The sequence below is a fragment of the Variovorax sp. MHTC-1 genome, from assembly GCF_003984645.1.
GTDB lineage: Bacteria > Pseudomonadota > Gammaproteobacteria > Burkholderiales > Burkholderiaceae_C > Variovorax.
This window is the reverse complement of the sequence record NZ_RWKI01000022.1, coordinates 1-57,671: the sequence shown is the minus strand read 5'-3', so window position 1 is coordinate 57,671 and position 57,671 is coordinate 1. Positions and strand designations below refer to the sequence as shown.

General features: G+C 63.7%; 47 protein-coding genes and 4 pseudogenes (1 of these 51 running past the window's edge). 27 read left to right on the top strand and 24 right to left on the bottom strand.

Translation table 11 applies throughout. From position 1 onward, the window contains the following. The 4 genes in view from EJI01_RS24355 to EJI01_RS24340 are tightly spaced (at most 10 nt apart) and all read left to right on the top strand, a layout consistent with a single transcriptional unit that may run on beyond the window. A protein-coding gene (locus EJI01_RS24355) for a DUF3375 domain-containing protein (protein ID WP_126839699.1) crosses the window boundary here: on the top strand, positions 1-1,036 show its 3' portion. 431 nt of this gene lie to the left of the window's left edge; 1,036 of the gene's 1,467 nt are visible here — the last part of the coding sequence; its start codon lies beyond the left edge, outside the window; it ends in the stop codon at positions 1,034-1,036. Beyond that, positions 1,020-1,769 carry a DUF4194 domain-containing protein gene (locus EJI01_RS24350; RefSeq protein ID WP_126839698.1) on the top strand — a complete coding sequence of 250 codons (750 nt, stop codon included), beginning with the start codon at positions 1,020-1,022 and terminating at the stop codon, positions 1,767-1,769. Before EJI01_RS24355 ends, EJI01_RS24350 begins: the two co-directional genes overlap by 17 nt. After that, complete coding sequence (locus EJI01_RS24345; protein WP_126839697.1) at positions 1,766-5,374, top strand: ATP-binding protein; 3,609 nt, start codon at positions 1,766-1,768, stop codon at positions 5,372-5,374. The genes EJI01_RS24350 and EJI01_RS24345 overlap by 4 nt, the downstream gene beginning before the upstream one ends. A gap of 10 nt (positions 5,375-5,384) precedes the next feature. Beyond that, positions 5,385-6,731 carry a DUF3322 domain-containing protein gene (locus tag EJI01_RS24340; protein WP_126839696.1) on the top strand — a complete coding sequence of 449 codons (1,347 nt, stop codon included), beginning with the start codon at positions 5,385-5,387 and terminating at the stop codon, positions 6,729-6,731. 177 nt (positions 6,732-6,908) lie between these two features. Here the strand turns inward: EJI01_RS24340 and EJI01_RS24335 are convergent, their stop codons facing one another. The 10 genes from EJI01_RS24335 to EJI01_RS24285 all read right to left on the bottom strand — a co-directional run bounded on the left by EJI01_RS24335 (position 6,909) and on the right by EJI01_RS24285 (position 16,558). Next, positions 6,909-9,221, bottom strand: coding sequence for an ATP-binding protein (locus EJI01_RS24335; RefSeq protein WP_126839709.1), 2,313 nt, complete (start codon positions 9,219-9,221; stop codon positions 6,909-6,911). Between the two features lie 824 nt (positions 9,222-10,045). Further along, positions 10,046-10,384 carry an endoribonuclease MazF gene (gene mazF, locus EJI01_RS24325; protein WP_126839695.1) on the bottom strand — a complete coding sequence of 113 codons (339 nt, stop codon included), beginning with the start codon at positions 10,382-10,384 and terminating at the stop codon, positions 10,046-10,048. Then, complete coding sequence (locus EJI01_RS24320) at positions 10,384-10,617, bottom strand: AbrB/MazE/SpoVT family DNA-binding domain-containing protein (protein WP_260602659.1); 234 nt, start codon at positions 10,615-10,617, stop codon at positions 10,384-10,386. The genes mazF and EJI01_RS24320 overlap by 1 nt, the downstream gene beginning before the upstream one ends. A 362-nt stretch (positions 10,618-10,979) precedes the next feature. After that, positions 10,980-11,189: a hypothetical protein gene (locus tag EJI01_RS24315; protein ID WP_260602658.1), complete on the bottom strand. Its 210-nt coding sequence runs from the start codon at positions 11,187-11,189 to the stop codon at positions 10,980-10,982. Between the two features lie 573 nt (positions 11,190-11,762). Beyond that, a complete protein-coding gene (locus tag EJI01_RS24310; RefSeq protein WP_126839693.1) occupies positions 11,763-12,578 on the bottom strand; it encodes an HpcH/HpaI aldolase family protein in 816 nt (271 codons plus the stop codon). A gap of 8 nt (positions 12,579-12,586) precedes the next feature. Further along, complete coding sequence (hpaH, locus tag EJI01_RS24305) at positions 12,587-13,399, bottom strand: 2-oxo-hept-4-ene-1,7-dioate hydratase (protein WP_126839692.1); 813 nt, start codon at positions 13,397-13,399, stop codon at positions 12,587-12,589. Beyond that, positions 13,396-14,271, bottom strand: a complete 876-nt coding sequence (locus EJI01_RS24300; protein ID WP_126839691.1) for a fumarylacetoacetate hydrolase family protein — start codon at positions 14,269-14,271, stop codon at positions 13,396-13,398. The genes hpaH and EJI01_RS24300 overlap by 4 nt, the downstream gene beginning before the upstream one ends. Then, positions 14,268-15,155, bottom strand: coding sequence for an amidohydrolase family protein (locus EJI01_RS24295; RefSeq protein WP_126839690.1), 888 nt, complete (start codon positions 15,153-15,155; stop codon positions 14,268-14,270). Before EJI01_RS24295 ends, EJI01_RS24300 begins: the two co-directional genes overlap by 4 nt. 21 nt (positions 15,156-15,176) lie before the next feature. Then, positions 15,177-15,602 (bottom strand): RidA family protein, encoded by a 426-nt coding sequence (locus EJI01_RS24290; protein WP_126839689.1) that lies wholly within the window; start codon positions 15,600-15,602, stop codon positions 15,177-15,179. Further along, the gene (locus EJI01_RS24285) at positions 15,599-16,558 is read right to left on the bottom strand and encodes a Bug family tripartite tricarboxylate transporter substrate binding protein (RefSeq protein WP_409513981.1); all 960 of its coding nucleotides are present in this window, start codon (positions 16,556-16,558) and stop codon (positions 15,599-15,601) included. Before EJI01_RS24285 ends, EJI01_RS24290 begins: the two co-directional genes overlap by 4 nt. 208 nt (positions 16,559-16,766) lie before the next feature. Here EJI01_RS24285 and EJI01_RS24280 point away from each other — a divergent pair, with 208 nt between their 5' ends. From EJI01_RS24280 to EJI01_RS24270, 3 genes are all read left to right on the top strand, one after another. After that, a complete protein-coding gene (locus tag EJI01_RS24280; protein WP_126839687.1) occupies positions 16,767-17,405 on the top strand; it encodes a flavin reductase family protein in 639 nt (212 codons plus the stop codon). Beyond that, positions 17,389-18,186, top strand: coding sequence for an IclR family transcriptional regulator (locus tag EJI01_RS24275; protein ID WP_126839686.1), 798 nt, complete (start codon positions 17,389-17,391; stop codon positions 18,184-18,186). The genes EJI01_RS24280 and EJI01_RS24275 overlap by 17 nt, the downstream gene beginning before the upstream one ends. A 733-nt stretch (positions 18,187-18,919) precedes the next feature. Then, positions 18,920-19,807 carry an FkbM family methyltransferase gene (locus tag EJI01_RS24270; RefSeq protein WP_185879039.1) on the top strand — a complete coding sequence of 296 codons (888 nt, stop codon included), beginning with the start codon at positions 18,920-18,922 and terminating at the stop codon, positions 19,805-19,807. Between the two features lie 321 nt (positions 19,808-20,128). On the opposite strand, the gene EJI01_RS24265 is transcribed toward EJI01_RS24270, so the two are convergent. From EJI01_RS24265 to tnpA, 4 genes are read right to left on the bottom strand one after another with little or no spacing between them, the layout of a single operon-like run. Next, positions 20,129-20,632 carry a hypothetical protein gene (locus EJI01_RS24265; RefSeq protein WP_126839684.1) on the bottom strand — a complete coding sequence of 168 codons (504 nt, stop codon included), beginning with the start codon at positions 20,630-20,632 and terminating at the stop codon, positions 20,129-20,131. After that, on the bottom strand, positions 20,629-22,353 hold the full coding sequence (tnpC, locus tag EJI01_RS24260) for an IS66 family transposase (protein ID WP_260602653.1): 1,725 nt from the start codon (positions 22,351-22,353) through the stop codon (positions 20,629-20,631). Before tnpC ends, EJI01_RS24265 begins: the two co-directional genes overlap by 4 nt. Before the next feature lie 41 nt (positions 22,354-22,394). Continuing rightward, positions 22,395-22,760, bottom strand: a complete 366-nt coding sequence (tnpB, locus tag EJI01_RS24255) for an IS66 family insertion sequence element accessory protein TnpB (RefSeq protein WP_126839683.1) — start codon at positions 22,758-22,760, stop codon at positions 22,395-22,397. Next, positions 22,757-23,158: an IS66-like element accessory protein TnpA gene (gene tnpA, locus EJI01_RS24250; protein ID WP_260602651.1), complete on the bottom strand. Its 402-nt coding sequence runs from the start codon at positions 23,156-23,158 to the stop codon at positions 22,757-22,759. Before tnpA ends, tnpB begins: the two co-directional genes overlap by 4 nt. Before the next feature lie 482 nt (positions 23,159-23,640). On the opposite strand from tnpA, the gene EJI01_RS29105 reads away from it, so the two are divergent. Then, positions 23,641-23,871, top strand: coding sequence for a hypothetical protein (locus tag EJI01_RS29105; RefSeq protein ID WP_126839682.1), 231 nt, complete (start codon positions 23,641-23,643; stop codon positions 23,869-23,871). A 297-nt stretch (positions 23,872-24,168) separates the two neighbouring features. On the opposite strand, the gene hmpA is transcribed toward EJI01_RS29105, so the two are convergent. Further along, entirely contained in the window at positions 24,169-25,383 is a 1,215-nt protein-coding gene (gene hmpA, locus EJI01_RS24240; RefSeq protein WP_126839681.1) for an NO-inducible flavohemoprotein, read from the bottom strand. Positions 25,384-26,161: 778 nt separating this feature from the next. Here hmpA and EJI01_RS24235 point away from each other — a divergent pair. From EJI01_RS24235 to EJI01_RS24200, 8 genes and pseudogenes are all read left to right on the top strand, one after another. After that, on the top strand, positions 26,162-26,647 hold the full coding sequence (locus tag EJI01_RS24235; protein ID WP_312846083.1) for a response regulator transcription factor: 486 nt from the start codon (positions 26,162-26,164) through the stop codon (positions 26,645-26,647). 53 nt (positions 26,648-26,700) lie between these two features. Next, positions 26,701-26,841, top strand: a pseudogene (locus EJI01_RS24230) (EamA/RhaT family transporter); the annotation flags it as partial. Between the two features lie 207 nt (positions 26,842-27,048). Further along, a complete protein-coding gene (gene bcsA, locus EJI01_RS24225) occupies positions 27,049-29,217 on the top strand; it encodes a UDP-forming cellulose synthase catalytic subunit (protein WP_126839680.1) in 2,169 nt (722 codons plus the stop codon). 152 nt (positions 29,218-29,369) lie between these two features. Further along, a complete protein-coding gene (gene bcsB, locus EJI01_RS24220; protein WP_260602650.1) occupies positions 29,370-31,478 on the top strand; it encodes a cellulose biosynthesis cyclic di-GMP-binding regulatory protein BcsB in 2,109 nt (702 codons plus the stop codon). Positions 31,479-31,501: 23 nt separating this feature from the next. Further along, a complete protein-coding gene (bcsZ, locus tag EJI01_RS24215) occupies positions 31,502-32,713 on the top strand; it encodes a cellulose synthase complex periplasmic endoglucanase BcsZ (RefSeq protein ID WP_126839678.1) in 1,212 nt (403 codons plus the stop codon). 80 nt (positions 32,714-32,793) lie between these two features. Then, the gene (locus tag EJI01_RS24210) at positions 32,794-35,940 is read left to right on the top strand and encodes a cellulose biosynthesis protein BcsC (protein WP_260602648.1); all 3,147 of its coding nucleotides are present in this window, start codon (positions 32,794-32,796) and stop codon (positions 35,938-35,940) included. Positions 35,941-36,041: 101 nt separating this feature from the next. After that, positions 36,042-37,499 (top strand): annotated as a pseudogene (locus EJI01_RS24205) (diguanylate cyclase domain-containing protein). Positions 37,500-37,859: 360 nt separating this feature from the next. Then, entirely contained in the window at positions 37,860-39,278 is a 1,419-nt protein-coding gene (locus EJI01_RS24200) for a putative bifunctional diguanylate cyclase/phosphodiesterase (RefSeq protein WP_185879038.1), read from the top strand. A 50-nt stretch (positions 39,279-39,328) separates the two neighbouring features. Here the strand turns inward: EJI01_RS24200 and EJI01_RS24195 are convergent, their stop codons facing one another. Both EJI01_RS24195 and EJI01_RS24190 read right to left on the bottom strand, forming a co-directional pair. Then, a complete protein-coding gene (locus EJI01_RS24195) occupies positions 39,329-40,072 on the bottom strand; it encodes an EAL domain-containing protein (RefSeq protein ID WP_185879043.1) in 744 nt (247 codons plus the stop codon). Beyond that, positions 40,069-42,852: a PAS domain-containing protein gene (locus tag EJI01_RS24190; protein ID WP_126839675.1), complete on the bottom strand. Its 2,784-nt coding sequence runs from the start codon at positions 42,850-42,852 to the stop codon at positions 40,069-40,071. Before EJI01_RS24190 ends, EJI01_RS24195 begins: the two co-directional genes overlap by 4 nt. Before the next feature lie 265 nt (positions 42,853-43,117). Here EJI01_RS24190 and EJI01_RS24185 point away from each other — a divergent pair, with 265 nt between their 5' ends. Further along, entirely contained in the window at positions 43,118-43,450 is a 333-nt protein-coding gene (locus EJI01_RS24185; protein WP_126839674.1) for a diguanylate cyclase domain-containing protein, read from the top strand. Between the two features lie 576 nt (positions 43,451-44,026). Then, on the top strand, positions 44,027-44,695 hold the full coding sequence (locus tag EJI01_RS24180) for a hypothetical protein (RefSeq protein WP_126839673.1): 669 nt from the start codon (positions 44,027-44,029) through the stop codon (positions 44,693-44,695). A 76-nt stretch (positions 44,696-44,771) separates the two neighbouring features. Here EJI01_RS24180 and EJI01_RS24175 read toward each other — a convergent pair whose 3' ends face one another. Both EJI01_RS24175 and EJI01_RS24170 read right to left on the bottom strand, forming a co-directional pair. Next, positions 44,772-45,086, bottom strand: a complete 315-nt coding sequence (locus tag EJI01_RS24175; protein WP_126839672.1) for a type II toxin-antitoxin system RelE/ParE family toxin — start codon at positions 45,084-45,086, stop codon at positions 44,772-44,774. Next, positions 45,083-45,364: a YlcI/YnfO family protein gene (locus tag EJI01_RS24170; RefSeq protein ID WP_126839671.1), complete on the bottom strand. Its 282-nt coding sequence runs from the start codon at positions 45,362-45,364 to the stop codon at positions 45,083-45,085. Before EJI01_RS24170 ends, EJI01_RS24175 begins: the two co-directional genes overlap by 4 nt. A 214-nt stretch (positions 45,365-45,578) precedes the next feature. Between EJI01_RS24170 and EJI01_RS24165 the strand changes: the two genes are divergently transcribed. Together EJI01_RS24165 and EJI01_RS24160 are read left to right on the top strand one after the other, a co-directional pair. Further along, positions 45,579-46,019, top strand: coding sequence for a response regulator (locus tag EJI01_RS24165; protein ID WP_126839670.1), 441 nt, complete (start codon positions 45,579-45,581; stop codon positions 46,017-46,019). Positions 46,020-46,063: 44 nt separating this feature from the next. Further along, on the top strand, positions 46,064-46,954 hold the full coding sequence (locus tag EJI01_RS24160) for a DMT family transporter (RefSeq protein ID WP_126839669.1): 891 nt from the start codon (positions 46,064-46,066) through the stop codon (positions 46,952-46,954). Here the strand turns inward: EJI01_RS24160 and EJI01_RS24155 are convergent. Beyond that, positions 46,951-47,556 carry a hypothetical protein gene (locus EJI01_RS24155; RefSeq protein WP_126839668.1) on the bottom strand — a complete coding sequence of 202 codons (606 nt, stop codon included), beginning with the start codon at positions 47,554-47,556 and terminating at the stop codon, positions 46,951-46,953. The genes EJI01_RS24160 and EJI01_RS24155 overlap by 4 nt on opposite strands. 282 nt (positions 47,557-47,838) lie before the next feature. Between EJI01_RS24155 and EJI01_RS24150 the strand changes: the two genes are divergently transcribed. Beyond that, the gene (locus tag EJI01_RS24150; protein WP_126839667.1) at positions 47,839-48,036 is read left to right on the top strand and encodes a hypothetical protein; all 198 of its coding nucleotides are present in this window, start codon (positions 47,839-47,841) and stop codon (positions 48,034-48,036) included. Between the two features lie 108 nt (positions 48,037-48,144). Here the strand turns inward: EJI01_RS24150 and EJI01_RS24145 are convergent. Then, a pseudogene (locus tag EJI01_RS24145) lies at positions 48,145-48,641 on the bottom strand (TetR/AcrR family transcriptional regulator). Between EJI01_RS24145 and EJI01_RS24140 the strand changes: the two are divergent. The 5 genes from EJI01_RS24140 (at position 48,625) to EJI01_RS24115 (ending at position 55,754) form a co-directional block, all read left to right on the top strand. Then, positions 48,625-49,119 carry an amidase gene (locus EJI01_RS24140; RefSeq protein ID WP_260602642.1) on the top strand — a complete coding sequence of 165 codons (495 nt, stop codon included), beginning with the start codon at positions 48,625-48,627 and terminating at the stop codon, positions 49,117-49,119. The pseudogene EJI01_RS24145 and the gene EJI01_RS24140 sit on opposite strands and share 17 nt — an antisense overlap. 411 nt (positions 49,120-49,530) lie before the next feature. Continuing rightward, complete coding sequence (locus tag EJI01_RS24135; protein WP_126839666.1) at positions 49,531-49,896, top strand: hypothetical protein; 366 nt, start codon at positions 49,531-49,533, stop codon at positions 49,894-49,896. Between the two features lie 476 nt (positions 49,897-50,372). After that, entirely contained in the window at positions 50,373-50,525 is a 153-nt protein-coding gene (locus tag EJI01_RS29720; protein WP_409513980.1) for a GNAT family N-acetyltransferase, read from the top strand. 33 nt (positions 50,526-50,558) lie between these two features. Next, positions 50,559-51,614 carry an IS630 family transposase gene (locus EJI01_RS24125; RefSeq protein WP_126839665.1) on the top strand — a complete coding sequence of 352 codons (1,056 nt, stop codon included), beginning with the start codon at positions 50,559-50,561 and terminating at the stop codon, positions 51,612-51,614. A 792-nt stretch (positions 51,615-52,406) separates the two neighbouring features. Then, positions 52,407-55,754 carry an AAA family ATPase gene (locus EJI01_RS24115; protein ID WP_126839664.1) on the top strand — a complete coding sequence of 1,116 codons (3,348 nt, stop codon included), beginning with the start codon at positions 52,407-52,409 and terminating at the stop codon, positions 55,752-55,754. Positions 55,755-55,910: 156 nt separating this feature from the next. Here EJI01_RS24115 and EJI01_RS29445 read toward each other — a convergent pair. From EJI01_RS29445 to EJI01_RS24100, 3 genes and pseudogenes are all read right to left on the bottom strand, one after another. Next, positions 55,911-56,087 (bottom strand): annotated as a pseudogene (locus EJI01_RS29445) (TetR/AcrR family transcriptional regulator); the annotation flags it as partial. A gap of 55 nt (positions 56,088-56,142) precedes the next feature. Continuing rightward, positions 56,143-56,520: a hypothetical protein gene (locus tag EJI01_RS24105; RefSeq protein WP_126839663.1), complete on the bottom strand. Its 378-nt coding sequence runs from the start codon at positions 56,518-56,520 to the stop codon at positions 56,143-56,145. After that, positions 56,517-56,873: a hypothetical protein gene (locus tag EJI01_RS24100; RefSeq protein WP_126839662.1), complete on the bottom strand. Its 357-nt coding sequence runs from the start codon at positions 56,871-56,873 to the stop codon at positions 56,517-56,519. The genes EJI01_RS24105 and EJI01_RS24100 overlap by 4 nt, the downstream gene beginning before the upstream one ends. A gap of 72 nt (positions 56,874-56,945) precedes the next feature. Between EJI01_RS24100 and EJI01_RS24095 the strand changes: the two genes are divergently transcribed. Next, entirely contained in the window at positions 56,946-57,149 is a 204-nt protein-coding gene (locus tag EJI01_RS24095; RefSeq protein WP_126839661.1) for a DUF2905 domain-containing protein, read from the top strand. Positions 57,150-57,671: the final 522 nt, after the last annotated feature.

Below are 57,671 nucleotides of genomic sequence, written 5' to 3'. Positions count from 1 at the left end.
CAAAAGCCGGCTGGAGTCGCTGATGGAGCAGCGCGACCGCATCGATCGTGAGATCGAACGCGTCAACAACGGCCAGATCACGACTTTGCCAGATGATCGGGCGCTGGAGCGTGCTCGCGACATCATCTTTCTGGCGGAGGAACTGGTTTCGGATTTCCGCCAGGTGCGCGATGAGTTCGAGCGTCTCAACCGCGACCTGCGCGCAACTCTTATGGACCACGAGGGCAGCCGCGGTCACGTCCTCGAGAAGCTTTTCAGCGGCGTGGACGTCATTGGCGATAGCGACGCCGGTCGTACTTTCCAGGCCTTCTGGCGGCTGCTCAATGACTATGAGCAGTCAGCCATCCTCGATGATGCGGTGGACGCCCTGAACTCTCGCTCGTTCTCCAGAAGTCTGAGTGACGCCGACCGGCGCATGCTGCGCAACCTCACGAGTCTGCTACTCAAGGAAGGTTCGACCGTGCATGAAGTGCAGCAAAGCTTTGCACGCGGCCTCAAGCACTTTGTCCAGAGCCGAGAGTTCATGGAAAACCGCAGGCTGCATCAGCTGCTTGGTGTGGCCCAGCGCAGGGCTGTGCAGGTCAAGGACCAGCTTCGTACCAACGCCAATATCGGCTTCACCCTCACCTCGACCGGTGCCCGGGTGGCCTCAGCCGCTCAGTGGGGCCTGCTGGACCCCGATATGCGAGTGGCGGACACCACCATGGAGAAGGTGCCTGAGGGCGAACTCTCCATGGATGAAATTGCAGAGATGGTCCGTCGCTCGGAGATCGACCTTCGCGCCCTGAAACGCAACATCCTCACCCTCCTTGAAGACAAGGAAGTGGTAAGCCTGACCGAACTGCTGGAATGCTTCGATGTCGAGCAGGGCTTGGGCAGCGTGGTGGGCTACCTTTCCCTGGCCGCGAAGCATGGCCAGATTTTTGAGACTCAGCCCTGTTCCATCGAATGGACGGGTGCAGACGGCGTTCGTCGACGTGCTGACGCTCCTACCGTGTTCTTCCGTAGGGAACGCTCACATGAATTCCAACTTTGACATCCTTCCTTCCGACGAGCACGGGGCCCCCACCGATTCGCTAGAGGCTTCGGTTGCCGCGTTGCAGGTGGCCCGCCAGCAGACCTTTGAGGGCGATAGCGGCGCCCTGCCACTTGACACGCGCCGCACGCTCGTGCAACTGTTGACAGGTCCTCTGATAGACGGGCGCCGGCATTCCAAAGCATGGGAAGTGGTGTTGCGCGACGAGCAAGTCCTACGTAGTCGGCTACACGAGCTTTTCCTGGACTTGGTGCTCGACCGAGACCAGCAGGTGGCGTTCTTGCGTCAGGTGTCCCGAGAAGATGTGGACATCCCCATTTTGCTGCGAAGAAACACCCTGTCCTTCATCGAAACCGCTCTGCTGCTTTTCCTGCGTCTTCGCCTGACCCAGGCCGACGCGCAGGGGGAGCGCGCGGCGCTCGACCTCCAGGAGATGCTCGAGTACCTGAAGACGTTCGAGCGTAGCGACAACGTAGACCAGTCGCGCTTCGCCAAACAGTGTGATGGCGCGGTGGAGAAGGCCAAGAAGTTGGGCTTGCTGCGCAAGCTGGCCAACTCGGAAGAACGCTTCGAGGTCTCTCCAGCGCTCAAACTGCTGTTTCCCGCGGAGGAGATCGAACAGCTGACGAAGGCGTACGCCGCAGCTGCGGGGCTTCCGAACGCGCCCGACGCGGAGGCAGGTGCCGACAGCACCATTAGCGACGACAACGAAAATGAAGGGGACCAGGCGTGACGGATTCCAACAACACGAACTCGCCGGTGGGCGAAGAGCTGTTCTCCACCACCGGCGTGCCCGCGTTCCTGTTGAAGCAAGCGAATGAGGTTAGTCCGATCGCCCTGGCGCCCGTTGCCTCCTTGTTGGCAGACACCAATCTGTTTGCATTCGAGGTGGACACCTCGCCCTCGCCCCCCTCCTCCCCCTCCGCGCCCTTGACGGTGCGCTCTACTGCGGTTCCGGCCGACCTGGTGAGCGCGCACTCGACCCGTCCTACCACGTTTCTCGACGGCGAGGACCCCGATGTCCAGATGCAGTTCCGTCTGCGTCGCCTGCAGGCCTACAACTGGGGCACGTTCCATGGGGTTGCGGACTTTGCCATCGCACCCGAAGGCTACCTTTTTGTGGGTAACTCCGGCTCCGGAAAGAGCACGATGCTCGACGGTCTGGCCGCACTAACCACCCCGGACCGCTGGCGCGCTTTCAATGCGGCCGCGCGCGAAGCCGACCGCGGCCGTTCCGACCGAAACCTGGTGACCTACGTGCGCGGCGCCTGGGCCCGGCAGAGCAATGACGAGCGCGAGGCCGTCCAGCAGTTCCTGCGCAAGGGCACCACATGGAGCGCGCTGGCTGCCACATACCGCAATGCTCTGGGAGCGGTGGTTACCATCGTCATGCTGATGTGGATTCGCGGCCAAAGTGCCTCCACGCGCGACCTGCGGCATCAGTACCTCGTCTTCGAGCGCGAATTCGACGTCACTGAGTTCAAGGCCCCGTTCGCCGAGACGGACTTCGACGTCAGGAAGCTCAAGGCGGCCTTCCCTGAGGCCTTCATCCGAGAAGAGTTCAAGGCCTACCAAGAGCGTTTCTGCCGGCTGTTGGGTATCGAGAGCGAGCGGGCGCTACGCTTGTTGCACAAGACCCAGTCGACCAAGGACCTGGGCGAGCTCAATGTGTTCCTTCGGGACTTCATGCTCGACGAACCTGAGACTTTTTCGGTTGCCGAGCGACTGGTTCGCGACTTCCAGGAGCTCAATGCAGCTCATGCCGAAGTGGTCTCAGCTCGTAGACAGATCGAGACTCTGGCGCCAGCTCGAGATAACTTCGCAACCCGCGCCAGCGTCGTGACACAGATCGACGACCTGCAAGCCATCGATGAACACCTGGAAAGCTACGGTCAGGAGCAGCGCGGGGTACTGATAAACGCAGAAATCGAGGACACGAGAAGGGAAATCCAGTACTTCCAGATTGCCATTGGAGAGGCAAAGGCGAAGGAAGCTCACGAGAAAAGCGTCCGCGACCAGTACATCTCTCAGGTCCAGGGCGCCGGTGGCCTGCAGCTTCAGAACTTGGAACTTCGCATCAAGGAGGCCGAGGGCCAGCAAAAAAATCGCCTCGCCAAGCATGCCGTAGTAGAGGCGGCATGCCGCGCATTGGATTGGCCCACTCCTGGCGCGCCTCAGACTTTTCTGGCCACCCAGGAGAAAGCTCGGGCCCTGCTCAGTGGCCCGTCACCGGCCGACGACCTTCAGGAGCGCCGAGACCCCGTCAAGAGCCAGTACGACCGTCTGTCCGAGCGGTTGAGCGAACTGCGCAGCGAAATCGAGTCCATGGAGCGCCAGCCCTCCAACATTCCAGGCCCCTACCTGCGGCTGCGCGCCGAGCTTGCGCAGGAGCTTGGCGCCGAGCCCAAGGACCTTCCCTTCGCCGGTGAGCTGATGGAAGTCCGTCCCGAGGAGGCCGTATGGACCGGCGCCATCGAGCGCGTTCTTCGAGGCTTTTCGCTGTCCATCGTCGTCCAGCCAGACATGTACGCCGACTTCAGCCGTGCGCTCAATGAGCGTCACACGGGTATGCGCGTCGTTTACCTGCGCGCCATCATGAACGCGCCCACTGAGGTCGACCGGCGCTCCCTCAGCGAGGGCTCTCTTGTTCGCAAGGTCACTCTGGCCCGCGGGCCCCACCAAGACTGGATGCGTCAACAATTGCGCCAGCACTTCGACTACGAGTGTGTCGAGGACATGGCGGAATTTCGCAGCAGCACTCGCGCTGTCACCAAGACCGGTCAGGTCAAGCACAACACCACGCGTCACGAGAAGGACGACCGCTCCAATGTTAATGACCGTCGCCAGTGGCTGATGGGCTTCGACAACGTGGCGAAGCGCCAAGTCTATATCGACGAGGCGCAAAAGGTTGGCGGTGAGCTCTCCGTGCTCCAGGGGCAGCTCAACGATCTAACGAAGGAGCGCAACGAACTGCAGCTACGTCGCGATCAGGCCAACATCCTCGCCAATGTGAGCTGGGAAGAGATGGACGTCAGCGGTTTGTTGCGCCAGATTGCCGAGTTGCAGCAACAACGCCGGCTGGAACTGGAGCGCAATCCAGACCTGAAAGACTTGCAAGAGCGCCTGGCCAACCAGGAAAAGCACTACGAAGCTGCGGTCGCGAAGCGCCAGAAGGCGGAAGGCGAGGAGCGCGACGGCCTTAATCGACTGACGGCCCTGCAAAATTCGCTCGACGCGCTGCACGTGCCGCGCGTACTGACCGAAGAGATGCGTGCTGCCATCAAGGAGCGCGTCTCGCGCACCAATCGTCCAGTGGCCTTGGAGACGCTGGACAGCGTGCTGCACAGCGTGACTCGCAACATCGGCCATGAGCGCGACACGCTCAAGGGCCGCTCGGCCAGTCTCCAAGCCTCCATCGAACTCGCTTTTCGGGACTACAGCCGCATTTGGCCGTCCGAAGCCGGTGGCCTGGACCCAAAGCTGGAGAGCGCAACGGACTTCATCGCCAAGCTCGAGCGCCTGGAAACCGATGACCTGCCGCGGTTCGAAGACCGATTTATGCAGCTACTGCAGCAGCAGAGCAACCAGAATCTGGCCACGTTGCAGCAGCGCCTTGACATCGAGCGAAAGCAGATTCATGACCGCCTGGACCAAGTCAACGGTAGTTTGAAAGCGGCGGACTACAACCCCGGCACACACCTGGTCATCGAGCCCCACGACCGTGCCCTTGAAGAGGTCAAGGCGTTTCGTGCGCAACTACGCGACGCGCTGACCCAGGCTTTCACGCAGGACAAAGAAGCTGCCGAGCGACGCTTCGAAGCCCTGAGTGCAATGGTGAAACGGCTGTCCAGCCAGGAATCGGCCGACGTCAAATGGCGCACGTTGGTTTTGGATGTGCGACTCCACGTGGACTTCCGCGTTCGCGAGCTTGACCGAGACGGCATCGAGCGCGAGGTCTATCACAGCGGCGCCGGTAAATCGGGGGGGCAGCGGCAAAAACTGGCAGCGGCTTGCCTGGCCGCTGCACTGCGTTACCAGCTGGGCGGTCAGGACCGATCAGTGCCCTCGTACTCCACGGTCGTTTTGGACGAGGCCTTTGACAAGGCCGACGCGGAGTTCACTGCCGCTGCCATGACCATCTTCAAGACCTTTGGGTTCCAGATGGTGGTGGCCACGCCAATGCGTTCAGTGATGACACTGGAGCCCTTTATCGGCGGGGCCTCCGTGATCCACATCGTCGACGGCAAGAGTTCGCGCTTCTCGCAGGTTCAGTATGACAACGACCAAGGTCGCCTCGGTCTGACCGCAGAGCTGCAGGCCCTGGCGAACGAAGAGTGAGCCCGCAGGCATGAAACTGGAATCTCCGGCCACCGTCCTTGCCGAGATGACGCGGCGCATAGATGCGCGGTTTGGACTGTGGCTGCTGCAAGACGCGGGCGTGCCCGAGGGCTTAGAGCCTCTTGAGGATGCGCCCGACGCTGTGCCTTGGCCGGTGCGTATGCCCCTGGGCAGTCTCAAGGAGCGGGACGTCCTCGAGTCGATGGACGCGGTCGCCCAATGGGTACGGGAGTGGGGTCAGGCACAAGCCACGCTGCCAAGCGGGATCACGTTGGTCTGGGAGACCCGCCAGTGGGTCCGCCTCGGGGAGCAGAGGATCCCTGCGCGCATGGTCATCGACTCCCCCGCGGCCTTGGCCGAGTGGGTAAATCGAGGTGTGCAGTGGAGCCAGGCGTGCTTTCGCCGGGACATGCTCTTTCGACGTTTTGCAAACCTGCGTCGTTCGCCTGTCTGTCGGCGCCACCTGGCGGTGTTTGTTGACTGGACCGATGACGATGTCGAGCGATTGCATGCGCTTCTTGGTTGGTTCGAGGCCAATCCGCGCTCAGGTTTGTATCTGCGCCAACTTCCAGTGCCTGGTATCGACACCAAATGGGTCGAACCTCGCAAGGCAGTCGTACGCGATTTCCTTCTGGCAACCAAGGGCCACTCGCTCACTTCGGTCTCGCAGGATTTCCATGAGGTTTGTGGCCTGCGAAAGCCATCTGCCAAACTTCGTTTGCGAATCCTCTGCCCCGAGCTCCGCGCGACGTTGGCTGGGCTGTGTGACATTGAGGCGCCGGTAGAAGAGGTGGCTCGGATGAGCCTTCCTGCCCGCTCGGTCATCATCGTGGAAAACTTGGAAACCGGGCTCGCGCTGCCGGATTTCGAAGGCACGGTCGCTTTCATGCGTTTGGGGCACGCGGTCTCGGAGCTCGCTCGAATCCCTTGGCTGGTCCCGGACCATCTAGGTGGCACCGTCGACGAAGGTGCCCTACCTCGCCTGATCTATTGGGGCGACTTGGATACGCATGGATTTGCCATTTTGTCCCGGGCTCGCGGCATTTTCTCGCGGCTGCAATCCATCTTAATGGACAAGGCGACCTTTTCGGGTGGGCAGGCCCTTTGGGTCAACGAATTGAAGCCAAATCGCGCCGAAGAGTTGCGCCACCTCACACGTTCCGAGATGGACGTGTACGCGGGGCTGCGTGAGCACAGGTGGGGGACGAACCTGCGGCTGGAACAAGAACGGCTGTCTTGGCCGGTTTGCCTTCACGCGCTTCAAGAAGCGTTGCGCGAAGATCACGACGATCAGGAAGAGCGGCAAGACTATGAGCTGAAGTTCACCGATGGCCCCTTTGCGGCACCTCAGTGCTGAGCAGTGAATTCAATGAGCTGCGCACCGCCCCCCGTCCTGAGCGCATGGGTGTAGATCACGGTGATCGCCAAGCACTTCAACCCCAAAAACCGGATGGACTACTAAATATTCCACTACAAAAAGCCACCCTAGAGGTGGCTTTGTTTACTGCGGCGTGCTTTTTAATCGCTGAGTTACTCAAGCCCCTTGGGCGACCTCCACCATCTCATCAAAGTGCTTCTTGTCCACCTCTTCAATCCATTGGAAGATGTTGTTCAGCACGCTATGACTCTCGCCCGCAAGGTTCTCAGCGGACTCTTCCGTGATTTCAATAACGTCGCTGTGTGAATATTTATTGATGAATCTATAAATCTTTTCCTTCAATTCGGCTGTGGTGGTAGTGCAGCCCTCCAGCCCTGCATCCATTAACTGATTCACATCATTGCGACCGCGAGGAAACTTGAAGGTGAAGAATGATTCCAGTAGCTTTCTCGCGAGATTGGCGGTCAAGAATGCCTCATCGCGGTCAAGTGTCGTTTTCGCTCTGTAAGCATAGAGTTTCTTGAAAATGTAGTGATACTCAGACCCGTAATTTTTAAGCGATTCGTCTGCATCCACCAGCAGGGAATGACGGGGGGAGCCTGGCGGGGCATCCAGCCTATAAAAAAATGCCACCGGCGCCTTGGGTGGATTCTTCTTCGCTCTATTCCTGTTTGTCGTCGAAAACCAGTCTCTCACGAGCTTGAAATAGGTGAAGTTATGGGTAAGGACAAACAATTGCTTGACGTCTATGCATTGAGTCTTAAGGAAGGAATAGGCATGAAATAGATGGTTAGAGTCAAAGCTTGAAACAGGATCGTCTACGACAACAATCGTGTCTTTGATGTTGTTCCCATTCTCCTTGAGCTTCGTGATGAAGTAGACGAAGGCAATCGCTGTCTTCTCCCCTTCACTAAGATTTCCATCATGCTCCCCAACTCCGTTTCTAATAATCTCATAACCCTTTTTGGCTTGGTTGAAGCTCAAGCAGAGCTCCGAGCGACCAATGAAGCGATGGAGAATATCGTTGAACTCCTTGGCCCCTACAGTTTCATTGGATAGAAGAGCCTCAAGCTTCCCCACCTCTAGAGCAAGCTCATCAATCGCCTTCTTGTCGATCGCTGCGGTCGCCTCCAAATCCTTGCACTGCTTCTCATTTCCTGCATAGTCAAACTCTTGAATCTCTGCCGCAGCAAAATGAAGCTCAAGAGACCTTTTGGCTTTGGAGGTTTCTACACTGAAGTTGTCCGTCTTATTATTGTGCTTCTTCACTAGGTCAACAATGGACGACAAGACGGCATTGAAGTTCGCCGCATCATCCTCACCCATATCCGCAATCTGTATGTCTGTTTTTGAGGGGTCAGTAATTTTTGCCTTCAGGGCATCCCGCCAGCCTTCGATTTGTTCATTGATTTTTTGAGCGGCTTCCTTGTATTGTTCTTCTAGCTTCGTCGCCTCAATGGCGAACTCTTTATAAAAGCTTGTTGATGCAGGAAGACTGTTGGCGGGAGCACCTTGGGATTCAATCCAAGTCGCTGCATTGTTCAATCTCGTTTGAAAGTCGGTGAATTCTTTGCTGAAATGAGCTGACAGCGCTTCCGCACGAGCTTTAGCAAACGGTTCCCCGCAGAATTCGCAAGACTCTGACTTGTGGTGCTCATGGATTTCCAGGCCCTTTTGCACCCAATCACGGATATTAGGGTTTTCCGTAAGCCGCTCTATTGCCTGATTTATTGCTGTCGTTCCAATCAGATCGCGGATGCGACCAGCAGCCTTCTTGAAGTAGCCTTCTTCAATTGCTGTTGAGACGAAGGTAATGCTTGGCAGGTGGTCCGGCTTGGCTGCATTTGTTAGATCAATGACTTTCTCATCAGAAAGCACGGACCCTTTATTTACAACCGATTCACCGTTGCTCTCAATGAATTTTGAGAGTTTGCGTCGGTCATAGTTCAAATAATAGCTATCACTGGTATCAATCGACTGAAGACCTGTCTTCATCTTTTTGGCTGCACTGGTTAGAAATTTTTCCAGTGCTTCCGTCTTTGTGCGAATTTCTGTCAGCTTTGCCGCGTGTGCTTTTTGCTTTTCTCCAAGTTCACCCTTCTTCTTCTCCAAAGCTTGAAGGTCATCAATCTTCTCCTTGGCAATAAGAAGAATGCTCTTTACCGACTTGTCCCAATTAATGTTCTCGTGGATGAACCGTTGATTGAAGACATGGATGTTCAGTTGTGAAGCCGACAGATTTGCTTCAGTGAGCGAAGTCCCATCTTCCTGTGCGATAGAGAACTGAGCCCCAGCAAAGCGAGGAATCAGCGAGCGGTTCTCAAGGCAAGAAAAGACATTAGAAAGGGTTGACTTTCCAGTGCCGTTCCAACCATAGATCAGGTTGTACCTGCCAAACTGCTGAATGCCAGACCCGTTGTAGTCGGTGAAGATGCCGAACTGCCGAAGGCGATTGATGCGAAGAATCACTTTTAGAGGCTCCTCAACCGTGTGCCCGTCAAGCGCAGGCATCACCCGGTTGTGATCTCTATATGTAAGCGAATGAAATGATTCTGTGGCGACCGGCGGGCTAACGTTAACCCTTGGAAGAATTACACTCTTTGATTCAACCCGCGGCGGGGGCTGACCCGCTGCTGCCCTTGGTCAGTGCCTTCGCGCGGCCTGCTCTGGCTGCCGCTCATGTCCGGCGTTGAACGACAGCTATAGGGCGGCGACTTCGACGATTTGAGCGACGGCAGTCGCTGCACAGCGGGCCCTCGTGTCGATTCGTTGCTCGTCGGGCCCAGGATCGCGGGGTCATCCTGGTACGTGCCGTGGATTTAACATAACAAGGCTTGCTCATCGTCTGTGTGTAGCGGCTGAGTAGCAGTGACCCGTTCTGGCTAAGTAGAGATGTCGCACAGTCGGCCGCCCCGAGCTCAGAGGCATGGCCATGGCGACACCTGCAGCGACGATCACGATGACCATGCGCGAGGCGGACCGACCCAAGACCGTTCAAGCGGTGGTCGACCGGATGCTGCGAGTTGGCCAAGCCGCGCAGCGGCTTGGCATGAGCCGACGGCAGATCGAACGGCTCGCGAGCGTCCATGTGGCCGAAGGTCCGTCTCGCCTTGTCTCACGCAAGCGTGGGCGCGCTAGCAACAATCAGCTGGCGCCAGACCTTGCCGAGCTAAGGGTGCCTTCAGGTTTCGAGCGGCTTCGCGCTTGCCGCCGAGGCACTGCCGGCGCGCGATAGCGGAGCCAGGCCTTAGTTGGCCGCCTGAAGAAAACAATGCGCGATTCTCTGAGGAATGCTAAGGCTGGCCGAGGAGGGCGATTGCCTTTGCCCTGACCTCGGCTAGCTCCGCAGCAGAAGCCTTGCCTTTGCGGCTCGCTTTGCGGGCCACCCAATCAAGGCTCTTCACTTGATCGGCCAGGGCCGCGCCTGCTCGGGCTCCAGCAATCTCGACCTCGAACGGATAGCCCTTTACTTGCGTCGTCAAAGGGCAGCAAAGCATCAAGCCGGTCTTTCCGTTGTACGCCGACGGGCTGAGCACCAACGCGGGCCGATGCCCGGCCTGCTCGTGACCGGCTTGCGGGTCAAAATGCAGCCACACAATGTCCCCGGCCTCGGGCACATAGCGGCGAACCATTAGAACGACTCTTTACCCACAGCAGGACCGAAGCTGACTTCGCCGTGCAAATTTTCCGGGGTGATCCGGGCCAGCAATTTTGTGAGTTCGAATTCGCCGGGCCGTACGGGCTCGATCACGATACGCCCTTCTTCTTCACGCACGTCTACGGTTTCGTCCAAATGCAGCCGGGCAGCCTCCATCACCGACGCGGGAATGCGCACCGACGCGCTGTTGCCCCATTTCTTCACCATTACATGCATGTGACCTCCATTGTATCGTCAATGTCGATACTTTACCTCATTCTCGCGAACGTAGCAACATTGTCGATACGGGCTGGTTCTACTCTGAGGATTGAACGCTTCTGCGTCCTTGGGGCTGGGCCCTTCGTGCGATCGGCCCATCCCGCTCGCCCAGCGAGCGTTGAAGCGCTTGAGCGCAGACTCGGTGACGAGAAAACCTCCCCGTGACGAAGACAGCAAGACAGCGCGGCTCGAGGTCGTTGATCGTGCCGACTGCCTGCACAGCCTTCCTATAGAGAGAGGGACGATGAGGTTCAATAAGCAATCAGCCTTTTCGCAACGCGTCGCGCAAGAATTTCTTCATCCCCGCTCAATCATCCTGCGTTGCCAGGTACAGGCGTGTTGAGCAACTGCTGCTCCCAAAGATACGCGATGCCGCTGCCGCCGAAGTGCTGGATGAGAATCTCGGTCAGCTCCTCGACATGCTCGGTGCGCGCCCAATCGCGTTGCCATTCGCCATCACGGTCATCACGTTCGCGCCGGCCGCGATCATTCGCTGGATGGCAACTTCGTGAGACTCCCAAATGTTGAATGCTGCCAAGACGTCAGGGGAAAGCCGTGAATAACCTGACGTGTGCCGGCGCCCTCCGCTCCCTTATCTTGCAGTCGATGCTAACGGTCGGTGGTCTCTATGAGGATAGGCCAAAAGTCCTACCTAGAATCGACGATGCGGATGCGACGCGCACCCGCCTTGGCCCAGGCGACCCAGCCGCGCGCGACGTTCAGCCGGAGTTGCTGAAACAAGAAGGACTGCTCGTATCTCGCACGCCCATCGGTATTCCCGCACAACGCCGATTCGAATTCGCTACGAGCCAAAACAAGCGAAGTCAATTAAGCCATGGCGCAGGGCACCGCCCGACCGACCGGCTGCGCGAACTTGCGACCCTGCGCCTTCCTCGAATGCCCCGTCTGGTTGTTGGCGCTGTTAGCGGCGATGGCCGTGTGTTTCGGAGAAAGGGATGCTTGCAGGCGATGGGTCGGGGAATGCTCCCGACACCGTCTGGAGTTTTTCGAACAGGGCTGAATGTCGCTCCAAGGGCTTGCCCATCAGTCAGGCGCGCCTTCACCCGTAAGTGCCCGTGCGCCTCACACCCAGCCTAGTAGGCAATGTCGGCAGCCGCCGGCCTGTGGGATGCGAAACGCGCGGCGGCCGCCTCCGCGCCCCGCGCCAGGATCTGCAGATCCATCGCGACCGCCACGAACAGGGCACCGAGCTCCAGGCATTCGCGCGCCCGCGTCTCGTCGAGCATGAGAATGCCCGGCGCCTTGCCCAGGGCGCGAATGCAGCGGATCGCATCGTCGATGGCGCTGCGCACTTCCGGGTGGTTCGGCTCGCCCGGATGCCCGAGACTCGCCGACAGGTCCGCCGGCCCGATGAAGACGCCATCGATGCCGTCCACCGCGGCGATCTCCTCGAGATGATCGAGCGCCTCCCGGGTCTCGACCTGCACCAGCACGCACAGCTCCTCCTGCGCGCCTTTCACATAGTCGCGGATACGCCCGAAGTTGGCGGCCCGCACCGAGCCGCCCATGCCGCGCACGCCCTGCGGCGCGTAGCGCGTCGCGCGGACTGCCGTCTGCGCCTCGGCTGCGTTCTGCACGAAGGGCAGCAACAGGCTCTGGGCACCGATGTCGAGGTAGCGCTTGATGAGCACGGTGTCGTTCCAGTCCGGCCGCACCACCGCTGAGGTGCGCCGCGTCGCGTCCATCGGCACGGCGGCCGCCACGGCCTGCAACTGGCGCAGCATCTGCGGCACCTCCGTGGGCGTGTGTTCAGTGTCGAGCAGCATCCAGTCGAAGCCGGCACCGGCAACGATCTCGGAGATGTAGGGGTCGGGCAAGGTGGACCACAGGCCGATCTGCGGCACCTGGGCCGCCAGCGCGCGCTTGAAGTGATTGGGAAGAACGGGCATGGGCATCATCATCCGAAATGGCAGGACACGGTGCCGAATTCACCGTAGTCGGCGACCACCGTATCGCCCTTGCCCACATCGATGGGCCGGATGAAGGAGCCCGCCAGCACGACCTGCCCTGCCTCGAGCGAGATGCCGAAGCGGTGGAGCCGATTGGCTAGCCAAGCCACCCCGTAGCCCGGATGGTTGAGCACGCCGGCCGCGAGGCCGGTCTCCTCGACCTCCCCGTTGCGGCTCACGATCGCGCCGATGCGCCGGATGTCAGCGTCGACGAGCGCCGGCTTGAAGGGGCGTCCGCCGAGCACCAGAGCTGCGTTCGCGGCGTTGTCGGAGATGGTGTCGAGCACGGTGCGCGTGCGCTTCGTCTCCGGGTCGATGCGCTGGATGCGCGCGTCGAGGATCTCCAACGCCGGCGTCACGTAGGCGGTGGCATCGAGCACATCGAACAGCGTGCAGTCCGGGCCCGCCAGCGGCTTGGCGAGCACGAAGGCAAGCTCGGCCTCGATCTTCAGTTGCAGGAACCGCTCGGACGGAATGACCGCGCCATCGCGATGGAACATGTCGTCGAGCAAGGTCCCGTAGTCGGGTTCGGCGATGTTCACGGCGCGCTGCATGGCCTTGGAGGTGAGCCCGATCTTGTGCCCCTTCACCGTGCGGCCGCTGCGAATCTTCAGTTGCATCCAGGCGTGCTGGATGGCATAGGCATCCGCGATCGTCATGTCGGGGTGGTCCAGCGAGAACTGGCGGCAGGCAACGCGCGTGCGCTGCGCATCCTCCAGGCGCTGCGCGGCCTGCGCGAGGGCGGCGTCGGCTAGCGTCATGCGAAGGCCTCCTCGGCCTGCACCACGTTGCGCAGCACGCCCACGCCCTCGACCTCGATCTCCACCACGTCGCCCGGCTGCAGGAAGCGCGGCGGGTCGAAGCGGATGCCGGCGCCCGTTGGCGTGCCCGTCGCGATGATGTCGCCCGGTTCCAGCGTGGTGAAGGTCGACAGGTAGTGGATCAGGTAGGCGAAGTCGAACATCAGGCTCGCGGTCGTGTCGTCCTGCCGCGTCTCGCCGTTGACTCGCGTCTGCACGCGCAGCCCGCCGTAGCCCTGCGGGAACTCGTCGGCCGTGGCGATCCAAGGGCCGATGGCCCCGGATGCATTGAAGTTCTTGCCCTGCGTCACGTTGAACTTGGCGTGGTGGACCCAGTCGCGGATCGTTCCTTCGTTCATGCAGGTCAGGCCCGCGATGCAGGCCAGCGCCGCGTCGCCTGACACGCGGCGTGCGCGGCGACCGATGACGATGGCGATCTCGCCCTCGTAGTCGAGCTGCTTCGATTCGAGCGGTTGCAGCAGGGGCTGCCCATGGCCGACGAAGGACTCGGACACGCGCATGAAGAGGCTGGGGTACTTGGGCAGCTCGCTGCCGTCCTTGTACTCGGCGTTGCGGTTGGCGTAGTTCACGCCGATGCAGAAGATGCGGCGCGGCCGGGCGATGGGCAGCGCGACCTGCACGTCGGCAAGCGCATGGTCCGGTGTCGCGCCTTCGGCCGCCGCACGCGCCTGCGCGATCGCGGCCTCGCCCCCTTTGAGCAGTGCGGCCACCGAGTCGATGCCAGGCAGGCGCCGCCCCAGGTCGACGACGCCGTCGCCGGTGACACAGCCCCAGTGCGGAGCGTCGTCGTGCAGATAGCTGATGAGTTTCATGGGGTCTGGAATCCGAAGAAGCGGGCGGGGTTGTCGACGAGGATCTTTCGCTGCGTGGCGGCGTCGGGCGCGAAGCGGTAGAGCAATTCGAGCAGCTCGCCCTCGTTCGGCGGCTGCTTGACCGAGACGGGATGTGGCCAGTCGCTGCCCCACACGCAGCGGTCGGGTGCAGCCTCGATCAGCCGTTGCGCCAGCGGCACCACGTCGTCCCAAGGCGCACCGGTCTTCGAGAGCTTCTCGGACAAGGACAGCATCACCCAGAAGTTGCCGCGCCCGAACAGCTCCAGCATGCGCGCGAGGCTGGGATCGGCGTCGCCGCGCGAAGGATCGGCGCGACCCATGTGGTCCAGCAGCACCGGCACGTCGAGGGCCTCGAAGGCCGCCAGCTGCTCCGCGATGCCGCTGGGCTCGGGCTGCACCTTCACGTACCAGCCCAGCTCCTTGACCCGGGCGAAGGCGCGCGCCTGCTCGTCCGCGCTCAGGCTGATGCCGAGGCCGCCGCGGGTGAAGCGCGCGCCGCGTACACCGGCGTCATGCAGCTTCTGCAGATAGGCATCGTCGTGCTCGACCAGCACCGCGGCGTTGGCGCAGGCCAGGTAGCGGCGCGGCCCGCTGCCGTTCAGGCCTTCCAGTGCATCGAGCACCACCGTGTGGTCGGCGCCGTAGGTGGTGGCCTGGACGATCACGCCGCGTTCGATGCCCAGGGTGGCATGCAGGGCCTTGGCGACCTGCCACGTGGCCGTCGGCATTTCGTAGGCCGCGCCGGGGCGCACGGGGTATCGCTCGCGCGGGCCGAAGACGTGGAACTGGCTGTCGCAGGCGAGCGGCGGCGGCAGGGGCACCGGCGCGCGCGGGTGCGGATCGAAGGGAAGATAGTCGGGCATGAGAGGAAGCGTGTCGGAAGGTCAGGCGATCCAGGCGGTGAAGCTGCACTCGATCAGCTTCCCCATGTCGAGCTCCGGCGCGACGATCGCGTGGCGCGCCGGCCGCGAGGTGGGATCGGGGAACATCTCGAGCCAGGGCACGTTGAGCGCGGGGCGCTGGCTGCGGTCCTTCATCCAGACCGTGAGCTTGGCGATGTCCGCGGTGCTGCCGCCCGCGGCCTCGACGATGCGGCGCACGTTGTCGAGCATGAAGCGACACTGGGCCTCGACGGTCGCGGCGGGCTTGCCGGTCGCGGGATCATTGCCCTGGATGCTGCCGCTCTCCAGCAGTGGCCCGACGCGGCAGGCCGCGGGAATGGGGTTCTTGTGGGAGAAGCCTTCGACGTAGATGCTGGCGCGCGCGGCCGGTGCGGTGCGGCCGAGCGGCGGGTGGGCGTGGCTGCTCATTCTGCGGTGATATTGGCTTGCTTGATGACGGGCATCCACCGGGCGTCCTCCTTGGCGAGGAACTCGGTGAACTGTTCCGGCGTTGTGCCGCGGGCCTCGGAGCCCAGCGCCTGGAACTTGGCCTGCACGGCCTTGTCCGCGAGGATCTTCTGCAGCGCATCCGACAGCCGCACGACGATCTCCTTCGGCGTGGCGCGCGGCGCCAGGATGCCGGTGAAGGTTTCGGTGCTGAAGTCCTTGAAGCCGACCTCCTGCAAGGTCGGCACGTCGGGTAGCTGCGGCAGGCGCTTGGGCGAGCTCACGGCCAGTGCGCGCGTGCGGCCCTGCTGGATGAAGGGGCCCGCCACCGACAGCTGGTCGAAGTTGAACTGCACTTGGCCGCCCAGCAGGTCGGTCGTGGCCGGGGCATTGCCCTTGTAGTGCACCGTGGTCCACTGCGCGCCGCTCTCGCGCTGCAGGTATTCGCTCAGCAGGTGGTTCGTGGTGCCGGCGCCCGGCGAGGCCATGGTCAGCGCATTGCCCGGCTTCTTGCCTGCGGCAATCAGCTCGGCCACGGTCTTGTAGGGAGTGGACGGATGCACCTGCAGCACCAGCGGCGTGAACGACACGGAGCTGACCGGCGCGAAATCCTTCTTCCAGTCGTAGGCGTTGCGCTTGAAGATTGTCGGGGAGAACAGGATCGGGCCGTTCGCACCCATGAAAAAGGTGTAGCCGTCGGGCTGCGCCTTGGCGACGGCCTCGCCCGCGATCATGCCGCCGGCGCCGGGGCGGTTCTCGACGACGAAAGGCTGCTTGAACACGGCCTGCAGCTGTTCGCTGATGATGCGCGCGGCGCCATCGACGTTGCCCCCGGGCGGATAGGGCAGCACGAGCTTGACGGGTTTGTCGGGCCAGGTGTTCTGAGCCAGGGCGGGCAGCACCGTCAGCGCGGCACTGGTGGCGAGGAAGGCGGTCACTAGTCTCAAGATGATGTCTCCGTAAGCGCCGTGGGATCGCGGGTCAGGACCCCGTTTCGGCTTGCCCTTACTGTAGGAAGCGCATGCATGATGCTGCAATGCAATAGGTGCGTTTTGTTCCACATCGTGGACACTATCCGCAGATCGCAGAGGCGCGTATTCGCGCCACTACCGACAATCGCCTCAGTCCCAACCTGAGAGGCCAGCCATGTTCATCGATGCCGGCGCGCTATCGCCCGAAGCCACCTACCGCCTGATGAGCGGCATCGTCGTGCCACGCCCGATCGCGTGGATCACCTCGCAGTCGGAGAGCGGCGTGATCAACCTGGCGCCCTTCTCCTGCTTTACCTTCGTGTCCAACAAGCCGCCACTGCTGGGCGTGAACATCGGCCGCAAGGCGGGCCGGCGCAAGGACACCGGCGCCAACATCCATGCGCTGAGGGAGTTTGTCGTCAACATCGGCGACGCTTCACAGATGGTCGCGATCCACGAGAGCAGCGCCGAGCATGCGCCCGACGTGAGCGAGACCGAGCTGCTCGGCCTGCGGACCCTGCCCTGCAGCACCGTGCGCGTGCCTCGGCTCGCCGACGCGCCGGTGAGCATGGAGTGCCGCCTCGAGCGCGTGGTCGAATTCGGCGACACCGGCGCGGAGTTCATCGTCGGCGAGGTCACGATGTTCCACTTCCGCGAGGGCCTGGTCCACGACGGCAAGGTCGACACGAGGGCGCTCGATCCGGTCTGCCGCATCGGCGGGCCGAACTATGCGACGCTCGGCGCGATCGTCACGCTGCGCGGCATGCAGCAGACACCCAAGTCGGTGATGAATGGGGATGACGCAATCCGATGACGTGGCCGCCACCGCCGGCGCGCAGAGCGTGCGCCGCGCGCTGTCCGTGCTGCGCGTGGTCGCGACCGGGCAGGAGCGCGGCGTTCGACTGACCGACGTGGTGAGCCATACGGGCCTCAATCGTCCGACCGTGCACCGCCTGCTGCGAGTGCTGGTCGAGGAAGGGGCGGTTGAGCAGGACCCCGGGACGCGACGCTACCTCATCGGCGGGGATGTCTCGCTGCTGGGGTTGGCGCGCTCGGCACGTTTTCCGATCCGCGCGATTGCCGAGCCGCACCTGCGCTACCTCGCCGAGTCCCTGGGCGACACCACCTTCATCACGATCCGCCATGGCGCCGACTCGGTCTGCATCGACCGGCGCCCCGGCAGCTTTCCGGTGAAGGTGCTGTCGATCGAGATCGGTGCGCGCAGGCCGCTCGGCGTCGGTGTCAGCGGCCTGGTGCTGCTGGCATCGCTGCCGGAGGCGGAGGCTGCCGAGATCGTTCGGCGCAATGCGCGGCGGCTGCACTTGCTTCACGTCGATCCAGCGGAGCTGCTGGAGCGAGCTGCTGGCGCGCGTGCGCTGGGCTACGCATACGCGCCCGTGGGCGTGGTGCCCGGCTCCCGCGCCATCGCGGTTCCGGTGCGCCTGGCAGACGGGCGCACGGTGGCGGGGCTGGCGATGGCCACTATCACCGAGCGCTTGCCGGACGAGCGGGTGCCCGGCGTGGTGAAGCAGATGCAGGAGCGCGCGGTCTTGATCGGCGCCCAAGCTGTGGAGATTGCGCGGCGCAGGCGGTGAAGGCCGCAGGGGGCACTGATGCCGGACAGCAATCTGGTTGACACCCGGACTCCGAGTGCGGTCGCCGTCGATCTGCGGCGTCTGCAACGCGATGGGGCCGCCCGCGTAGATGCGGCCGCCGTCGTTGAGGATGGAGCCGGCGGCCGTGAGGCTGCCGGGGGCGGGAGGCACGTAAGGCTGCGAAGGCGCTGTGCCACCGCTGCTGCCGGTTCCATTGCCGGTGCTGCCGCAATCGCCGGTGGTCGGTGTTCCGGGGTTCGTTCCGCTGGCGCCAGTGCCGGGGTTGGGTTGCGAAGGCGTTTCAGGAATCGGCTCCGCGCCGATCACGCCACCCGTGGTGTTGCTCAAGCTCGGTGCCGGCACCGTCAGGCCGACCCCGCTGGTCTGGCGGATGGTGCCGCCGCGATTGTCCATATCACCGCCGGCGCTCGCGAGTTCGACCCTCGGGCCGTCGAGGTTGCCGCCCCCGTTGCCGAGCGTGCTCTGCGTGGCGATCTTGAGTTCGCCACCGCTGGCGATGCTGCCGCGGTTGGCCAGGCTGTCGGCGGACAGGTTGGCACCGACGCTGGCCTGCAGGGTGCCGATGTTCTCCAGCCGCCCCACCGCCGGCCGCCGCGCCCCCGGAGGTCATCGAATGTAGTACGTAAGTTCGCAGTGTTACGCCTAGTTTGCGCGTTTAGTGCAATAGTGCATGGCCTGCACAGCAGCAACTAGACGGACGGAGCAAACGTTTATGTTGAAAAATAAGATCTATCGGAGCGTTCTTAAATCTGTTCGCAGCTTTGGCCAGCATCGGTTTTTCCACAGCCCGCTGGTGGCGCACCTGCTCTGGGATACGGCACCGCGCGAAGCCTTGCTGCTGGCTGTCTGCCGATCCGAAATGTTTGTGGTCGCGGCGGGCGACCCCGTCATAGGGCAGTGGCTATTCAAGCATCGCGAGCCCTACAACTTTTCCACGCTGCACCGGGTTGCGTCGTTGCTGAGCGGGCGCCGCCTGACTTCGCTGATCGATATCGGCGCCAACATCGGAACGATCTGCATCCCTGCGGTGAAGCGCGGGCTGTTCGAAAGGGCCATCGCGATCGAGCCGGAGTCCCTGAACTATTCGCTGCTGAGGACCAACGTCGAGGTCAATCGGGTCTCGGCCCAGATCACAACGCACAACATTGCGCTGGGGGAGAAAAACGACGAGACCCTCTCGTTCGAACTCTCAAAGACCAATTTTGGCAATCACCGGGTTCGCTACGGCAACGACCGAACTGACCCCGGCGAGGGTATCGAGGTGCCATCGCAGAGCCTCGACCGAATTGCAGAAGGTGTGGATCTAGGTTCGGCGCTACTGTGGATGGACACTCAGGGATTCGAGGGCTATGTGCTGGCAGGCGGGCCCCGGACACTGCAGCGCAAGCCTCCCCTTGTCATGAAGTTCTGGCCTGGTGGGCTGTCGCGCAGCGGCGGCATGGAACGACTCAGGTACGCACTTCAGAGGGCAGGCTACACGTCATTCTGCGATCTGAACGAGCCGGGCGACGCGTTTCGTCCGTTCTCCGTCGAGGTGCTCGAAATCCTGGCTGCCAAGCTGGGATCGGGCGATGGTCAGCACGATCTGCTGCTCGTATGACCTTCGTTCTTTGGGTTGCGACCGCCCCCCGGCCATCCCCTCCTCGATCGGGTGTCCGCAGCCGCACATTGATCCGCACAGGAACACTTTTGGGTTAGGCAACTTCCTTCACGTTTGCGAGCCCGCGGCCCACCTGCAAGCCGCCGCGGGCCACCGCACACTGATCTTGCTGCCGCGGCGTCTCCTCCTCATCCCTCTTCCTTCAACGCCTCGACAGCTCCGGCCCCCCGGTGATTCGTCGCCGGGGGGCCTTTCTCCGTGAACTGCCCTCGGGGGGAGTGTGAGCGTCCAGTCATCCCATCTTGACCGGCCGCACGCGGTTCACTTGGACTGAAGCTGTGCTCCGACGTAGGCAACGCACTCCACGAGGTTGAGGGCGGCCAGCAGCAAGAACTTCTCGGCGTCAGTTCGCACGCGCAGCAGGTCGTGCTGGCCAAGGTGGCCATACACGAATGCCAGCAGGGAGCGCTCTGGGTGGTCAACGCAGAACTTTGTGATCATCTGCTCGACGAGGTCTGGCGGCACGCCCTCGGTGAACTTCATCGTCGCCGTCAGCCGCTGCAAGCAGGTTTCCTGGACGTCTTCAGAGATCGTTGGCAAGGCGTGCCCGCAGTGCTTCATGGCCTGGAACGCGACCAGCAGGACGTGGATCGGCACCTCAAGCTGCAGCATGTCGACCCCGTAGCGAGGCAACACGAGGATGGAGGCCAGCAGGTTCGGCTGCTGGACGTAGATTTCGTCAGCCAGCTCAACCTTCTGTTGCGCGCTCATACGGTCGACGGCGATGTTCGCCCGGACCATCACGGCCTGCGTGAGCAAGGTCATGGTGCCGCGTCGGACGCTGGCTGCCATCGGTGCGGCAGCAAGTCCTCGATCTGGCTGCTGCGCTGCATCGGCAGGCGCTGCAGCACGTCGCGCAGGTAGGTCCAGGGGTCGTGGCCGTTCAGGCGCGCCGACTGCACCAGGCCCATCACGATGGCGGCGCGCTGGCCGGCCAGTTCGCTGCCCACGAACATCCATGCCTTGCGGCCCATCGCCCACGGCTTGATTTGGCGCTCCAGGTGGTTGTTGTCCAGCGCGACGGCGCCGTCGTCCAGGTGCCGCGTCAGTGCGGTCCAGTGCACCAGCGTGTAGTCGATGGCCTTCGCCGTCGGGCCGCCGTCGGCCACCAGCCGGCGCTCCAGTTGTAGCCAGTGCTTGAGCTCTTCCCACAGCGGCTTGGCGAGCTGCTGGCGCTGCGCCCGGCGCTCGTCATCGCTGAGCTCTTTGAGCTGTGCCTCGAACCCGTAGATGCGCGCAAAGCGACGCACCACCTCCAGGCCCACCACGCTGGTGCCGTCGTGCGTCAACTCTTCGAAGTTGCGGCGTGCGTGCGCGGCGCAGGCTGCGCCCAAGCGGTCCGGATACAGCCGCGGATCGACCACAGTCTCGTAGGCGCTGTAGCGGTCGGTCAGCAACGTGCCCGACCATCGCCTACCGTGTCTATCCTGGCCTCCCAGGAATGCCAGCGGGTACTGCGCCCCGCGTCCCGGGCAGAACTCGTAAATCACACCAGGCACCTTGTCGTGCCAGCTTCTGGCGTAGGCCCAGACGTAGGCTCGGCGCGTCTTGCCCGCGCCCGGGTCCAGCAAGGCCACGGGCGTCTCGTCGGCGTGCAGCACTGCGCAACTGAGGATGAAGCGCCTGTGCACCTCGTGCAGCGGCTCCAGCGCCGCACCCGCCTGGCCGGTGATTGACCCCAGCGTGGAGCGCGGCGTGTGCACGCCACTGCGGGCGTTGATGGCCGCTTGCCGGTAGTACGGCATGTGGTCCACGAAGCGGCTGATCAGCGTGTGTGCGACGAAGCCGCTGGCAGCGATACCGCCTTCGATGACCTGCGCGACGCTGGGCGCCTGGCGCAGCACCTGGCAGCAGCGGCAGGCCCATTTGCCGTAGATGTGACGATGCACGAAGAACTCGGCAGGCACGATGTCCAGCTGCTCGCTGACCTCCTCGCCGATGCGCGTCATCGGGCGTCCGCAGCCAGGTTCCTGGCAGTCGGTGCGCTCGGGCTCGTGGTGGTGCTCCACACGGCGCAGGTGCGCGGGGAACGGGTTGCGACGCGGCCGACGTGGGGGCGCCGTGGTCGTTGTGCCCGAGGCTGCTGCGGCGGCCGCGGCCGCCGCGGCTTCACGCCGAAGCCGCTCAAGCTGCTCGCGCAGGCCCGCCTCGTCCTCGGCCAGCGTCTCCTCGAACAAGCGGCGCTGCTCGGCATTCATGGCCTCGGACTTGGCGCCGAACTTCCAGCGCTTGAGCCTAGCCAGCTCGAAGGTGATCTTGTCGATCTTGGCCTCGCGCAGTGCGATCTCGCGGTCCTTGCGCTGCAGCAGCGCGTCGCGCTCGGCGAGCGCCTGGTCGCGTTGCGCAAGGACACGGCCATGCTCGGCCAGTTGCTGCTCCTGGTCTTGCAGCCGCTGGAGCAACTGAGCAACCAGCGCAGCTGTCTCGGCGGACAGTCCCGAAGGATTCGCTGCAGGAAGATCACGCGCGCCAAGCATGCGTTGCATGATGCCAGTGCACGCCGATGCAAACATCGGCACATCCGCTGTCAACGCGTGCAAGGGCGATTGTGTCTGGGCCTCAGGCTCGCGTGATGACGCTTAGCTCGGGAAGGCGCTGCCACGGCAGCCCCAGGACCAAGGCGTCGAACTGCGCAGGTGTGAGCGAAGGGCGTCGCGTTGGTCGTGCCCGGCCAGACGAAGCGCCCCGCGTTGAGCCGGCGCGCCGCGCACCACACGCCGAAGCCGTCGTGCACCAGCAGCTTGACGCGCGTGCCGCGGGCGTTCGCGAACAGGTAGCCATGGTGCGCCTGCGCTGCGCCGAAGACTTGCACCACGCGCGCTAACAGGCGCTCGGCGCCGGCGCGCATGTCGATGGGGTCTGCGGCCAGCCACATCGCGTCGATGCGGATCATCGAAGCAGCTCGCGCATCCAGGCCGCGCACTCGCTGGCGGCACCTGCCGGCCAGGACACCGTGACCGTTGTGGGCCCACGCCGCAGCTCGATGCGAATGTCTGGGGCCTGAGCAGGAGGCACCGGTGCCGGCAAGCTGACCGGCACGAAGACGGTCTTGGGCTCTTGCGCCTTGGCTCCATCCACGACGTTCGCGCGCACGACCTCGCTTCTTGGCTTCATCTCGGCCTCGTGCACCCATCGCCGCAGCAGGTTGGCGTTGATGCTGTGAGCCATTGCCACTGCGGCCATCGACATGCCAGGCTGCGAGCAGGCCGCCACCGCACCGGCCTTGAACTCGTCGCTGTGCGCGCGTCGGCGCTGGCGCGGACCAGCTTGTTGATCGGGGATAGTGTTCACGAGTCCACCAAGAGTTGAAGTGGACTCGAGGCTCCTATGCTCCGAGCCAGCTTTCAAGATGGTCGGACCGGACGTTCACGGGGGAGTCGCTCTCGCGCCAGTTCAACCCAGAGCGCAGCGCAGCCGTCGAGTTGTTCACGACGGGATCAGTCCTGCGCGCAAGACGCTTTGCGTTCTGAATCGAGATGGAGGCGACAGCTACCTTGATACGCGCCTGGGCCACACTTGTCTTGGCCCCAATCTCGTCAAAATCTGAGTGCCCAGGACGCCTCAATACATGCAAGCGCTTCAGGAGCGGACGGCTTAACACGCAATGCAGCAGCTGCCCGGTCGTGCCCGCGTTGTTGCTACTTAAGCATGCAAATCAGGTCAAGCTGAGAACAGACCGCCTACGCAGATTTGGCAACTCGGGGAATGGCCCGACCGGAATGCGCACTTTGGCCTGCTTGTGGCCGGTGACCGGAATAAACCAAAATCAGTTCATGGAATCGAGTCACTTCTCCTCTGCGCCGAAAGACTTGGGAATCACCGCTCGCCTCGCGCGACCGGACGACCACGCCAGAATTGTCGCGGATGCGAGCAAGTCGATGGTAAGAGCGAAGCGACACTACAGCCCTGAAGAGGGGCGCCATCGCCCCCTCGTTCTCGCGGTGTTGGCAGCGATCGGCTTGATCGGACTCGTGATCGCTGCATCTCCCGATCTCCTGCGCTGACAGGACGTCTCGCGAGGGTTTTCATCGGAAAGAGTTCGCCCGTGCGCCAAAGGCAACGACGACAGGTGCTATTTCCCGAAGGTGGTTCGTGGCGCACCGTTTTCATTTGCTAGTGGTGCAGGGGTCCCGAGATCTGCCCGCAATCGAACCTTCAGGGGCTGAAGGCCCGAGGTAGTGTTGATTGGCTCAGGTCTGAAGCGCTGATGACGGCGCTTCGAGGCCACATTGCGCTGTTTTAACGGCAGCACCTCCGCCCCAGGGCCTCGCCACCCCCGGCAATCCGGTGCCGCCCGACAACTACTTCCCCAACACGTCAGTGCCGAAGACTTCGTAGTGCAAACGCGCCTGCGCGACCCCTAGCGACTTCAGCATTTCGACCTGCATGCGCATGAACGGCATGGGACCGCAAACGTAGTAGTCGGCGTCCGGCTTGAGTACCGACTTCGCAACTCGGCGCAGATCCACCAATCCCACGTGATCGTGATCGTAGCCTTGTACATCGCTGTCCAGCGGTGCGTCGTAGAACACGATGCTCGTGAGGCGCCGGTTGGTGTCGGCGGATGCCTTCACCCGTTCCTTCATGGCGTGCACGCTGCTGTTGCGTGCGCCGTGCACGAAAACGACCTCGCGCTCAGTATTCTTCAGCACCGCGTTGAGCATGCTGACCAGCGGTGTCAGGCCGACACCGCCGCTGATGAGCACAACCGGCGTGCTGGCTGCGACATCGATGTGGAAAGCGCCGAACGGTGGCGTGATCCGGACGACATCGCCCGGATTCACATGGTTGTGCAACAAGTTCGACACGTAGCCGGCGGCGTGCTCGGAGAGTTCGCCTTCTCGCCGGACGGAGATCCGGTAGCTCCTTCCATTGGGCGCATCCGATAGACTGTACTGGCGGACATGTTGCAGGCCCAGCCGCGGCGCATCAACCGCCACGCTGACGTACTGACCCGGCTTGAAGTCCGCGAGCGGCTTCCCGTCTTCGGGCTCGAGGAAGAACGACGTGATCACATCGCTCTCCTTTCGTTTGCGGCGCACCACGAAATTGCGCCAGCCTCGCCATCCACCCGGGCGCGCTGCGGCGTCGTCGTAAAGCGCGCGTTCGGCGCCGATGAGGATGTCCGCGAGCGCTTCGTACGCCTCGGCCCACGCGCCAAGGAAGTCGGCCGTCGCCGCTTCTCCGAGCACCTCCTCGATAGCCGCCAGCAAATGCTCTCCGACAATGGAGTACTGAGAAGGTTGCACATTCAGGCTGGCATGCTTGTGCGTCATCCGCGTCACGGCCGGACCCAGCGCCGGCAAGTTGTCGATATGTGTTGCATAGGCCAGCACCGCGGCTGCCAGCGCGCGGTGTTGCTCGCCTGTCTGCTGGTGACGCACATTGAACAGGTTCTTCAGTTCAGGATGCGCTTGGAACAGCCGCTCGTAGAAACGCTGAGTGATCGTCACCCCGTGTTCGGCAAGCACCGGCGCCGTGGCTTTGATGGTGGCGATGGCGGTCTGCGTGAGCATCTCGATCTCCCCTGACATTGGTGCCGTACAGGGAGCATAGGAAGCACAAAGCGATGCGTCAACGAAAGCTCCTTCGCGGTGCTAGGGCTACGATGAGCGAGGGTCCTTAGACCAGGTGGTGCTTCTGTCATACGCCAGGGAGGGGCTTCTCTCACGTGTTCGTGCAGAAAGTCGGTTGGAGCTTCTCGACGAGGCGTGGGCGGGCGAACCTCTGGTGCGATAGTTGCTAACCCTCTTCTTCAGTTCGCTTTGGAAGGGATAAGCTGAAGATGGCGGGGGCCCGTTCGGCTCAACGAGATTGAGGCATGGCTAGCGACAGTTCCAGTGAGTTTGAGTATCGAGGATGGCTGGTGAAGATTGAAACCACCGGCAGCGGGGAGGTGTGGTCGGGACACGCCGAGTTGTACTTGAACGGTGACCACGAGTGCCGGCTCGCTCTCTCCACGAATCGCAAGGATTCGAGCAGCGCCTGCTGGGCGCTCGACTCGAAGGCCCGGAACTTCATCGACGAGTGGACAACGAGACCTCGGACTGGGGAAACCACTTTCCAAGATTTGTAGCCGCTCGGCTTGGTACTTCGGGGAAGCGAACGACACAGTCTGTGCCACAGCAGGACGAGTACGTGGCATCCAGACTTCGTCCAGGTCGCAGACGACCATCAGGAGCCAGTTTGCCGCCAGCCACGCGCCGGTCCTCCGGTGTTGCGCAGTGGCAGACGAGCTCTCCGCCCAGCAAGGGTTCGAAGAGACGATAGTGGTTCTCCTACGGAGCCAGACGCTTGGGGCTCACGAGCGAACGCGAGCAGACCCGTATGGTCCGCCAAGTGTCCCTTCTAGCTTTTCTCGTCGAAGACAGCCTCACCATCCGGAAGAACCTGGTTCCGGCCATGGAAGACATGGCCGACGTCCAGGTGGTCGGAGTTGCGGGCTCCGAGCGCGAGGCGGCTGCCTGGCTAGAAGAGCATGCCGGCCAGTGGCAACTGGCGGTGATCGACCTATTTCTCTCAGAGGGCTCCGGATTGGGCGTCGTGAGGGAGTGCAGAAGGCGCCGCCCGAATCAGCGTGTCGTCGTGCTGACCAACTACGCAACCGACGACATGCGCCGGCGCTGCTTGGCGGCTGGCGCCGATGTGGTTTTTGACAAGTCGACCGAGCTCGAGGCCTTCTTTGCGTACTGCCTTGAAGCTCCCCAGCAGGAAGTTGCCTCAGTACCCGCTCAGGCCACAGACGGCCTGCTGAAGGCAAGGGACCTGATTCAGTATTAGAACTTTCGTAGTGAATGGCCAGGGCCCGCATCTCGTGGCACTCTCAGCGCTTCATGAAGAACAAGAAGCGCGGCACCATCGAGATGACCGCCGCTATGGTGATATCCGGAACCATCGGATGGTTCGTCGTGGAATCGGGCCAGCCCATTGTCGACCTGCTGTTCTGGCGCTGCGCCTTTGGCGCGGCGACGCTGTATTGACACATCAAGAGTCTCCAAATCGCATTCGCGCGACAGCATGCCGCTCGCGTGTTGTCAATGAAACACCGCGCCGCCACAATCCGCGCAAGGTCCGATGAAAGACAAAGCGCCCAACCCTCAACCCAAGCGCCGTGAAGGCGTCATGGGGTCGGGCCGGATCTTCGCTCATTGCAAGGCGGCGACAGCGCCCGTGGTTTTCCGGTGAGCGAGACGAGGCAATCGCTCCATCCAGGCCGCGCCGCGGGTCACGCGGTGTTCCGCGCCGTGAGCTGGACGATCACGCTGGTGGTGCTGCCGATCGTGATCATCACGCCGCTGACCTTGAACCAGCAGCTCACGCTGTCGGTTGCGATCTTCATCGCCGCCTTGGTCATCCACCGCTTTCCGGGCCGGTTGCCCATGCTGGCGCTGATCTTCCTGTCGGTCGTCGTCTCGGCGCGCTACCTGTACTGGCGAATCACCGACACGATGTACATGAGCAATGTGCTGGATCTCGTGCTGGCGTCGGGGCTGCTCATGGCGGAGATCTACGCCTTCGTGGTGTTGCTGCTCGGCTATGTCCAGACCGCCTGGCCGCTGGAGCGCAAGCCGCTGCCGCTGCCCGCGGACCGGTCGCTGTGGCCCACGGTCGATATCCTGATACCGACGTACAACGAGCCGCTGTCGGTGGTTTGCCCGACCGTGCTGGCCGCAATGTCGATCGACTGGCCCCGCGACAAGATCAAGATCTTCGTGCTCGACGACGGGCGTCGCGAGCAGTTTCGGGAGTTCTGCGAGCAAGTGGGCGTGGCCCACGTCACGCGCGACAACAATCGGCACGCCAAGGCCGGCAACATCAACGCGGCGCTGAAGAACACGAGCGGCGAGTTCATCGCCATCTTCGATTGCGATCACACGCCCACGCGCTCCTTTCTGCAGGTCACGATGGGCTGGTTCGGCCGCGATCCCAAGCTGGGGATGGTGCAGACGCCGCACCACTTCTATTCGGCCGATCCGTTCGAGAAGAATCTCGATACCTTCGGCACGGTCCCGAACGAGGGCGAGCTGTTCTACGGGCTGATCCAGGACGGCAACGACCTGTGGAACGCGACCTTCTTCTGCGGCTCGTGCGCGGTGCTTCGGCGCACCATCTGCGAAGAGATCGGCGGCATCGCGGTGGAGACCGTGACCGAGGACGCGCACACGGCGCTCAAGATGCATCGGGCGGGCTACAACACCGCGTATCTGGCACTTCCGCAGGCGGCCGGCCTCGCCACCGAAAGCCTGTCGGGCCATGTCGGCCAGCGCATCCGGTGGGCGCGCGGCATGACCCAGATCTTCCGCATCGACAATCCGCTGCTGGGTCACGGGCTGAGCTGGGCACAGCGGCTGTGCTACCTCAACGCGATGTTGCACTTCCTCTATGGTCTACCGCGGCTGATCTACCTCACGGCGCCGCTGGCCTACCTCGTGTTCGGCGCCAGCGTGATCCACGCCTCGGCCGCGATGATCTTCGCGTACGCGTTGCCGCACATCTTCCATGCCAACCTGACGAACAGCCGCATCCAGGGGCGCTTTCGGTACCTGTTCTGGAACGAGGTATACGAGGCGGTCCTGGCCTGGCACATCTTTCGCCCGACACTGGTGGCACTGATCAATCCCAAGCTCGGCGCGTTCAATGTCACCGCCAAGGGCGGGTTGATCGAGAGGGAGTACTTCGACACCCAGATCGCCAAGGCCAGCCTGCTCCTACTGCTGCTCAATTTCATCGGCGTGGGCTTCGGCCTGTGGCGGTTGACCTGGGTCGATGAAGAGCGCATCGCCACCGTCTGGCTCAATCTTTCATGGACGCTCTACAACCTCGTGATCCTCGGCGCCTGCGTCGCCGCGGCCAACGAGTCGCGCCAGATGCGGGCAGCGCACCGGGTCGACCTGCGGATGCCGGCGACCCTGCATTTTCCTGGCCAGCCACCTCTTGCCTGCCACACCTTCGACTTTTCCAACACCGGTCTGGGCATCGATCTGCCGGTCGACGCCCGGTACGCAAACGCCGTGCCGCTGGAGGTGTCGCTGTTTGACGGCGAGGTGGAACACCGCTTTCCCGCCACGGTTCGCTTCAGCCGCGGCAAGCGCCTGGGCCTGCGCTTCGAAGCGCTGACGCTGGCCCAGGAGCACGCGCTCGTGCGGTGCACGATCGCGCGACCCGACATCTGGTCCGAGCGCTGGGGCAAGCATCCCCGGATCGGGGCGCACCGGGTGCTCGCCCACATCGCGCGCATCAGCGCCGTCGGGTTCAAGGACATGTTTTCACACTACGGCCGCGCCGTCGCGCGCAGGCTGCGCCCTTCGACGGCTGCTGCAGATAAGTCTCGCAGCGGGGGATCCGCCTGATGCGGGCGAGCAATCGGGCCTGGGTCGTCTCGTTCTTGCTGGGCTTGCTCGCCTGTGGCGAGGGATCGGCGCAGGGATTGCGCGAGCCCTCCAACGCAGCGGCCGCAAGTGCGGTGACGGCCACAGGCGCCCGAAGCGCCGCAGCTCGCGAAATGAACCTCGCGCAGCTGGGCGTCGACTACTCCGTCACCCTGCGCGGCACCAGCGCGACGGTGGGCATACCGTTCAGTGTGCGCGCGGACGAGCTGATCACGGCCGCGTCGCTCAAGCTCGACTATTCCTATTCGCCGGCCCTCATCCCAGAGCTGTCCCATCTCAAGGTGAGCGTCAACGACGTGGGCGTGACCACGCTACCGGTTACGAGCGCCGAAGCAGGCAAGCCGCAGAGCGCCGTCATTCCGATCGACCGGCGCCTGATCACCGACTTCAACCGCATCAATATCGAATTGATCGGGCACTACACACGCGGGTGCGAGGATCCGTCGCACACCAGCCTCTGGGCCAAGGTGGATGCGTCGAGCACGCTGCGCCTCACCGTCGAGCCGTTCAAGATCCACGCCGATCTCGCGACACTGCCGCTGCCGTTCTTCGACGCGCGCGATACTCGCCGGCTCAACCTGCCCTTCGTCTTCGGCAGCGCTGCGGCTTTCTCCACGCTGGAGGCAGCAGGCGTCGTGTCCTCGTGGTTCGGCGCTCTCACGGACTACCGCGGCGCCGTCTTTCCGGTGTCAAGCGGGGCGCTCCCGACGGGCGCGCATGCCGTGGTGTTTGCCATGCCCGATACCACCATTGCCGGTCTTGCGCTCCCTCCGATCGAAGGCCCGACGCTCGCCGTCGTCGACCATCCTGGCAATGCGACGCACAAGCTGCTGCTCGTCATGGGCCGGAACCCTGCCGAACTGCGTACCGCGAGCTCGGCGCTGGTGCTCAACAGCCGCGCGCTGACTGGTACATCCGCCCTCATCTCCAACTTCGCGGAGCCGGCCGCACGCCGCGCCTATGACGCCCCGCGCTGGATCGCGAGCGACCGGCCGGTGCAACTGGGCGAACTGGCTGCGGCGGACGATCTGACGGTGGCCGGCTACACACCGGACGTGGTCAAGGTGAACCTGCGCTTGCCTCCCGATCTGTTCACCTGGCGCGCCCGCGGCATCCCCCTCGATCTGGGCTACCGCTACACACCGCGCGTGCGCGCGGACCAGTCGACGCTGAACCTCAGCCTCGGCGAGACCTTCGTCGGCTCCCTGCCGCTCAAGGCCGCGAACCCTGCCGGCGAACGATGGTGGAACCCGCTCGCGCAACCGCTGCTGCCGGACGGGTCGGTCGGCGAGCGCAAGAAGATCCTTCTGCCGCCGCTCGCGCTGGGCTCGCGCAACCAGCTGCGCATGCACTATTACTTCGAACCCGCGGCCGGTCCTTGCACCCCGTTGCTCGACAACGTGCGCGGCGGCATCGAGGCCAATTCGACCATCGACATCTCGGCGCTCCCGCACTATCTGGCGATGCCGGAGCTGGCGAGCTTCGCTAACGGCGGATTCCCCTTCACACGTGTTGCCGATCTCGCCGAGACTGCCGTGGTGCTGCCCGAACAGCCGACATCGTCGGACACGCAGACATACCTCGCGCTAATGGGCCAGCTCGGCAACGCAACCGGCTATCCGGCACTGCGGGTCACAGTCGGTGGTGCGTCGAAGGTCTCGCAATGGGCGGACAAGGATCTGCTGGTCATCGGCAATTTGCAGAACCAGCCGCTCTTCGCGCAATGGGCCGAGCGCATGCCGCTGAAGCGCAGCCAACGCGTGCAGGCGTTCCGCCTCGGAACATGGGTTGACGAAACGCTGAAGTTTGTTGCCGGCACACGCCAGCGGGAAGACCTGCCGTCCAGCACGCAGATGACCGTTGCGAAGGACGGCAGCGACGCCGTGCTGTCGGGATTCGAATCACCGCTCAAGCCGGGGCGCAGCGTGGTGGCCGTGGTGGCCGACGCCGGCTCCCAACGCGCGCTCCTGAACGCACTGATGTCGCCCGAGCTCCTCAAGGCAATCCAGGGCAGCACGGCGATCGTGCGAGAGGCACAGGTGCACAGCCTGCTCGCGGGCGAGACCTACTACGTCGGGCATCTGCCGCCCATCGCCTGGCTGCAGTGGAATCTCTCGCGCAGCCCGTTGCTGCTGGCGGCCCTGGTCGTGGCGCTGGCCTTCATCGGTGCCGCCGCGGCCTACCTCAGCCTGCAGCTGCGCGCGCGCCGAAGGCTGCGCTAGCGAGCGGCTCTCCTGAATCATCGATGACGAGCCCCCTGCCTCCCCCGGACCCCGCGCGTGCCGAACGACGTCGCTACCTCACCGCGCTCTCGCTGTCGCCCCTAACTGCCGCCATGCCGGCCCTGGCGTATGCGAACAGCGGCGCATGCCTCGCCACCGCGGACTGGACCAGCTTCGTGGAGCGCCACGTCCAGCGCGACGGCCGCATCATCGACTTCGACACGCCGCAGAATCACTCGACATCGGAGGGCCAGTCCTATGGCCTGTTTCTCGCCCTGGTTCACAACGACCGCGCCACCTTCGCCCGAGTCCTTCAATGGACCAACGCCAATCTAGCGGCCGGCCGGCTCGGTGAGCGGCTGCCGGCGTGGCGATGGGGCCGCAAGCCCGACGGAAGCTGGGGCGTGCTCGACGACAACCCGGCCTCCGACTCGGACCTGTGGATCGCCTATGCGCTGCTCGAGGCGGGGCGTCTTTGGAGCGAGGCGAGCTACAGGGCGCTCGGCCGCAGCGTGCTCTCGACGGCCACGCGCGAGGAGGTCGTCTCGCTGCCGGGACTCGGCAGGATGCTGCTGCCCTGGCCGCGCGCGATCGCCAGCGGGCCGCTGTGGCGGCTCAATCCGAGTTACCTGCCACTGCAGCTCATGCGCCGGTTCCAGCAGGAAGACGCGCAGGGACCGTGGCGCGAGATCGCGGACAACACTGTGCGGATGCTGGGCGCTGTCGCACCGCGCGGCTTCGCCCCCGACTGGTGTGCCTGGGCCGAAAAGGACAAGGCCTTCACGGCCGACCCCGAGAAGGGCACTGTCGGGAGCTATGACGCGATTCGCGTCTATCTCTGGGCCGGCATGCTGCACGCCCGGGACCCGGCGCGCGCGCCGCTGCTGAAATCCCTGCACGGTCCGCGGACAGTGCTCCAACAGAAGAAGCCGCTTCCCGAATACGTCGATACGGACAGCGGCGCTGCACGCGGCGCCGCGCCGGTCGGCTTCGCGGGTGCGCTGCTGCCTTACCTGAAGGTGCAAGGGCTGCAAGGCCTGCTCGACGTGCAGATCGCGCGCATCCGCGACCGGGCGCCGAGCCCGGCCCAGCCTGCCTTGGCGCCGCTGCCCTACTACGAACGCATGCTGGTGCTGTTCGGCCAGGCGTGGATCGATGGCCGCTACGCCTTCGACAGCGCCGGCCAGCTGCAGCCGAATTGGAGAGTCCTGTGCCCATCCACGCAACTCGCCTGACGCGGCTTGCGTGCCTGGCCGCGTGGGGTGCGCTGGGAGCGGCAGGGCCGGCCACGGCCCAGGGCGATGCGCGAACCGCGTTGACCGAACAGGGCATCTACTGGCAAAGCCTCGGCCGCCTCGAACTCGCCGAGGCCAGCTGGCGCAAGCTGCTCAGTGCAGATCCCCGGTCTGCCGATGCCCTGTACGGCATGTCGCAGGTCGAGCTGGCACGAGGCAATACCGAAGCGGCGCGCGGCTGGATCGCGCGCCTGCGCGCTGCGCACCCCGGCGACGATAGGGCCACCCGGTTCGAAGCGCGCAACCCGCAGCCCGGCGCACGGGCCACCGACCTGCAACTCGCGCGGTCGGCCGCACGCGCCGGGCGCACGGCGGAGGCCGTGCAGATGTACCGCACGATCTTCAACAACCGGCCGCCGCCCGAGCCGCTCGCGCTCGAGTACTACCAGTTGCTCGGCGCCAGTGCGGGAGGTTGGGACGAAGGCCGCAGGGGTCTCGAACAACTCGTGCGGGACAAGCCGGAGAATCTCGACTACAAGCTCGCGTTGGCGCAACTGAACACGTACCGGGAGCCGACACGGCGCGAGGGCATCCGCAGCCTGGTCGATCTTTCGACGCTACCTGCCACCGCTCCTGCGGCGCGCGCCAGCTGGCGCCAGGCACTGCTCTGGCTCGACGCGCGCGCCACCGATGCGGCGCTCTACCGAGACTACCTCGCGACACAGTCCGATCCGGCGGTGGCCCAACGCCTGCAGGACTTGAACGATGCACGTCCACAAGTCGCCGAGCCTGGGGCTACCGATCCTCTGCGGCCGGGCTTCGCGGCCCTCGAGCGGGGTGAGCTTTCGACTGCGGAGCGGCGGTTCCGGGAGGCGCTGCGACTGCGGCCAGGCAACCCTGATGCGTTGGGCGGGCTCGGGCTTGTACGCCTGCGCCAGGAGCGCTTCGCGCAAGCCCAGGAGCTACTGGAACAGGCTTCGAAGGCCGGTGCCAGGAAGTGGGCTTCCGCGCTTCGAAGCGCCACCTATTGGAACCTCTTCGGGCAGGCCAGCGCGGCACGCGGCCGAAACGATCCGAGCGCCGCACGCAGTCTGTTGGAGCGTGCCGTGCAACTCGATTCGAGAGAGAGCGCGGGCAGGACCGCACTGGCGGACCTGCAGCTGGAAGCCGGCGATCTGGCGGCGGCCGAGCAGGGTTATGCGCGCGTGCTGGAGAGGAAGCCCGGTGACGCGCAGGCGCTGCGTGGCCTCATCACCACCTACGCGCGGCAGGGCCGCGTGAACGATGCGCTGGCGCTGTCGCGCCGGCTCGGACCACGAGAGGCCGACCAGTTCGCCATCCTGCAAAGCATTCGCATCGACCAGGCGCGCGCGCAGGCCAGGCGACAGGAGGAGGCCGGCCATCTCGCCGATGCCCAGCGCACGCTCGAGGAGGCCCTGGTGGCCGACCCGAGCAGTGCCTGGATCCGGCATGACCTTGCCCTCCTCTACCGCCGCCAAGGGCTGGAGGCGCAGGTGCGCCAGATGATGGACGGCTTGCCAGCCTCGCAGCGCGACACCCGCGATGACCTCCACACGCGCGCGTTGCTGGCGGCGGATGCCGGGGATCCGGCGGCGGCACTGCAGTACCTCGAACGCCTGCCTGCCGCATCGCGCACGCCGGCCATGATGCAACTGCAGCGCCGCCTGTGGGCGCTGGATCAGGCGCAGCGGGCGCGGGAGTTGGCGCGCCAGGGACAAGCCGACGCCGCACGCGACCTGCTGGCACGGACGGAGTCAACGCTCGGCGCCGACGTCCCGCGCGAGACCATCGGCCCGCTCGCGCTCGCCTACGGCGATGCAGGCGAAACGACACGCGCGTTGAGCCTGAGCCGCCAACTGGTTTCGAACGGCGAGTCACCATCGGTCGCCGACCGATTGCTGCATGCCTCGCTCCTGTTCAAGGCGAATCAGGACACCGAGCTGGCGGCGGTGCTGGAGCAGCTGCAAATGGCCGACATGACGAGCGCACAGCGCAAGGATTTCGACGCTTTGCGCGCCGGCTACGACGCGCGGCAGGCTGGTACCCAGCTGGCGGTTGGCGGCGACGTGGCTGATCGCAGCGCCACGCTCACTGCGGGCGGCGTGGATCGCCGCCGCGACGGCGAGCCAGGGCTCGGGCGATTGTCGGACAGGCAAATACCCATCGAGGCGCGCATTCCCGTGGGCGAGGGCCGGCTCGTCCTGGGCGCGACGCCGACCGTCCTCGATGCCGGCACGCTTGCCGCCGATGTCACGACCGCCAGCCGCTTCGGCGGTGGCGCCCAGGCCGCGCAGCTGCAGTCGGTCGGCGCCGTCGAGGCCCCGGGCGCGCAGAATGCGCGCGGAGTCGGCCTCAGCGTGGGCTATGAGAGAAAGAACCTCGAGGCCAGCATCGGCACCACGCCCCTGGGCTTCGCCGAAACGAACGTCATCGGCAATCTCACCTACAGAGGCCAGTTCGCCGACAACGTCTCGTTGAAGGCGGATCTGTCGCGCCGCCCCGTGACCGACAGCCTGCTGTCGTTTGCCGGCACGCGCGATCCGCGCACGGGGGTTCAGTGGGGCGGCGTGATCGCCACCGGCGCTCGCCTCGATCTCGGTCGCGATTTCGGGAGGTACGGCATCTACGGCTACGGCTCGGCCCATTCGATCACCGGCAAGAACGTGACGACCAACAGCCGCTACGAACTCGGCGGCGGCGTGTACCTGCCCGTGTCGCGCAGCGCGAGCTCTTCGCTCACCGTGGGGATGAACCTAGACCTCCTCTCCTACGACAAGAACCTCAGCCAGTTCACCTATGGGCAGGGCGGCTACTTCAGTCCGCAGAGTTATGCCAGCCTGACCCTGCCACTCGATTGGAGCGGACGCGACGGCCGGATGGCGTGGCGACTGAACGCATCGATCGGCGTGCAGTCCTTCAGGGAAGATCCCTTTCCTTCACCTTTCGCGACCGGCATGGCGGCATTTGCCGCTCCGGGCACACAACGCACGGGCGTCGCGTACAGCTTCGCGGCGATCGTCGAATATCAGGTCGCGCCGCAGCTCTATCTGGGCGGCGCGCTGGGTTTCAACAACGCGCGCGACTATCGGCAGATCACCGGCAACGCTTACTTGCGCTACGTGTTCGGCAATTCCGGATTCCAGAACGTCCCGACCGGCGGCATGACGCTCAAGCCCTTCAGCTCGCCGTACACGCCGCTGCTATAGGTCTGAGCGAAGAAGCGCGTCTTGGGCGGCTTTGCGAGAGACGGCGCGGCCTAGCGCGTGCATGATTGCGGCGCGAGTTCCCATGCGAAGGAGAAGAGCCCATGTCGTCTTCCACCGATTTCGAGTCGATGTTCGATTTCGCGCCCATGTCGCTGCGGCTTGAAGACTACAGCGGACTCAAACGGCTGTTCGAAGCGTGGCGTCGCGACGGTGTCGTCGATTTGGTGGACCATCTGAATGCCGAGCCGCAGCGCGTGCGCGAATGCATGGCGCAGTTGCGGGTACTGAGCGTCAACCAGAGCACGCTCACGATGCTCGCAGCCCCCAGCCAGGCCGAGCTGCTGTCGCGGCTCGACAGCGTCTTTCGTGACGACATGGCGGCCTCCGTGATCCATGAGCTGGACCAACTCTGGCGCGAGAATCTCTGCTTCGACAACCAGACGGTCAACTACGCGCTGGACGGTCGCAGGCTCAATGTGCACGTGCGCGTTCGGGTGCTGCCCGGGCATGAAGAGTCCTGGGATCGGGTGCTGGTCTCATTGGACGACGTCACCAACGCGTGCGCGCCGAACGGCTGCGCCAGGAGAGCGAGCCCTATGCACGCGACCTGTTCGACCATTCGCCGGTGTCGCTGTGGGTGGAAGATTTCAGTGCCGTCAAGGCCTTGCTCGACGACATACGCGCGCGAGGCATCAGCGATTTCGCGACCTTCATCAAGGTGCATCCGGAGTTCGTGACGCGCTGCATGCGCGAAATCCGTGTCATCGATGTCAACCGCGAAACCTTGCGCATGTTCGGCGCGACCGACAAGGCCACGCTGCTGGAGAACATCCCGCACATCTTTCGCGACGAGATGCACGACTCCTTCGCCGAGCAACTGCAGGACTTGTGGGACGGCAAGACCCAGCAGCAGCGGGAGGTCGTCAACTACTCGCTCGCGGGCGACCTGGTCAACATCCGCATGCAGTTCGCCGTGCTGGAAGACCGGGTCGCGACCTGGGACCTCGTGCTGGTTTCGCTGGTCGACATCACAGCGAGGAAGAAGGCGGAGGCCTACCTGGAATACCTGGGCAAGCACGACGTGTTGACAGCTGCGCAACCGCGCCTATTACACGGAAGAGCTCAACCGGCTTTCGCGCAAGGGCCCATGGCCGGTCTCGGTGCTGGCGATCGACCTGAACGGCTTGAAGCCTGTCAACGACGAGGAAGGCCATGCCGCCGGCGATGCGCTGCTGCGCCGCGTGGGCGAGGTGCTGAGCAAGGCGGTTGACGAGCCCGGCTGGCCGGCGCGCATCGGCGGGGACGAGTTCGCCGTCGTGCTGCCGAAGACCGACCAGCGCGGCGCAGAGGCGATGCGCGATCGCATCGTGTCGATGCTCGAGCTCAACAACCAGTTCTACGCCGGTCAAAGCGGGCACGTGCTGAAGCTCGCGATCGGCCTGGCGACCTGCGAGGCGGGCGAGCAGCTGGATGGCGCGCTGCAGCGCGCGGACAAGGCCATGTACGAGGACAAGGCGAGCTACTACCGAGAGCACGACGGCGAGCGCCGCCAGAGATGATGAAGCGAGGAGTGCCTCGTTTTTCGGGGAACAATAGCGGCTGCAACTGAATGTCCCGAGGCCTTTGCCTCGTTTGCGCTTCCAACAACCACCGTCATGCCCAGTCGCACCCTTGCCGGCCATCTCAAGACTTGCGATGGACAGATCCTCTGGGCCAATGAGGATGCGCACAACCTGCTCGGCTACCCGCTCGGCGCACTGGCCGATATGCCGTTTGGCGACTTGCTCCCGATCCGGTCGGAGTCGAAGCCCGATTCCGACGTTGTTTCTTCCGAGGACATGGAGGTTCCGGCGCGTGGCGCCATCGACGTCCTTCGCGTCGCGCTGCGCGCCCACCACGGTCGCAGCATCCTGGTGGACATGCGCGGCGAGCGCATGGACGATCGTTGCATCCTGTGGACCTTCGGGCTGGCGGCGCGGGGCGTGCGCGGTGAGCGGCTCGACATGCTGTCGCGTCACGACGCTCTCACCCGGCTCCCGAACCGCATTCCTTCGATCGAGGAACTGGGCCAGACGCCCCATGCACATGATGGCGACTCCGACCGCCTGCTGGCGGTCGTCTATCTGGACATCGACCGCTTTCGGGACGTCAACGACAAGTTCGGTCCCTCGGGAGGCGACGCGGTGCTGCGCGAGGTGGCCCGGCGCCTCAGGACGGCGCTGCCGCCCGACGCCGTGGCGGCGCGGGTCGGCGGCGACGAGTTCGCGCTCCTGCTTTCCTTCACCACCCGGCAGCAGTGCGAAGCTTTGCTGCAGCAGCTCCTGGCACGCCTGGCCCACCCCTACCGGCTGCAGGATCGATCGGCGCGCTTGCGCGTCAGCGCGGGCGTGGCGCTCATGGCGCATGGCGAGCAGCCGACGGAGGTGATGCTGCAGCACGCCCAGCGCGCGGTTTTCTTTGCCAAGCGCGCCGGCGGCAGCCAGGTGCACTTCTTCGATGCGGCGCAGGCTCTGGAGGAGCAGCAGGAGCAACTGTTTCGGCAGCGCATCAAGGAAGGGCTGGTGCGAAACGAGTTCATCCTGGCCTATCAGCCCAAGGTGGACATGCAGCGCGGCGTGGTCATTGGCTTCGAGGCGCTGATTCGCTGGCAGCATCCCGAACGCGGCCTGCTGCAGCCGGCCGCGTTCGTGCCCTTGATCGAGGACCACGAACTGGTGGAACAGATCGGGGACTGGGCCATCGGCGAGGCGGTTCGCCAGGCTGCTCAGTGGTTCGCCCTTGGCGTCAAGACCTCAGTCAGCGTCAACATCAGCCCGCGCCATCTGCTGCGCCCCGATTTCATCGAACGATTGGCGTTGCACCTCAAGTGCTTTCCGCAGTTGCATGCCGGCGTGCTGGAACTGGAAATCCTGGAAACCACTGCGATCAAGGACTTCGGCGCCGTCGCCGATTTCATCGGCGACTGCAACGAACTGGGCGTGCCGATCACTATGGACGACTTCGGCACCGGCTACTCGTCCCTCACCTACTTGCGTCAGCTCCCCGTAGCGACACTCAAACTGGACCAGTCCTTTGTGCGCGGCATGCTCGAGGATGCAGAAGATCGAGCCATCGTCGAAGGCATTCTGGTGATGGCACGTGGCTTGGGCCGCAAGGCCATTGCCGAGGGTGTGGAGTCCGTGGCCCACGGCGATGCGCTCATGGCGCTGGGCTGCACGCTGGGCCAAGGCTACGGCATCGCCAAGCCTTTGCCGGCCGATCAGATCCCGGATTGGATCGCCGATTTCGAGCGCTCGCCCCCCTGGGGCAGGACGGCCACGGTTGAGCAGCTGGGGTGAAGGGCGAGCTCAAGGGCTGAGGATCAGCCTCGCCGAGACGACGTGTGACCTCAGGCCGCGCTCCAGGCAATGTCCGGCAGCATGGCAATGCCAGGACGTGCAAACAGGTAGCCCTGGAACAGCCTTACGCCAAGCCTGCGCAGCGCGTCCAATTCATCCCGGCTCTCGACACCTTCTGCAATCACCTTGATCTGAAGCTCGTCGCATGTCGCGACGAACCCCTTCACGATCGTGAACTGCACGGCGCTGAGGTGGATGTCCCGAACGAAGCTCATATCGATCTTGACGATGTCCGGCTGAAAGGCGGCCAGCAGTTCGAACCCCGCATAGGCAGCACCGAAGTCGTCGATGGCCGAGGTGAACCCGAAGCGCTCGAAAGTCCGGAACGTTGCGGCCAGTTCGGGCAGGTCCTTGAACGGCTCGCCCTCGGTGATCTCGAACATCAGGCGATCGACGGGAAAGCCCACCCGCTCGGCCGTGCGAATGGCGGTGCGGAAACATTCCGCCGGTCGTGCAATGTCGTTGGGCATGACATTGAGGCTGAGCCTGGATTGCATGCCGAGCATCGATGCCATCTCGATCGACCTCACGCGGCACGCCTCGTGGAAGGCAAAGCGATGACGCGCCTCCACCCTGCCGAGCACCTCGAAGGCCCCCTCCCCGCGAACGCCTCGAACGAGCGCCTCGTGCGCGAAAACTTCCCGCCGCTCGAGGTCGACGATCGGCTGGAAGGCGATCGTGAATTCGGGGCCGATGCCGGGGATGGCGGCGTCGATGACGTTCTTGGAATTCACTGGACCAAGGACTCTCGCAGTGGCAAGGACGAACCGTGGCGGGTTTCCGAAGTTTCGGATCTGGGCGCGGCCATCATGAACCGATTTCTTCCCTCTTTCTTGGCGGCATACAGCGCCGAGTCGGCGCATGCCAACAACGTCGGAAAATCTTCACCCTCTTCCGAGAGCGCGACCCCGATGCTGGTCGTTACCTGCAACGTGCGACTGGGAAGAACAAACGTCGGACGCATGGCAGCCACAACCTTGCCGGCAACCAGACGGGCTTCATCGGCATGGGCAACCCCCTCGAGCAGGATCACGAACTCGTCGCCGGCAAAGCGCGCCGCCATATCCGTCTCGCGCACGCTCTCCTTGAGCCGGCGGCCGAACTCCTTGAGCACCGCGTCGCCCGCTGCATGGCCCAGCGAATCGTTGATCGACTTGAAGTAGTCGATGTCTAGGAACATGAGACAGATCGGAGTGCGAGACCGCCGGGACCTTGCCATCGCCTCGCGCACGTGCTCTTCGAAGGACCGGCGGTTCGGCAGGCCAGTGAGCGCGTCTTCACGCGCGAGGGTGTCCAGCTGCATCTGCTTCTGCTTCAGGTCGCTGACATCGTTCGCAAGGATGTACAAGCCGACGACCTCGCCCTCTGCATTCCGCTGGGGCAGGTAGGTCGTCTGCAGGGTTCGCTCGCCGATCAGCAGCTTGGCCGTCTGTTCGAAGGACACCTCCTCTCCGGCAAAGGCCCGCGCCAGCAGCGGCTTGCGCATCTCGTAGTGGGCGTCGCCGACGGCCTCCCGGATCGGCCGGTTCATCATGGATGACGGCGGTATGCCGAGCCAGGTCTGGTAGCGGCCGTTACAGAAAACCACCCGCTCGTCGAGGTCCAGCTCGGTCATAAGCGCCGGCACGTTGTCGGTCAGGCCGCGCAGGCGCTGCTCGCTCTCGGCGCTGCGGATCTCGGCCTTCTTGCGCTCGGTCACGTCGAAGGTCATCGCATAGTAGCCCTGCACGACGCCTTGCGGATCGCGATCGGGAATGTAGTGGGACTGGAACCACTTCTGACCGACCCCACGTGCGGGGTCCCCTTTCTTCTCGAATGTCACTGCCTCGCCGGCGAGCACGCGGCGCACATAGGGCTCGACCATCCTGAAGTCTTCGATACCGCGCACGTCCGGCAAGAACTTGCCCACCAGGTCGATGTTGTCGAACAGCGCGCGCAACTGCGCGTTGACGAATGTGAAATGCAATGACGCGTCCACGTGCGATACCAGTGCCGGCAGGTTGTCCGTGATGGTGCGAAGGCGGGCCTCGCCCGCGGCCCGCTCACGCTCAGCCACCTTCTGGCGCGTGATGTCGAAAGTCATCACGTAGTAGCCGACTGTCTCGCCGCCATCGCGGATATCGGGTATCAGATGGCACTCGAAGAAGCCTTCCTTGCCGCCGCGGTCGTAGGTACCGACGTAGCGTGTCGCCGTGCCCGTCAATACCTTGGCAATCTCTGGAACGAGTTGCTGGTAGACCGCATTGGGCAGCGATTCCTTCATCGTCATGCGGCCGATGTCGGCAGGCGTCTTGCCGCGCATGCTGAGACCGGCCTTGTTGCCGAAAAGGCAGCGCTGGTCGCGATCGAAGTAGCCGACCACGGCCGGCAGGTTGTCGGTCACGTCGCGCAGGAATCTTTCGCTCGACTGCAGCCGCTCCTGCGAGGTCTGGCGCTCAAGCATCAGCGCATCGAAGGTGCGCGAAAGATCGCCGATCTCGTCCCCCGGCGGCAGCTGCTCCATGGGTACGTAGCTCGAGTCGGTGCGCGAGACCTTCATGTGCTCGTGCAGTCGCGACAAGGGCGCGAGCTGCGAGCGCATGACCGCGAAGGCGAACCCGCCCACCAGCACCGCGAGGAGCAAGGCGCCGGCCCATGTGTAGCGCTCGATGTCCTCCAGCTGGGCAAAGGCCTCGTCCCGCGGGTAGATGCATCCGAGCACCCAGTTGGTCTGGCCGAGACGCTTGAAAGCGTAGAGCCCGCGCAGGCCGCCGCGATCCGTCGCCTCCATCGCGCCCTCGAATCCGGCCAGGGCTCGCTCCATCGCGGGGCGCCCGTTCGCGGCGTCGGCGCGCTGCAGGATCCGGGACTTGTCGGGGTGGTCGACGACGATGCCATCCGTGTTGACAATGAACATGTATCCGCTCTGGCCGAACTTGATGTTGGCAAGTTCGCCGAGGAAGTTGTGCTCGCTGAGGTTGATGGCGCCGGAGATGACATAGACCACCTCGCCCTGCCGGTCGAGCACAGGCTCGGTGATGGCGATCTGCGCCATGCCGTTGACGCGGTTGCGGTAGGGCTGCGAGATGCCCCCCGCCTTGTTGGCAACCGTCTGCCGGAAGTACTCGCGGTCCTTGATATTGACCTTGCCGATCTTGTCCGCGCCGTTGAGGTTGGCGACCAGTTCTCCCTTCATGTCGACAATGGCGACGTTGGCGAAAGCCTCCTTCAGCGACCTGTGCCGCATGACGAAGTCCTGCAGCAATGTGGCGTCGGCAATGTGGTGCGCTTCGATGCTGTCGCGGAAGGTCTTGAGCAGCGTACGGCGGCTCAAGAATTTCTGGTCGACTGCGTCGGCGATTGCGGAGATCCGTTCGAACTCCTCGTTCGCGATGGACGACTGCATGTTGCGCTTGACGAAGTAGAGCGCGGCGGTAGTGACCCCCAGCGTCGTCAGGAGCGCGATCGCGACCACGCCCAGGGACAACCGGGCGCGCAGGCCAAGGCGAGGAAGGCGAAGAACTCGGAAGCGCATCGTGTGAATTCAAGAACAGCAGAGCTGAAAGCGTCGCTCTGTTCTCGTGGCCAATGTCGGATCGACGCCTCGCCGGAGCATACCCAACAAAGTCGGGTCCGGCACCCATATCCGAGCAACCGGAAATCGTGCTTGCGTGATTGAAGTTGCGTTCTCTGCGACGCAGTGGCGGGGCCCGGCGGCGGCAGCCGCTCAATTGCACCGTTGATGCGTAGGGCATGCTTCGCTGCGTCCATCGATTCGCCGTTGATCACTAACGTATTCAGTGCAGGGCCGGGCAACTCCCGGCCGGGCGATTGGGTGGATCTCGAAACTGCGGTTCGGGCACAACGCGGGGGACCAGCTTCTGCGAGCTTTCACGGACTGGCTGTCGCAGGCCCTGCGTCCAAGTGGCATTAGCGCGCATCTGGGCGGCGACGAGTTCACGGTGATCACGGAGGCGCTTGCCCAGCGCCGAGGCGACAGCCAACAGCGCCACAAAGATCGTCGAGGTCATGCGCGCGCCGTTGGTCATCAAACAATGAACGATCAACACCACGAGCATCGTTTTGACGTTCTGTCAGGGCGATGCGATGACCAACCTGCTGTATCGCGCTGACGACGGAGCACGCCGAACGGGAAGGCATCGCGCAGCACTGAAGTCCGACCGCATAGCCCATTCGGGCCGAATAGAGTTCGGCCATGAGCGTCGGCCAACACATCCCCTTCGGACTTCGCCCCGACGGTTCGCTCATCGACCCGTTCACGGCCGAGCGAGGCTTGGCCTGCAACTGCGTGTGCCCCGGGTGCAGGCTGCCCTTGATGGCAAGGCAGGGTGACATCCTCGTCCATCACTTCAGCCACGTAGGCAACAACGCTGCAAGAACGGGCAGACGGCCGCCCTTCTCCTGGCCGCAAAACAAGTTCTTCGGAGCCATCGGCGCATCGAGGTGCCAGAGATTGTCGTGACCGCAACGGATGAGCCGCGGTTTGGCAGGCCCCGGCAGGGGACTTTTCGCCAGCCACTGGCTCGATGGGACTTCGAGGCCGTTCAGCTGGAGCGGTCCGTCGCAGGTCATCGCGCCGACGTCTACGGCATCCGTGCGGACGGCTCGCCGGGCATCGTCGAGTTCCGAATCACCACCAAGACGAATGAGCAGAAGCGCGCCGCGTATCGCCAGCGAACATTCCCGCAGTGGAGGTCAACCTGCGCCCTCTTCTCGGCAAGGCCCTCACCCTGGAGGAGCTGGCCAAGGAAGTCTGCGACGACCCCGCGAGTCGAGAGTGGCTCCATCATCCGGAGGCGGCAGCCCTCGAGCGACAGCTCATGGCCGAACTCCACGCGTTGCGACCCCCGCCTGCACCAGCGCCTGCGCCGTTCAGGGGCGCCGGACCGCCGGTCTATATGCGCACGAGCACCGACCTCAGCATGCTGGACGCAGAGCGCCTGGCCATCCGCAAGGAGCACGAGCGCCACCGTGCGTTGACGCCCGAGCAGAAGCTCGCCGAGCTCCAGGCCGCGCTGGGCGCGCCGCCGGACGCCTGGCCCGACCTGTTCACAACCGTGAAGCCCAACTCACGGCCGGCCGTCAATGCACCAGCGCCCCTTTGGCAGGGTGCCCTCTTCCAAGAATTCGTTCTCGGTACTCTCAGGGACGCGCGAAGGCGCGACTACGGCTTCTCCGCAGCTGCAGTGAACGGCTGGACCTGGGCGCGGTTCGATGCAAGCCCTGGCGAGTCGATGACTGGCATCATTTCGGAAGTGCTTCGCTTCCTCGGGCACCTTGTCGCCAAGGGATACCTGCGCTTCTCAGGCGACAAGTACGTCGTCGTACGGGACTCGCTGCCACCGTACGGCGGCTGAACCCGGCCTGAGGCTTCAAAGAGTCGACGAATCCGCGCTTTCCCAAAGCTGCGCTCGCATGCGGCAAGTGTCTCTGTTAGTGATAGTCGTCTTCGCGCTGATGGCGGACTGCTGCAACAACAACCGTGCGGTCATCCAGGATTTCGAACAACGCGACGTAGCCCGCGTTGCCATATGAGATGACCAGCTCTCGCAGAAAGGGGCTTGCCCCGACCTTCCTGCAGGTGAACGGAGTCCACTTCAGTGTTTCGATTCCCTGTCGAATCGCATCCAGCGCTTGTTGTGCAACGTCAAGGTCACCATCGCGCGCCAACTCCCGCTCGACGATGAAGTCGAACAGCCGCTCGAGGTCTTCCGTGGCCTCCTCGGAGAACTGGACGCGAAACGTCACGAATGCGCGGCCGACTTGCGCGCCCTGGCGGCCAGAAGCTTGCCCTCGAGTTTTCGTAGTACCTCATCCGCTTCGACGTAGCCGCCGGTCTGCCGGGCGCGTTCCAGGGAGCGAAGGCCGCGGGCGATGAATTCGGCTTGGTTTTGTCGTTGATGAACGGCGCTACGAACAGCCGCTTCCACAAACTCCGACAGCGACTCGCCTTCACCGAGCAGTTGCTCGACTTCTTCGCGCAGCTCAGGTTCGACTCGAACCGAGGGGATGGTCGCGGTTTTCATGGCTCATTGTATTTCATTTGCGATACATGCGCAGGCCTTCAGGAAGCCCCAAGTTCTCGAAGGAGTTCATCTGGCGGCGGAGTTTTCTGCCGACCGAATTCCAATCCCAGTTGAAGCGCCGCTTCTCAGCCCAATGGCACCCGTGTTGAGGGCGTAGGCGGCTCATCACGGGCTTCAGCGTGTTCGGTGGCCTCACGATCCGTATAGTCCGCCCGTGCCCCTCGCCACTTTCCTCGTCGAAGACAGCCTCACCATCCGGAAGAACCTGATTCCGGCCATGGAAGACATGGCCAACGCCCAGGTGGTCGGGGTTGCGGGGTCCAAGCGCGAGGCAGTTGCTTGGCTAAAGGAGCATGCCGACGAGTGGCAACTGGCGGTCGTCGACGTGTTCCTGTCAGAAGGCTCCGGATTGGGGGTCCTAAGGGCGGGCAGAGGGCGCCGGCCCGACCAGCTCGTCGTCGTGCTGACCAACTATGCGACCGACGAGATGCGGCGGCGCTGCCTGGACGTTGGCGCCGATGCAGTCTTTGATAAGTCCACCGAGCTCGAGGCCTTCCTCGCATACTGCCTTGACGCTGCCCGGCATGAGGTGCCCTTGGCGCCTGTCCGTTCCCCAGACGACCAGTCTGAGGCGAGGGACTTGGCTCAGCCGTAGAACTTTCGTGTTGCCACCCGCATCTGTGGCACTCTCAGCGCTTCATGATGAACAAGAAGCGCGGCGCCATCGAGATGACCGCCGCCATGGTGATTTCCGGAACCATCGGTTGGTTCGTCGTCGAATCGGGCCAGCCCATCATCGACCTGCTGTTCTGGCGCTGCGCCTTTGGCGCGGCGACGCTCCTGATTGTGTGCGCGGCCAAGGGCATGCTGCGCGGCCCGCTCTCGCTTCGCCTCTTCGGGTGGGCGGCCCTCGGGGGTGCGGCCCTCGTGCTCAACTGGGTGCTCATCTTCGCCGCGTTCTCGCGCGCGTCCATCTCGATTGCCACCGCGGTCTACAACACCCAGCCATTCATGTTGGTTGCGCTGGGTGCGCTCTTCTTCTCGGAGAAGCTGACCGCAACCAAGCTGATGTGGCTGGGCTTGGCGTTCGCCGGCGTGGTCCTCATCACCGTGGCGAAGCCCGATGCAGACTACGCCGGCCCCGGCTACCTCATCGGCATCCTGCTGGCCCTCGGCGCGGCCTTCTTCTATGCGCTGGCCGCCATCATCACCAAGAAGCTCACCGGCACGCCACCGCACATGATTGCGCTGGCCCAAGTATGTGTCGGCGTCGTCTTGCTCGCGCCCTTTGCCAACTTGTCGACGCTGCCCACAGACGGCCGGGCCTGGGGAAGCTTCGTAGTCATGGGCGTCGTCTATACCGGGCTGGTGTTCGTGCTGCTCTACGGCGCCATACAGAAGCTGCCGACGCACATGGCGGGTGCGCTGTCCTTTCTGTACCCCGTCGTCGCAATCGTGGTCGACTTCGTGGCCTTCGACCACCGGCTGCACTTGTTGCAGCTCCTCGGCGTGGCCGCCATCCTGCTCTCTGCGGCGGGGGTGCACCTCGGCTGGTCGCTCAGGCGGTCAAGAGCGCCTGCCGATTACTAGCCCTTCGGCAGAGCTTCCCGCCGAGAGCTACCAGCCTCGTGTGTCATCGCGCGCCACCACTGCTTCAAGCGATGCCGCAATGGTCCCGAACGCTCTTCCATCGGGACGTGAGCCAGGTGCTCGCGATAGAGCTCGCGCCGCATCGCCAGGGCTGACCGGAGAGCAACAAGGTTGTGCTCTGCGTACGACCAGAGGCCATGGACAACGAAGTTGCCAGGCTTGCTCGAGTCCGGCTTCGGTTGGGCGTGAACGTCAGTCGCACCGATGCTTCTTAGCAGTTCGACTCGTGCCGCAGCGACCATCGTGCCATCGCTGTTCTCTATCTCCCGTGACAACATGAAGTGCACGTTCTGGATGCTCGGGAAGCGCTCGGCCAGGAACATCGTGGCCTCGACGAGCAAGAGTGGACCAAGGTGGCGGTGCTCGGCTACGACAGACGGCGCAGGCAAGAAGCGACTGACGCGAACTTCCGACTTGTCGGAGTTAACTTCGACCGGCTTAACCGTACCAAGGAAACGACTCCGGTCAAAGGCGTACATGGGCTCGCCCAGTTGGTAGTCCGACAGGTCCGCGCCTGCGAGGTGCAATTTCTTAAAGGTCAAGATTCATCAGGGGTCGACTCCCAGGCTCTCCGTGGCTGTATTCCTGATGAGGATGACACATCGGACGGGCCCTTCAGGCTTCGATGAGCGGGGTCCACGTGTCTTACTTCACATTCAGAACGTTATAGAGCATAAGCACCGGCAAGCAGCGTCAGCTTGGAGACCGGTATCGGTGGAGATGAGCATTGCGCGAGTTGATGAGCACACGGAGGACTCACTTTCTCCCGAGCTACGTCGATTTCGTCACGCGACACGCCGACCCGGTTAAGGCAAACTGACTACATGTTCAGGCCGCTGCTCCTTCTCGTTGGTGCCCTTGCCGCGCTCTCCCTTGTCTACACGTTTGGCTTTGGGCTGCTCATCGCCTTCGCAGCGATCGCCGCCGCAACTTTGTTGTTTTCAAATGGGCAGGCGCAGGAATCGGAAGCGACTCAAGGCGGTCAGACGGACTATCACACCACCAGGTTTGCGGGGTTTTAGGGAGGGGCGGAGGCTCGGATGCGAATCCGTGCAGTGCGCCCAATCCGTTGGCGGCGCTCTCGACAGGTACTACTGCGATTCCGATAGCGACGTGTTGTCTCGTCGGTGTCAGCGAACTGGAAACAACCCGGCGCTTCGATAGCCCTCAATCAAAGCATCGAAAAGCGAAATATCGCAGCGGCTCCTCGCAATGAGCTGTGCGCCGGCAATGGCGGCGTAAATGGCCTTGGCTCGTTGCTCGCTCGCCTTCTTAGCCAGGCCCGAAGCGGACAGCACTTTCCGCAGCCACGCCACGTTGACGTCAGCAAAGGCCTGCACCTCAGTCTTCACGGTTGCTGGTAGGTCGTCGTACTCCGCGCCCATAAAGCTACCGAGGCAGAGTCGGTTGTCGTCCTCCAGCGATTTACGAAAGATGTTGGGGTAGTTGCGCAGGGCGCGAACAGGGTCCTCGACCTCGACCAGCATGGCGTCGAGCACCGCGGCGGGTCTTCCCAATAGCGCTTGGCAACCGCCGCACCAAGGTCGGCTTTCGTCGCGAAGTGGTAGTACAGGCTAGCGTGCTTGATGCCCACGGCATCGGCCATCCACGTGGAACCGGTGCGCATCCCGGCGCTCGAACGCGACTTCGCTCTCGATGTCTTCAAGCGCCTGCACGTGATGGAGATGAAGCCCGGGTTTGCTGAAGCGACTGCCGGCCGGAGCCCGGGCGAGCTCTACAAAATGGCCAAGACGATGCTTGGGCTGCCGGATACGTCGATGAAGGACTACATCGACGCCGAGCAAGCGGTGGAGCGCCTGCGCGATGGCTACGCCGAGTACTTCAAGAACTTCGACGTGCTGCTTACGCACGTTCTTCCGATTCCGGCACACAAGCACGGTGTCACGGAGTTCGTCATCAATGGCCAGAAGGTGGATGCCACGTACCTGCAGGGCGCCACCGTTCCGCTCAACGTCACCGGCCTGCCTGGCATCTCGATGCGCTTCGGCACCAGCAAGGAAGGGATGCCCATCAACGTTCAGCTCGTTGGCAGCTGGCTGGCCGAGTCGACCATCTGCACGTCGCGTCACTGCTCGAAAGCGTGAGCACGGTGCGACGCCTGCACCCGAAGCTCTGACTGGCCCCTCGTGGAGAGAGCACGTCAGCGCTCTTGCTGCAAGACAAAGTCCATCCACAATCGGCCACGAACTCTTCAAGAACAACCATGCAATATCGCGCTATCTCTGCTCTGGACCGGACTCGCCGCTCGTTGGATTTCGGGCGTTACGTTCCGCGGGCCTGGCCTTGGGCGACGGTGGAGTGATGCAGACCAGCAGCGCGGCGGCCTGCTCCTTGCGGGGTCGAGCTGCCTGACTACAATTTATAGGCCTACAGCCAAAGCGCACACACCGTTCCCGGCACAGCGCCCGGCCGAGAAACACGTGGCGGCGGGAGAACCGCGCAGAAAGGCCGTAGGGTGTTTATAAGGGGCGGCCGGCCTGAGGGGGAGAGCAATCATGGCGACAACGATTGCGAAACAGGTCTGCTTCCAACTCGACAGCCGATTGACGGCGGCCGAAGCCGCTCTGGCGGCTGGCGGCATGGCATCCCCGGTCCTCGTGGCGGTCGTTGCGGAGTTTCGGCGGAAGTTTGCGAAAACGCGGCCGTCGATGGAAGGCGACCCTGCCCCCGGCCAACGCGAGGCCGTATTCGAGCTCGAGCAGGCGGCCGATAGCGCCAAGTGGGCGGCTTTGGCCGACCCGGGTGCGTCCGAGCAGATCAAGCTGGCGGTCGTCGCCGCGCACGACTCGATCTGCTGGTTCAAGGCGACCGGCTCCCTGCTCGACCGGGAGTACGCCGAACAAGACCCGCTCGCTGGCTAACCTGAAGCGGCGTGGGTCGCTGTCTATCGGTGCCGAGGACGCAACCCCGAGGCGTGCGCATCAAGGATTTGGAGCAGATCTACCAGGTCACTTTGAACCCGCTGCGCAACACAGTTTGAAACTTCGCGCGGCTTCTTCACCCATCTGTCTAGACTGGAGCGGACTTCGGATCAGAAGTCGTCCACGAGACAATCGCCCCATGACCCCCCGCATCATTGATCTTCAAACACGTGACTTCTCAGAATACGCGGAGTACTTGAACGATCACATTTCCGACAACGGAGCCGAAGGGCAGCCTCTGTTTCAGCCCATTGCTCGCTTGGACTGCCACTTTGCAGGCGAGAGAGCAGTTGGCTTCCGCCGAGCCTTAGATGTAGTTCCTCCTACTCCAGGATGGCGCCGGGCTTGGGTCACCTTGGGCTGGTGAGGACAGGATTATCGGCCATGTCGACCTGAGGGCTCATCCGACTCCCTACATGGTTCATCGGTGCCTGCTGGGGATGGGTGTACATCGCGAATGGCGACGCTCGGGCATCGGACAGCGTCTACTAGACGTCGCAATCGAATGGGCGAAAGCGGATCAGCAGTTGGAGTGGATCGACCTGCAAATAGTGGACTGTAACGTTTGAATGGGAAGTATCATCGTGCCTGTGGAGGGCACGATGAAGCTGACCAAGACCGAACTCATGGAACTTCAGCGGCAAGCCAGTGCGAGGAACGGTCAGGCCGATTCGGCACGACACGCGCGCCTGATCCTGCTGCTGTCCGAAGGGCTGACCTGGGCCGAGATTCGGGTCAAGCTCGATTGCAGCGACAGCTATATCGATCGCTGGAGCAAGCGATTTGCCGCGGATCGACTGGCCGGGCTGTTCGCACGACACGCTGGGCGCGAGCGCTACAAGGTGACTGATCGGGTCGAGGCGCGCGTGCTCGCGTGGACCACCAAGCGCAAGCCCGCGGACGGCTCGACGCACTGGTCTTCGCGCAAGCTCGCCGCCGAACTCGGTGGCGCCATCTCGCACATGACGGTGGCGCGCATCTGGGCCAAGCACGCCATCAAGTCCCATCGCCTCGAAGGCTATCTGAGCTCCAACGACCCGGACTTCGAGTCCAAGGCGGCCGATGTGATCGGGCTGTACCTGAACCCGCCGCAGCACGCGGCGGTGTTCAGCGTGGACGAGAAGACTGCGATCCAAGCCCTGGACCGCAAGGACCCGGTGCTGCCGCTGTCGCCCGGACGCGCTGAGCGCCACGGCTTCGAGTACTTCCGGCACGGCACGCTGTCGTTGTACGCGGCCTTCAACACCAAGACCGGCGAGGTGCTGGGCAAGACGGCCGCTCGTCACACATCGGCGGAGTTCGTTGCCTTCCTCATCGACATCGTGGCGAACCAGCCCAAGGGCAAGGAAATCCATGTGATCGCCGACAACCTGTCGGCTCACAAGACCAAGCAGGTCGAGCAGTTCCTTGGCGAGCATCCCAACGTGCATATGCACTTCACTCCGACCTACTCGTCCTGGCTCAACCAGGTCGAGTTGTGGTTCGCCAAGATCGAGCGCGACGTCATTGCCCGCGGCGTCTTCACCTCCGTGCCGGATCTCAAGCGAAAGCTCATGCGCTACATCCGTCAATACAACAAGCAGCCAAAGCCCGTGAAGTGGAAGTACTTCGATCCTTCGCGTCGCATTACTTCCACTTCAACTGTTACGGTCCAGTAGTCGCGTCCAACGGGGCGGCCGTCAGGCTTTATGAGCGAGCCGGGTTTATGGAGACCGGACTCATTCGAGACTGCTTCCGTGTGGACGGGCGCCAGGTGGACTATCTGTCTATGGCATTGCCAGTTCGTAGAGAGCGCAGCGTCGTGACCTGAGCGCGAGCCAGTGAGCCTGCAGAGCCAAGGCTGTGAGAAAGCGAAGGGCTATGCCCGCCAGATGCCTATCGCTGCAAGTAGGGCGAAGGAACGGGGGATGACGCATTAACCCGTACACCTTTCCTCCGCCAGAGAGGAGTTCCGGGTTCTTGTCAGCCGTGTAGTAGCCGACGATGAGAACTGTCTCTGCATCAACAAGTGCAGCACGCAATGCATCGCGCTCATCGTCGGTTAGTCGAGCGCGCTCTATAAGGCTATAAGGTTCTTCTGGGAGCCGAGGTCGAGCGCCGATTCGAACGACATACTTCTTCCTCGCCGGTCCTGCAGGACGGGTTTGACGGCTGCCTCTCCGGGGCTACCTGGCGCGCCATCACGCCGGTTCCGGGGGTATCCCGCGGGCACTGGGCCATGACGCGTTCTCGCGGTCATCTCATGATCGGGTTCAGTGCGGGCACACGAGCGCGCGGCCCGTGTGGCGCGGCAGCGCGAAACCGCGCCGATGCACTCGGCGGGCGATTGCGTTTTCGGCCGATCGGCGCACACTCTTGCGACGATCCGGGCCACCTGGGCCTGGCGGCCCGAGCGCCCATTCACACACGGCTGATCCGCCATCCGGCAACCAAACCCCGGGAGAACGATCTTGGACATCTCCACCTGGCTGCGAGGGATCGGTTTGGGCCAGTATGCCGAGCTGTTCCGGTCCAACGACATCGACGACACGCTGATTCACCAACTGAGTGGCGACGATCTCAAGGAGCTGGGCGTCGTCTCGCTCGGTCATCGCAAGAGATTGCTGGAGGCCATTGCGGCCCTCGGCCGTGCGCCTGAATCGGCGACACCTGGAGCCGTCTCGCCCGGACGTGTCGCAGACGCCCCCGGCTCGGCCGCCGAGCGCCGCCACCTCACCGTGATGTTCGTCGACCTTGTCGGCTCCACCGCACTCTCGACCCAGCTCGATCCGGAAGACATGCGCGAGCTGATCCGCACGTATCAAAACACGGTGGCCGGGGAGATCTCTCGCTTCGAGGGCCACATCGCGCAATTCCTCGGCGACGGCGTGCTCGCCTATTTCGGCTGGCCGCGAGCGCATGAAGACGACGCCGAGCGTGCGGTGCGCGCCGGCTTGGCCGTCACGGCCGCGGCTTCGCAGCTGATAACGCCCGCCGCAAAGAACCTGCAGACGCGGATCGGCATCGCCACCGGCATGGTCGTCGTGGGCGATCTCATCGGCGAAGGATCGGGACAGCGCCACGCGGTCGTGGGCGAAACACCCAATTTCGCGGCCCGGCTGCAGGGAGTTGCCGAGCCCGGTACGGTAGTCATCGCAGATTCAACGCGCCACCTCGCAGGTGATCTGTTCGTGCTGCGCGATATCGGGGCGCAGACCTTCAAGGGGATCTCCGAGCCGACGGCCGTCTTTGCGGTGGTCGGAGAGCGCACGCTCGAGAGCCGGTTCGCGGCGAGACACGAGGGCGAAGTGACAGCGATCGTCGGCCGCGATCAGGAACTCGCCTTGCTGGTCGAGCGCTGGCGACAGGCCAAGGCCGGCGAAGGCCAGGTGGTATTGCTCAGCGGCGAGGCCGGCGTTGGCAAGTCGCGAATCGCGGAAGCCGTGATCGAAGCAGCGCTCGCCGAGCCGCACTTTCTGCTGCGCTACCAATGTTCGCCGTACCACGCGGACTCCGCGCTCTATCCGACAATCCACCAGCTCACTCACGCGGCCGGCTTCACCGAAGACGACAGTGCCGACCAGCGCCTGGAGCGACTCGAGGGACTGCTGGCCATGGCCACCGATGAGGTCAGTGTGGTCGCGCCGCTGATGGCCGCGTTGTTGGGGCTCGATCCAACCTCGCGTTACGGCGCGAGCACACTCACCCCCCAGCAGCGTCGCAATCGCACACTCGCTGCCCTCATCGACCAACTTACTGGGCTGGCCAGTCGCAAACCTGTGCTCTGGGTCGTTGAAGACGCGCACTGGATCGACCCGACGACACTGGAGATGATCGAGCTGGCGCTCGATCGTGTACAGGGAACTCGCGTGCTCACGCTAATCACGTCGCGCCCGACGTTCGTCGCATCCTTCGGAAGTCATCCGGTGGTGACGCGGCTGGCGCTGAACCGGCTCGGCCGCGCCGCAACGCAGGCAATCGTCACCCGCATCGCGCGTGGCAAGCGCCTTCCCGAGGTCCTGCTCGACGAGATTGCCGCCAAGACAGACGGCGTTCCGCTTTTCGTCGAGGAGATGACCAAGGCGGTCATCGAGTCGGGGGTGCTGCGAGAGGACGTGGATGCGTACCACCTGGACGGTCCGCTCAGCGCGCTCGCCATCCCCACCACGCTGCACGACTCGTTGATGGCGCGGCTCGATCGGCTGCAGCCGGTGAAGGAGGTGGCCCAAACCGCCGCGGTGATCGGCCGCAGCTTCGACCACCGAACCATCGCCGCACTTTCGGACAAGCCCGCGGACGAACTCGCCAGTGCAATGCATCAGCTGGTGGAAGCCGAGTTGATCTTTCGCCGTGGCACGCCGCCGGAGGCGACCTATCTTTTCAAGCATGCCTTGGTCCGCGATGCTGCCTACGAGAGCCTGCTCAAGGCCAGACGGATCACGCTGCATGCGCGATTGCTCGACGTGCTGGAGAGTCGGGGCGACGCGGCAGCCGAGGTCATGGCACAGCACGCCGAGGCGGCCGGCCTCACGGAGCGAGCCATCGGCTACTGGGCGCAGGCCGGCACGCAGGCACTGGGGCGGCCGGCCTACAAGGAGGCGATCGTCAGCCTGGAGAATGCCCTTCGCCTGTGCCGCACGATGGGCCACGGGCTGCCCTGGAAGCGCCGCGAGCAAGGCCTTCACCTGCAGATCGGGCAAGCGCTGATCGCGAACCAGGGGTACAACGCGCCGGCGACGCTGCGTGCGTTCGAGCGTGCACTGGCGCTGGCCGAGGAGATCGGCGATGTGTCTTTGCAACTCCCTGCGCTATACGGCCAATGGATCGCCCGCTATGTGAGCGGTGGGACTGCGCAGGGCGCCGAGCGTTACGCCGCACTCGCCGCGGCGCAAGCCGAGAGCGGGCCGAAGCTCGTCGGGCTGCGCATGCTCGCAGTCGAGCGCTTCTTCGAGGGTCGATTCAAGCAGGCGCTGGCGCTGTCCCGCAAGGTGCTCGACAGCTACGATCCGATGGCGCATCGCGATCTCGGCCTTCGCTTCGGCCAGGACCCGCGCGCCGCGGCCGCAACCTGGGAAGGCTGGAATCTTTGGCACCTGGGCTTTCCCGATCAGGCTGCGCTGACAATCCAGGACAATCTGAGTTGGAGCCGAGAGCTCAACCACGCCAACACGACTGCGTATGTCTTGTGCTTTGGCGTCGCGGTGACCAACATGCATCTGCGCCGGCCGGAGCGCGTCGAAAGCGCCGCGCGCGAAGCGCTGCGCCTGGCCGAAGAGATGTTGCTGCCACTTTGGCATGCCCTTGCTCGGACGTATCTCGGCAGCGCCCTGTCGCAACAGGATGCTGCACGCGGAATGGAGGAAATCGAGGCTGGCTTGGGTGAGCTTGACCAGCTAGGGATCGGATGGATGCGGCCATTGCATCAGATCATTGGGGCGGACGCCTGTTCCCGCGCCGGCCGACACGAACAAGCCTGGGCGCACAACACAGCGGCCTTCGCAGCCTTGGCCGATAGTGGCGACTTGTCTTTCGCCGCCGAGCTGCATCGTACGCAGGCGGCGTTGCTGCTGCGCGCCGATCGCGGCGCGCACGAGGCCGCCGAGACAGAGCTGAAGCGCGCACTGGAGATTGCGTATCAGCAAGAGGCACTCATGCTGCAACTGCGTGCCGCGCGAGACCTTGCGCGGCTGCTGGCCGAGCGCGGCGAAAGACAGCAGGCCGCCGACCTGCTTGCACCCATCTACGGTGCCTTCACCGAGGGCTTCGATACACCGGACCTTGTCGAATCCAAGGCGCTGCTCGACGAATTGCGGAACTGATGCGCTGGACCGCTGCGGCGGCTGACCGCGCTGGTATCGCACGCACATTCGTTGCAGGCCGCCTGTTCTGCTGTTCACGGGTCGTAGCTCCTCCGCATCGACTTAAAGCTCATCGGTGTCAGCTCATCCATGCATGCAGCATCAAGTGCCGAGTGTTCAGCGTGAGCAAGAAGCTGGACTAGCTGTCTGGGAAGTGGAAGAACCAAGAGTCGTCGAGGAAAGCCTCGACAGGACTGCAGTGCGGCAGACATCCAGAATTTCATCGGCGAGTGGTGAGTCGTCAGGACACGCTCGTGACAGCACTATTGCGCCGATTACCTGTGCAATGACGTCGGAATCGCTGAACGTGGTCATACAGGGCACGACGCGGCGTGCCTCGAACCGCAAATCACGAATGCGATCGAGGATTTGCTTGCAGACCATCGGCCACGTGAGTCGAGCCGCCAGATCGAAACCAGTCTTTGATGTCGGCCTCGTTTTCGAGTTCCACATCGACCGGATCGCTCCCGAGCTTCAGCCACGTGTGACCGTCGGGATAGGGAATCGGCGGCAGGATGTATGGGTCCATGCCCTTGGGGCCGAAACAGCGCATTGGAGGCATGCCGGCTAGGCGTCTAACCTCCGCCTCGTCGAGACGGAACATCGCCACGGTGCGCGCAAACACCTTGAATCCGAACGACCGACCAAGCAGGGACGCGGTATGACCGCCTGTCGCAACAAGAACACGCTCGGCCTCGACGCTTCCCGACTTCGTCTTGATCGTCACACCGAAGCCGCATTCTGAAATACCCAGGGCCGGCTCGTCGATGATCGAGCTCCGGCTCGCTGCGCTGCGACCGTCTGCGCCTGGACGAGGCGGCGCGGGCTGATGAAGCCGGCATCGACTGGCTCGAAGACGCCGCGCATGGCCTTTGTTGATCGCAGGAACGGAAATCGCTTCGCTAGGCTTGCATCCTCAAATGCTTCGCATGGGATGCCGGCAGTATGAGCGATTTCGCCGATCAGGGCGACGTCGGGGCTATCGCTGGCTTCGAGGTGAAGGACGCCAACTTCACGGTGGCGAGCGAAGGCCGTCCTTGCCTGAATGTTGATCTTCAACAATCGGCCCAGCAGCAGCATTCAATTGCCCTGCCGACAACTCGCCCGCCCGGGCCACTACCGTTCAACGCTGCCCGGCGCTAGTATTTCCGCATGCAACGCTTGCTCATTGCGCTGGGCGTGCTCCTCGTCGTCGCAGGCCTTACCTGGCCTTGGCTCTCACGGCTGCCTTGGGGGCGCTTGCCGGGAGATTTCGCGATCGAGCGAGAAGGCTTCAGCTTCCATTTTCCGCTGGCGACCTCGCTGATCGTGTCGATCGTCCTGAGCGTCCTCTTCTGGTGGTGGTGGCGCAAGTAGGCCCGACCCCTCAAGGCAGGATCTCCCTGAAGATCACCTGGGCTGTCGCGCGTTCGGATCCTCCACCGTAAATAGCCGGTAACCGGTGTGAGCGAGCCCGAGCTGAGCCGCGATCGGCTCGCCATTAACACCGTGCAGCCCTCCGCGAGCCTGCCGGTGGCGCACGCGCAAACCTGCGTTCTCTTCGGACGCCCGCCCCCCAACCCAACGCCATGCTCGGCCACTCGTTCCTGGGAGGAACAGATGACTTCTCTGGTCGACCAGCGTCCGCAGCGCGCAATGGGGAATACGGCGTTTCCTCGGTCAGCCAGATTTGGGGCCGTGCCGCCGCCGCGGTGCGGGGTTTGGCACGGCGCCGTACCAACGCCATGGCGACGAGCGCTTCCTGGCGCGCGCCACGCACGATCCGCGTCTGCTCGAAGAACTGCAGGCAGTGATTGCGCGCCATCAGTCCGCCCTCTGAAGGCCGATCGCGGGCTGGCAGTCCGGCGGATGTTGTGGCTCGCATGATCGCTCCGCGCA

Excerpts from the sequence above, each read along its gene's own strand:
- EJI01_RS24190 (WP_126839675.1), bottom strand. The coding sequence starts at position 42,852 with ATGCGCTTCCGAGTTCTTCGCCTTCCTCGCCTTGGCCTGCGCGCCCGG.
- EJI01_RS24200 (WP_185879038.1), top strand. The coding sequence starts at position 37,860 with ATGCGCGGCGAGCGCATGGACGATCGTTGCATCCTGTGGACCTTCGGG.
- EJI01_RS24265 (WP_126839684.1), bottom strand. The coding sequence starts at position 20,632 with ATGACCTTGCTCACGCAGGCCGTGATGGTCCGGGCGAACATCGCCGTC.
- hmpA (WP_126839681.1), bottom strand. The coding sequence starts at position 25,383 with ATGCTCACGCAGACCGCCATCGCCACCATCAAAGCCACGGCGCCGGTG.
- tnpB (WP_126839683.1), bottom strand. The coding sequence starts at position 22,760 with ATGATCCGCATCGACGCGATGTGGCTGGCCGCAGACCCCATCGACATG.
- EJI01_RS24150 (WP_126839667.1), top strand. The coding sequence starts at position 47,839 with ATGTTCAGGCCGCTGCTCCTTCTCGTTGGTGCCCTTGCCGCGCTCTCC.
- mazF (WP_126839695.1), bottom strand. The coding sequence starts at position 10,384 with ATGGTTCGCCGCTATGTGCCCGAGGCCGGGGACATTGTGTGGCTGCAT.
- EJI01_RS24320 (WP_260602659.1), bottom strand. The coding sequence starts at position 10,617 with ATGGTGAAGAAATGGGGCAACAGCGCGTCGGTGCGCATTCCCGCGTCG.
- tnpC (WP_260602653.1), bottom strand. The coding sequence starts at position 22,353 with ATGCAACGCATGCTTGGCGCGCGTGATCTTCCTGCAGCGAATCCTTCG.
- EJI01_RS24275 (WP_126839686.1), top strand. The coding sequence starts at position 17,389 with ATGACGCAATCCGATGACGTGGCCGCCACCGCCGGCGCGCAGAGCGTG.
- EJI01_RS24100 (WP_126839662.1), bottom strand. The coding sequence starts at position 56,873 with ATGCTGCTGCTGGGCCGATTGTTGAAGATCAACATTCAGGCAAGGACG.
- EJI01_RS24350 (WP_126839698.1), top strand. The coding sequence starts at position 1,020 with ATGAATTCCAACTTTGACATCCTTCCTTCCGACGAGCACGGGGCCCCC.
- EJI01_RS24170 (WP_126839671.1), bottom strand. The coding sequence starts at position 45,364 with ATGAAAACCGCGACCATCCCCTCGGTTCGAGTCGAACCTGAGCTGCGC.
- EJI01_RS24270 (WP_185879039.1), top strand. The coding sequence starts at position 18,920 with ATGTTGAAAAATAAGATCTATCGGAGCGTTCTTAAATCTGTTCGCAGC.
- bcsB (WP_260602650.1), top strand. The coding sequence starts at position 29,370 with ATGAACCTCGCGCAGCTGGGCGTCGACTACTCCGTCACCCTGCGCGGC.
- EJI01_RS24310 (WP_126839693.1), bottom strand. The coding sequence starts at position 12,578 with ATGCCCGTTCTTCCCAATCACTTCAAGCGCGCGCTGGCGGCCCAGGTG.
- EJI01_RS24340 (WP_126839696.1), top strand. The coding sequence starts at position 5,385 with ATGAAACTGGAATCTCCGGCCACCGTCCTTGCCGAGATGACGCGGCGC.
- EJI01_RS24295 (WP_126839690.1), bottom strand. The coding sequence starts at position 15,155 with ATGCCCGACTATCTTCCCTTCGATCCGCACCCGCGCGCGCCGGTGCCC.
- EJI01_RS29720 (WP_409513980.1), top strand. The coding sequence starts at position 50,373 with ATGGTTCATCGGTGCCTGCTGGGGATGGGTGTACATCGCGAATGGCGA.
- EJI01_RS24160 (WP_126839669.1), top strand. The coding sequence starts at position 46,064 with ATGATGAACAAGAAGCGCGGCGCCATCGAGATGACCGCCGCCATGGTG.
- EJI01_RS24135 (WP_126839666.1), top strand. The coding sequence starts at position 49,531 with ATGGCGACAACGATTGCGAAACAGGTCTGCTTCCAACTCGACAGCCGA.
- EJI01_RS24290 (WP_126839689.1), bottom strand. The coding sequence starts at position 15,602 with ATGAGCAGCCACGCCCACCCGCCGCTCGGCCGCACCGCACCGGCCGCG.
- EJI01_RS24300 (WP_126839691.1), bottom strand. The coding sequence starts at position 14,271 with ATGAAACTCATCAGCTATCTGCACGACGACGCTCCGCACTGGGGCTGT.
- EJI01_RS24125 (WP_126839665.1), top strand. The coding sequence starts at position 50,559 with ATGAAGCTGACCAAGACCGAACTCATGGAACTTCAGCGGCAAGCCAGT.
- bcsZ (WP_126839678.1), top strand. The coding sequence starts at position 31,502 with ATGACGAGCCCCCTGCCTCCCCCGGACCCCGCGCGTGCCGAACGACGT.
- EJI01_RS24095 (WP_126839661.1), top strand. The coding sequence starts at position 56,946 with ATGCAACGCTTGCTCATTGCGCTGGGCGTGCTCCTCGTCGTCGCAGGC.
- EJI01_RS29105 (WP_126839682.1), top strand. The coding sequence starts at position 23,641 with ATGGAATCGAGTCACTTCTCCTCTGCGCCGAAAGACTTGGGAATCACC.
- hpaH (WP_126839692.1), bottom strand. The coding sequence starts at position 13,399 with ATGACGCTAGCCGACGCCGCCCTCGCGCAGGCCGCGCAGCGCCTGGAG.
- EJI01_RS24280 (WP_126839687.1), top strand. The coding sequence starts at position 16,767 with ATGTTCATCGATGCCGGCGCGCTATCGCCCGAAGCCACCTACCGCCTG.